Below are 57671 nucleotides of genomic sequence, written 5' to 3' on the forward strand. Positions count from 1 at the left end.
GGACGGGCTGATGGCACAGCCCTAAACTTAGCAGTTTTCCAAACCAGAAATGGACAGCGGAAGCACCAACTAGCTAAGAATCCCACGGCTTTAGCCGTGTGGAGTGTCAAAGCTTAGATTACGTGGGGATTGCGGATGTTAACAAGTATGGTGTCTCTGATATCATTCTGGAATGGACCTTGGGCGCAGGAAAAAAAAGTGAGTTGTCTATCCAATTGCACAGGTGATATCCGCAAGCTCTCTGTTAGGAGAGCTTTTTTGTTTGGCGATCGTCGAAAACCACTGATAAGGGTTCGGCATCGTGTTCATTATGTTTTTATTGGGATATCAAAGGGATGGATTCAATAATCTCAGAGGAAGAAGTGGGAAAAATGAAAAAACGAAAAACGAAAAAAAGTAAAAACACCTCTAAAAAATGGTGGATCATACTAGGCGTTGTCCTTATTCTCGGACTCAGCGGCTTTATCTTCCAGAAGCAATTAGCTATGTTTGCATTTGATATATTTTTATCCGACACAGTAGAAATCAAGCTGTCTGATTCGTATAAACCGATTGACGGCAAGCCGGCAGTGGACCGGGAAATTACAAAGCCGTTCTCTGTTCTTCTCCTAGGTGTTGACCAACGCGACGAAGATGAGATCGGACGCTCGGACACCATCATATTTTCAATTATCCGCCCGAAGGACAACAAGGTGCTCTTAGTTTCAATACCGCGCGACACATACACCGAGATTGTAGGGCATGGCACAACGGATAAGATTAACCATGCATTTGCTTTCGGCAGCGTAAAAGACAAAGTGATCGGCGGTCCTAAGATGAGTATGGATACCGTCGGCAAGCTGCTTGATCATGAGATTAATCACTATGCGACGATTAACTTTGAAGGGTTTAAAGATGTGGTTGATGCAGTGGGCGGTGTAAAACTGCCGATTAAAGAGGATATCGTCAATAAAGGAGCAGCACACGAGAAATTTCGTGTCGATGCCAACAAGCCGATCTATAGCGGTCAAGAAGCCTTGTATTTTGTGCGTTACCGCGAGGATTCCGATTTTAATCGCACAGAACGCAATCGTATCTTTTTAGAAGCGTTTAAGGATCGCGTGCTCGAGCTCGATCAGATTGCAAAGCTCCCCATGTTGATGGATATTATGGGCAAGAACTTTAAGACGGACATGAAGCCGCGTTATATTATTGATCTTGCCAAGCAAATGTTCCAAATGGGCTCGGCTCCAACGATTAGCAGTTACATGCTGCTTGGTGAAGGTGAACGTATGGATGATGGCATTTGGTACTACCTTCCGAATGAAGAGGATCTGACTTACACGAAGAGTCTGATTACGAATTGGATGGACCCGAATATACAGCCGTCAGCCTTAATGGTTCCTCGTAAGATGGAAGCAGAATAACACAGCACAAAGTCAGCTGCATCGATGCGGCTGACTTTAATCGTCCTTTGATGAATTTATAGGAACGAAATACACAGGGGAGATTGTTTAATTCGTTTCATTTAATCAAAGATTCAGAGGGCAAGAGAACTTTTCTCTAATGAACCGGCGGCGTTGGCGGTGCCGTAATTCCGCTGCTCACCAGATGAGAGTCTTGACCACTTTGACGTAAATGAAAATTCTCATTGTTCTAATTTATGAAAACAGAAAAGCAAGGAGCGGTGTCAGCGTTACACCGTTCCTTGCTTTTTCGCTCTAAATCTCCATAATCGGCATTAGTGATATTTCCACACACCATTTGCTATATGAAAAACAATGCCAACCGATGTAATTTCTATCCCGTTATCAGCTATCTTTACTTCAGCAGCCATAAGGCAGGAACATTAGGCGGCTCCCAGCCAACTAGTGACGTATGTGCTACACGTGCTTCATACGTCTGTCCGTCATATGTGACGAGCGCTCCAGCCGTGTAAGATGTATTAGGAGCCCAAGGAGCAACGGTTGGGGCTGGGGCTGTCTTTACGCTTACGGCATTGCTGCTAGGCGATACGTTGCCAGTTGCGTCAAAAGCAATCACTGTAAATGTATACGAGGTATTCGGCGTTAATCCGGTCACATTGTAAGTCAATCCGCTTGTTGTGGCCACAAGCACAGTGCCGTTATAGATGCGATAGCCTGCAACGCCAACGTTATCTGTAGAAGCGCCCCATGATAGCTTTACACTTGCATCTGTTATGTTGGAAGAAGATAAATAAGTTGGTGCAGTTGGCGGTACGACATCAGGCTGTGGCGCTTGGGTCGTGAATGTGACGGCATTGCTGTTGGCGGATATATTGTTGGCAGCATCCACCGCGCGAACCGTATAAGTATAAGAAGTATTAGCCGTCAGTCCGGTGAGATTGTAAGTTAGTGTGGTGCCATTCGTGGTAGCTGCCAGGGTTGAGCCCTTGTAAATTTTGTAATCGGTTACACCGATATTATCGGTCGAAGCGTTCCAAGTCAAGGATGCGCTTGTGGCTGTGATGTTCGATACAGCTAGGTTGGTTGGAGCCGTAGGCGGGATAGTGTCCACAGGAGAGCCGCCGCCGAAGTCAACGTCGATGACGTTGTAGAAGGCATTCGCAGTATCTGCAATCTCCCATACCGCCAAAATGACCTGATATCCAGTCCGGCTTGGCACATTGCAGGTATCCGAGTAGGAGTGAGGCGGCTGCTTTCCTTTGTAGTCTACGTTGCAAAACGGAGTCAGATCGAACGAATCGCGGGTTAGCGGCGCATTAGGATTCCAATCCTGCTTCGTGATGTAATACTTCCAGCTCGTTGTCGCATGGTTGGCTTCGATCGTCCAATGGAAAGTTGTCGTACCAGGAGAAATGTTAACCTTGCTCCAGCGGGTTGACGATTGCTGGTCGAGCTCTGGGAAAGCCCCGTTGGCGCTTGCGATCTTTCCGTCTGCCGGTCCGGCAGCAGGGAAGCCTTTATATGCTTCCAAGCTTTGAGGTTCGTAAATAATGGAGCCGCAATTCTTATTGACTCTTTTGGCGCATAAGTCCGCGCGGCTGCTTGGCGAATCAATGTAGCCGTGGGCATAAGCTTTGCTGGAGAAGACCAACATCACGAACATGAGAGCCAGCATCACCCCACTTGCGATTAACAGCTTCTGCATGAGTTGAATCGATAAACGATTGTATGCCAACATCATTTTCCTCCTTTAGGTTTGATTTGACAAGGTATTCCCTTCTTTGCTTGCATCCAGCTAATGGCTTCATCCCACCTTCCTTCTTTACGATTTTGACTAGCTATCCATTTGAGATGACAAATGGTATATAAACTCAATTTTTGAGCTTATACCGGACAAAAAGGGGAATGCTCTGGGATCAGCATGAATATATACACGCTTAAACTAATGCATCGAGTGTAATCACTTGGGGAGAATATTAGTGCAGATATTAAGATTGGAATAGATTGCGGCAGGCGTTGGGTTATGGAATGGGTGCGTTTACAGTGAGTGGATAAAACTAAGAAAAAGTAAACGGAAGTCTCAATTATTATAAACATTAATGCGCTTTAACTCAAAACGACTCTTGGAGTAAGGAAAGCCCATACAGACGAAATTCCATTTCATTTTCACACGTTTTCTCCTTTACGCGGGCATTTGTAAATATTTTTATTACTATTAAAGCCAAACACTGTAATGACGAAGGGGGAGTGCCAACACGCAAAGGCGCTTGAATTCACTCCACTGAGGGGGGAGATTAGTTGCTTAATGAATAAGGAATATGGTATATTATTCACAGACCGAACGTTCTGTTTGTTTAAAAGGAATTAGAAGGATAGTTCTTAGGTCAACTGAAAATCAAAGAATCCTATTTTTTTCGAATTATAATAGACCGAACATTCGGTTTGTTATAAGGGGAGAGGTGATTATTCCACAGTAGGTTCCTAACAATCAAATGGAACGCTTCATTTCCCAATGACAGCGACTATGGGACTGAAAGGTTCATAACATGACAAAGATACAAGGAAAAAAAAGGAGTTAGATGAAAAATGAGTAAATTACCGGAAAAGAAAAGGAATTCCTTACTTATCAACAAAATAACAAAGGTAACTCTTGGTGCCGCGATGCTGGCATCTCCCTTAGTGGCGCATACTCAGCCAGTGAACGCCGCTCTCAGCTCCGCGCCAGTGTCTTCTCTTGCTTCCACGCCGGCTTTAAACACTCACGAGGCCGAAGCGTTTTTTGACCGTTTTTTTGCTAGTCCCGAGAGTAAAGCACAGTATGCCGGAGCAGCCGTAGTAGTAGTGAAAGACGGTAAAGTGGTAATTCAGAAAGGCTATGGGTACTCTGATAAAGACAAGAAGACACCCGTCGATGTACAAAAGACGGTATTCCGATTAGCCTCGGTCTCGAAGTCGTTTACAGCAGTAGCGTTAATGCAGCTCGTTGAACAAGGAACTGTTGATCTTAAGCAGGATATCCGCAGCTATATCGGAGACTTACCGCTGAGCAACCCCTTTTCTACACCTGTAACCATAGAACATTTATTAACGCATACGACAGGCTTTGAGAATCGCGAGGTAAGAGACGAAGACGTGTATTATGATTTTGACAAGGTCGTCTCTTTAAAGGATTATATCCGCGAAACGATGCCTCCCGTCGTCCGGGAGCCAGGAACTAGCTATATGTATGATAACTTCGCCTCCATGCTTCAGGGATATATTGTAGAACGCGTAAGCGGAATGCCGTTTGAAGAGTATATGGATAAAAACATATTCAAGGGACTTGGAATGAATTCAAGCGGATTTTTGCTAAAGGGAAATGTAAAGGACCGGCTCGCGGCAGGATATGATGGGAGCGGAAACCCTGTACCCATATACGCCATGTCACCAACGGTAATGCCAGACGGAGGCATGTTGTCGACTCCGGAAGACGTAGGGAAATTCATGCTTGCTTTCTTAGATGAAAACGCCAGCGAGAAAGGACGTATCCTCTCCACTAATTCCGTAAAGGAAATGAGCATCTATCGTTCGGCCATACATCCGCTGCTTCCCGATACGACTTACGGTTTTGAAGCTGCGGTGCCACTGCCTGGAGCAGGGAGCAGCGATAAGGTTATCACCAAAGAGGGGGGGTTGTTTGATTCCAGCGCCTACATTTGGTTCATTCCAGAACAGCGTTTAGGCGTCTTTTTCGTTTGCAATCAAGCGAGCCAACTTCAACATTCCTTATATACTGCATTCATGGACTCCTTTTTCCCTGAATACGGGAAGCCAGCCGTTCTCCAGCACACCGTCCCGGCTGCTCCCGAGCAGGATTATTCCGGTCTATATATTAATTTAAGAGCCAAAGGATTGGTTAGCACGGTCTCAATCTCGGAAGACGGGAAGTTGTCCGCATATAATGCTTTGCAACGGAAACAAACGATGAAACAGGTTGCGCCCGGATTGTATATTAGTGATAACAGAATGTTCACCGCATTCCAAAAAGATCCGAACGGCCGTGTCTATATGAAACTGAGCGAATCGACAGGGGACTATTCCATCAAGGCGGAAGTGGGAAAAGGATTCAAGGATGTGGATTCCAACCATCCGTATGCCCGTTATATCATTGGCCTGCAATCAGTCGGATTGTACGATGACGACGCCTCCCAAGCTTTCCTGCCGGAGCAGGGAGTAACGAGAGGGGAGTATGTACGCAATCTGCTTACCATGTCCGGGGTGTCTGAAAGTAAAAATCCAATTCAATTCAAGGATGCTGTGAACGATCCGAACGGACCCTATATTCAGGCCGGGAAAGAACTCGGATTCGTTGTGGGTACTGAGGATCATGCATTCGAATCCGACAAGGAGATTACTCGTCAAGAAGCAGCGCTTATCCTCTGGCGTGTCATCTCATCCAAATATTCCGAGAACGGGAATGAAAAAGTTAAAATTGCCGGTAAAACGGATTCGTGGGCCCTTAAAGCTGTACAATTAATGGCAAGGCTCAAATTCTATGGACCTGATATTAGAGAACTTTCAGATGGAACCATTGAGTTCCGTTCTACCGATGTTCTCACCCGCAAAGAAGAAGCTTGTCTCTTGTTCAATGCTCTGACTCAACCTCCTGAATAATTCATTTTGTCCTCAAACAGACCGAATATTCGGTCTGTAGTCTAGTGTCAAAGGTAAAATTCTAATTTAAGAAACAGAAAAAGCAAGGAGCGGTGTCAGTGTTACACCGTTCCTTGCTTTTTCGATAAGGGGTTAAATTTAACTGTACACCTTATATCTATAGTGGAGGGTTCAAGTAAGAACTTAAAAAAGGATTAAAAAGTAAAATTGTTTTATTTTTACTCTTATTCTCTTTATTTGTGTATCTGAATAACAGAACGTATACATGAACCTGAACATTCTTATTTGGAAAAGCAAGCACCTCGTACTTAGGATTTATTATTTTTGCGGAGCACGATAAACCCCGCGCAATGATTAAGAGAGAAGCCAAGAAAGTCACCCTCATTGAAGGTTCAGAGAGGATGACTTTCGTATTAATGAGTCTATGAATCCGATTCCTATTCCGATGAGTTCACGGATATCGATAGACTGTGGGCGTCTCGCCTCCTTTAAAGGAGGAGATGCCATGGAGTTAATGACGTGGTGTCAATCATGATTAGTTTAGGTGCGCTCTGGCTTTAATGATTTCGATTGCCTTTTCTATATAAACATCACGCCCTTCACGAACCTCTTTAATCGTCCGTTCGACCGGTACCGTAGGTTTAATCCCAACGAGGTGGTGTTGGCTGCCGTCATGTTTCAATACTCTCATTCCTGTCCATCGAATATCAATGCCACCCGGTAAATTAATATTGTTAATGTTCCCGTTTACGCCTGCCGTCGTTTCTCCGACAATTTCTCCTAATCGATAATGTTCAACGACACCCATTACCGCTTCTATTAAGCTATAGGAGCCGCCATATGTAAGAAATACAATCTTCCCTTTAAATTTTGGTTGCAAAGGTTCAATAGACGACTGTAAATTTAGTAAATCATTTCTTTGATCGCGATCCGGGTATAGAGATATAGGTTTATCGTATTTTGCCGTTGTAATCTGCCGATCGGTTAAATAAGACAACATTTCGGAGTGAATAAATTCGTTCTGAGTAGGATAGCCTCTTAAATCGAATATAACTCCTTTAGCATTTGTCAGCTCGTTTAGCTTCTCCTTAAACATGTCAGGTGTTACCTGTGCTGTATTGACGTAATATATTTCGTCTGCGACTTTATTAATGGAGATAGGGCGAATAAATTCATCGACCACTTTACCTTTGTCCGAGTAAGGAATAGAAATGTCAAATTTGCTTTCCCCACGTTGAACAGTCAGTTTTGCTTCCTTTGCGATCTTCCCAGCCACAAATTGTTGGGTAGCTTCCCAACGTTTTAACTGCATTGTGCCAGAAATATATTTTTCCAGTTGCTTAAAATAAGCTGTGGCGCTCTTCCCATCAATATTTACGATGATATCCCCCGGTTTCAGATCAATGCCTTCTTTTACATTTGAAATCACAACTTGTTCTTCAATCCATTGGACGGTAAAAGGGAGGTATGCCTGTTCACTTGTCTGACTTATATGTTTAACTAAGCTATGCCCATCTTGCGTTTTCTCTAACATCTGTCTCAATGTTTGAAAAAATTGATCTGCCGTGCTGTCTTTCAAGCTTTGCTGCAATGTGTTCGTTAACGTTTGCTCCCAATCGACCTTGACTACATCGAAATAAGGGTAAAAATGTTGAAAAATATTCCAAGTTATAACAATGTTTGCTAAGCGGACATTTTCATCATCTAATGGATCTTTTGTTAAATCGATTCGCGCAAGATGCTGTTGAAGCTGCTTCAATGCACGTGTCGATTCCTGTGTTGCGCCGATCGTTCCCTTATCGTCTCGGTATAAAACCAGCGGGATATGTGCGTATACATCCGGAGTAATCTGTTGGACAATCGTTTCTCCTGCCTGCAAAACTCGATCCGTGAACTTTATTCCACCGAGTATAAATTTAATCTTGCTAGCATCGTCAGATAGTATCCGTAAACTCTTGTATCCAGGATTGTTCAATGCGACGCCAATGTGAAGCCAAGCAGTCAAATTTTTTGCTTGTTTAGGCGGGCTGAGCCGAGTTGCGTCGTCTTGTTTCGTGAGGCGCATCGTCGGAGCAATCGGGTAAAAAAGCTCGCGTAACGTTGTTGTTAATTCGTCCTTCGTTTTTGCAGTTTTTACTTTGCTCACGCCATGAATGGCAAATCGATTCCAGTCGATTTTCTCATTCTCATCGCTCGGGTGAAAAAACCTTACATATCCATACAGCTTTGCAAACGCTCGAACGTTTACAAGCTCTTGATTAGCGGTCTTCTCCTTTTCTTTCGCAAAAGCGGGTACCGCTGACATTAGAAAAATGATTGCTGCTACGAATAAAAGACTAAACTTCTTCATCTGTAATTTCTCCTCATATAATGTTTTAGTATACTGTTCTAATTATAATGAGGTATATTCTTCCAAAGAATCGTCTATGGTTTAGTCTATTGTTAGACTTAAGTCTAGTGAGTAAGCTGGACTATCTATTCACCTTGTCTCCACATATTACGAAATGTTTCATAATTAGGGGCTTATTAGTGACAAGTGGCTTTTATTTTTCATGGCCTGCGCCGCGCTTAAAAGGATCGCCCTCGGTCCTTGCGGTGCGGCGGTCGCTGCCGCTTAAACCGCTTAAGGAGAAAGGGCGATCCCTGTTCAGAGACGCTTCCGCTCGAGCCACTGCTTCGCCGTGAGGGTGAGCAGCGCAACGGCGACCAACAGCGAGGCTGCGGCGAACGCGGCGGAGAACTGGTATTCGTTGTAGAGGATTTCCACATGCAGTGGCAGGGTATTCGTCTCGCCGCGGATATGGCCGGAGACGACCGATACGGCGCCGAATTCGCCCATGGCGCGGGCGTTGCAGATGACGATGCCGTATAGGAGCCCCCATTTGATATTCGGCAGCGTGATGTGCCGGAACATCTTCCAGCCCTTGGCGCCGAGCGTGGCAGCCGCTTCTTCTTCAAGCGTGCCCTGGGATTGCATGAGCGGGATCAGTTCTCGCGCCACGAATGGGAATGTCACGAACAGCGTGGCTAGCACGATGCCGGGGAGGGCGAACACGATCTGCACATCGTGCGCCGCCAGCCACGAACCGAACCAGCCGTGCGCGCCGAACAGCAGAATGAAGAGGAAGCCCGCTATAACCGGCGATACGGCGAACGGCAGGTCGATGAGCGTAATGAGCCATTGCTTGCCACGGAAGGCGAACTTGGTCAGACACCACGCGGCGGCTATACCGAATATCGTATTCAGCGGCACGACGATGAGCGCCGTGAACAGCGTCAGCCGGATAGCCGCTAGAGCGTCCGGCTCGGTCAGCGCCGCGAAGTAGACATCCGCTCCCCGCTTGAACGCCTGCACGAATACGGCCGCGAGCGGGAGCAGCAGGACGAGCCCGATGAAGCCGAGCGCAACGGCGATGAGCAGCCGGCGGGCGAGCGGCGATTCGGTCGTGCAGCCGGCGCGCGGTGCAAGCTTGCGGGCCGTCCCGCGGGCTGGCGGGGAAGTGGTGCCGGGATAGGAATGAGAACCGGCCATGCGTCAATCCTCCTTATTGTTGATAGTAACGGTTGACGGACAACAGCAGTCAGACCCGATGGCTCCGTCATACGGTTCATGGCGATGTCATGCGGCGTGCAGCCTTCCATTGCAGCGCATTGATGAGCAGCTGCAGCAGGAAGGAGAGAATGAGCATAACGAGCGCAACGGCCGTGGCGCCCGCGTAATCGTATTGCTCCAGCTTGGTCATGATGAGCAGCGGCGCAATTTCCGTCTTATATGGCATATTGCCGGAGATGAAGACGACCGAGCCGTATTCCCCGATGCCGCGTGCGAAGGCTAGCGCGAATCCCGTCAAGAGCGACGGGAGCAGCTGTGGCACGATAATGCGGCGGAAGACGGTCAACCGCTTCGCGCCGAGCGTGGCGGCGGCTTCCTCGACGTCTGTCTCCCAAGACTCCAGCACCGGCTGCACCGTGCGCACGACGAATGGAAGGCCGATGAATGTCAGGGCGATCGCAATGCCGGCTGCGGAATAAGCGCTCGGGATGCCGATGGCGTACAACCAGCGGCCTATCCAGCCGTTCTCGGCGTAGATCGACGTAAGCGCGATGCCCGCCACCGCGGTCGGCAGCGCAAACGGCAGGTCGATGATGCCGTCAAGCAGCCGCTTGCCGGGGAACGAATACCGCACCAGCACCCAAGCGACAATAAAGCCGAATACGACATTAATCAGTCCGGCCGCTAACGCCGTCGCGAAGCTGATGCGGTAAGCTGCAAGCACGCGGGCATCGAAGACGGTTGCCCAGAAGCCGTCCCAGCTCAATTCAAGCGACTTCAGAACGACGGCGGACAGCGGGATGAGCACGAGCAGCGACAGATAGCCGATCGTAAACCCGAGCGTGATGCGGAATCCCGGGAGGACCGCATACGACTTGCCCTTATGCGGCGCCCGCTTTGGGGTTGGTGTGGCAGTCATCGGGCATTGCAGCCTCCTTTTTTTCCGAAGATTCAACGTCTATAGATCTCGTCGAACAAAGCGCCATCGGCAAAATGCTTCTTGTGCGCCTGGGCCCAGCCGCCAAACTGATCATGGATGGTCAACAGCTTCACTTGCGGGAAGCGCTGCCCGTACTCAGCAGCAACTTTCTCGAGCCGCGGCCGATAATAATGCTTGGCGGCTATCTCTTGCCCTTCCTCGGTATACAAATACTCAAGGTAAGCTTCCGCCACCTTGCGCGTTCCCCGCTTATCGACGGTTCCATCCACGACGGCCACCGGCGGCTCCGCTAAGATGCTCACGGTCGGCACAACGATCTCGAACTCATCCTTGCCAAGCTCATTCGCCGCCAAGAATGCTTCGTTCTCCCATGAGATAAGCACGTCGCCAATGCCGCGTTCCACGAAGGTGGTCGTTGCTCCGCGCGCCCCGGAATCGAGAACGGGCACGTTGCCGTAGAGGCCGCGCAGCCATTCCTTCGCTTGCTCCTCATCGCCGCCGCTCGCCGCGAGCGCATACCCCCAGGCGGCGAGGTAATTCCAGCGCGCTCCGCCGGAGGTCTTCGGATTCGGGGTGATGACCTGGACGCCCGGCTGCACGAGGTCGTTCCAATCGCGTATGCCTTTCGGATTGCCCTTCCGCACGAGGAAGACGATGGTGGAGTAGTAAGGTGCGCTGTTGTCCTTCAAGCGCGTCTGCCAGCCTTCCTTGATAAGTCCCGCCTGTTGAATGGCATCGATGTCGTAGGCCAAGGCCAGCGTGACGACATCCGCCTGCAGCCCGTCGATGACGGAACGCGCCTGCTTGCCGCTGCCGCCATGGGACTGCTTCACGGTCACGGACTGTCCCGTCTTCCCCTGCCAATAAGCCGCAAACGCCTTGTTGTAATCCGCGTACAGCTCGCGCGTCGGATCGTAGGATACGTTTTGGAGCACGACAGGCTCTGTCCCGGCGGCGGCTGTACCGCTTGGTCCGCCCGTCTTCGTTCCGGCTGTCCCGCCTCCACAGGCAGCGGTCAGGCTCATGGCTGCGATGAATACCCATAGAATAATCTTTTTACGGTATTGACGACTGCTCATCTTGCATGACTCCTCTCTTCGCAGCGCTCCGATTCCAAGCGGAGACGCTCCGTGCGGCAAACGCAGCATAGTATTTGCTCGCGCTTGCTTGTTTTAAATCCGATAGGACAACTTGGTTATTGTGTGATATGCATGTATGTTATCAGCACTTTTGGGCGGAAGTCAACGAAGATTTACGGCATTGCAACTTGTTTCCAAAGTCGTAAAAAGATGAGGCTGGCCGCTGGTTGAAAGCGTTTTATATTAGTCTGTTCCGACGAATAAGAAGCCAGTTTATTCCAAAATGCCTGTTAATACGATGTATGTAGACAAATAATGAATATAATTAAAATAAACTTGAATAAAATTAATATTTAGATTAATATAATTAAAAAAGGAGGGGAGTTAATGGAGCGTGAAGAAATCCCGTCTTGGATTTTAGCTTTGGATAAGGAGTCCCTTGAATTTATAAGGAAGTTTATTATCAATTCGGGTTCTCTAAAGAATATGTCCCAACTGTATGACGTTTCTTATCCAACGGTCAGGGCTAAGTTGGATAGGCTAATAAAAAAAATTGAACTGCATAGCAAAGAAGACGAAGTAGAGTTCGTTAATATGATTAAAAATTTAGTAATTGATGAACGAATTAGCTTAGAAGTAGCAAAAATAATTATCGATAAATATAAAAAGGAAAGAGATGATGATTGATGCTTCATGTGATTCAATTCTTAGGTGCACTAGCCATACTAGGAATTCAATATTACCTGTCCAGAAGACATAACGCATATTGGGGAGCTATCTTGCCAGGGATTTATATTTCGTTTTTTGTATATGGGCAGTTATCAGGAGTATTTAACGAAGGTAAAGAAGTCTCAATGATTTTGGCAGCGCTTGGCGGTATGGCGATTTTATTACTCGCATGGGTTAAAGGAAGAGAATCCGTAAAAGTCAAAAGAAAGAAAGAGTTGGACAAAATCTCGTTGCATGATATGTAATCCAATAAACATCAAATTACAGAAGTCTAATCGAGTCAGAGTGGTTTTAAGCTGACAATTCAGGAATCTTTCCTGTAATCCTGAAGCTTAAGTGCTGAAGGGAGAATAACCCGTCGAGGTGTAGATCAGCGGGTTATCATTTATATAGTCGGAATCTAATTTACCTCCTGATGAACAAAACTTCCTTTTCATGCGGAAGCAAAGCTTTATGGTCTAAACGATAGCTGATATAGGTCAGCAATGATGCAGCGATCGCTACGATCCCCCCAACCCAGGAAACATCGATTAGTTCCATGTTCGTCGTGACAAATCCGCCCAGCGCCGATCCAATCGCGATTCCCACATTGACAGATACGGGAGTTAAGGATGAAGCCAAATCTTTGGCAGACGGAAAATGTTTATCGGCTAAATCAATGAAATACAATTGCATAGTGGAGTTCATCGTATACACGACTAGCGCAATGAATGAAATGCTAATCAGTCCCGCGACAATCGAATGGGAGGAAGCATAAAGCGACGCGAGTATGGCGGCTTGAATAAGAAACACATACCGCAGCTTTCCAATCCCGTTGCGGGCTGCCAATTTCCCGCCAATTAACGTGCTGAAGACGGATACAACCCCGTAAAGTAAAAATACAAGGCTAATATACCGGTCCGGGACAGAGAACACTTCTTGCAGCAGAGGGGTTAAATATGTATATACGGTATATGTCGCTCCAATACTTAACGCCGGAATGAAGAGTGCGATGATTATACGCGTATTGGCTAGCAATCCGATTTGTTTTTGTAATGAACTCCGCGTTCCCTTTAGCCCTTTAGGGATGGTTGCCGAGCTTGTTCGTTCGCACACCGGAATCCGGATTTCAGCTCCCCGATGATCCCGCAACTCCGATTATCATGGTGGGTCCCGGGACAGGAGTAGCGCCTTTTCGAGGCTTCTTACAGGCACGTGACGCATTGAAGCTGGAAGGATTCGCTCTTGGTGAAGCACATCTTTATTTCGGATGCCGGAACGAATCTGATTTTATGTATCGGGAAGAGCTTGAACAATATGAAAGAGACGGAATCGTTACTCTTCACATTGCTTTTTCGCGCGTGGAAGGCACACCCAAAACCTATGTGCAGCATCTGCTAGAACAGAATTCATCAGATGTAATCAACCTCCTTGCTGGAGGAGGGCGGATCTATGTATGCGGAGATGGCGCCAGAATGGCGCCGGATGTTGAGTCTGCATTACAACAAGCATATCGAACTGTACATGGTGCAGGTCACGAAGAAGCAAAAGATTGGTTGGATAACCTTCAAACAGAGGGGCGTTATGCTAAAGATGTATGGGCTGGCACATAAAGAGAATGAAGAAAGCTGTCTCTAGAGTAGATTTCCTACTTGAATGGGGCAGTTTTTTTTGTGGATATTATTCCGTGTGCAAACGGTTTAAGGGTTTTGCCTTGGCAACACATTTTTTCCCGGAGCAACTTATTTGAATGACAGGCGTCTTTCGGCACGGGGAATGGGATAAGGTAAACAAAAGTATATAAAAGTCATGAATTGTCTCTTTGAATCGAGGAACAGGTCTCTTAATGTTACATTGAAGACGCTTTCTTCAAGCTTAATCAATCATTGCAACGAAATCATAGCTAAGGAGGGAATTAATAATTTTACGGAGGTTGTAAACCAGACTCAGGAGGGAAAAAGATGAACTTGATGAAAAGATGGATATCCCTAACCGTTTGCATGGTGATGATGTTGACTGCGATTCCCAATGCGCATGCGGCTGAGAATCAACCGGAACTTCGCAATCTTGCCAAGGAGGCTAGCTATGAATGGTCGGAGGCGCCGGAATCCAGTTATCCGGATCCCGGGAATAAGCTTACGGATGGAAAGATTGGCGGCTTGAACGTTCTGGATCCGGCATGGGTCGGGAGTTTGCACAAGACAACTCGTGAAATCGTGCTCGATCTCGGTGAGCGCAAATCTATCTCTAGTGTAAAAGCACATTTTCTGCAAGATTGGCCTTCTTCGGCTATTCTCTTCCCGCTGACCGTATCGGTGTACGTCTCCGACGATAAGGAGCATTGGGGTACGATAGCTCATAGAGCGACTGAGCATTTGTGGGTAGATGGACCGCCGGTTGACCAGTACTATGTGTGGGACGGAAGCAAGGATGGAATTCCAACAGCCGGCTCTGATGCGGTGATGGCTTATGCCCGTTATGTCAAAGTAACGTTCTCCATGCACCCGAAAGCATGGTCCTTCATCGATGAAATTGAGGTCTGGGGAGCCGATGGCAAAGCAGAGGGCGCGAAGCAGGTGCCTTCCGAAACGTTCCATTATTTGCAGCCGGGAGAGCCCACAGCAGGAATACGCAACTTGTCGCTCATATACAACGGCTATTATTCTGACGTCCCGAAGCTGACGAAGGAAAATTTGATTCCTGAGATTGGCTATGTCAATAAGGAAGGAAAACTAGCCGACTGGTTCTTTGACGGCGTCTTGATGCTTGGTTTGCTGACTCCGCAAGGACATGATTTTGGCAATGGAGAAACGAACCTGTCGGAATGGAAATGGTATCTGGATAAGACGTTCAACGATCAGGGTGATATGTATCAGGTGAATGAGGCGACCAAGGAAGTTGGCGAGAAGCTGGGGCAGCCCGAACATAAAGTAAAGGTCGTCATGATGATACCGAATCCGGGGGAGCATTTATCGAATTTTGGTGATGTGGATGGCGATGGGGTCTCGGAGAACTTTAACGCTGGCGAGGTCGGCGAAGAAGCGGCTATGGCCAATAGGAAAAAAGCCATCCGCTGGTGGATTCAAGAGGTTATGCAGCGTTGGAACACGAGCAGCTACTCCAATCTTGAGCTTGTCGGCCTGTATTGGCTGGATGAGCAAGTAAGCACGAGCAAGTCGGGACCGGAGTTCCTTCGGTTCGTCAACGGTCTCGTACACGCTCAGGGGCTGAAGGCATTCTGGATCCCTCACTTCCTGAGTTATAAAAGCTTTATGTGGAAAGATGTCGGATTCGACTCGTCTGCCTTCCAACCGAACTATTACTTTGAAGAGCTGAATATGGATCGGCTCAAGGATGCGGCAAATATTGCGAAGCGGTACGGTATGGGCGTAGAGCTCGAATTCGACGACCGGATGTTGAAAGACAAGGCGTTCCGCAAGAGATTTTTGGAATACCTCGATGCCGGGGAACAGTTTGGTTTTAAGGATCATGCTTATAAAGCGTATTATAAAGGCAGCGGCACTATATTGCATGATGCGGCAGCAAGCAAAGATCCAGAGATACGGGAACTGTATGATAAGCTCTACCAATTTGCAAAAGGAAGTGCTGCGGATAATAAGGCTCCAGTAGCGGCGGATGCTGCATTCAGCACGGCAGCGGATACGCCAATCAGCGGTAAGCTGGCGGCAAGCGACGCCGACGGGGATGGACTGACGTACAGCATTGTGGAGAAGAGCGCAAAAGGCAAGGCGGAAATAACGGATGCTGCTACCGGCGCCTTCACCTATACGCCGAATGCGGGGCAGACGGGCACGGATACGTTCACGTTCAAGGCGAATGACGGCAAGGCTGATTCCAATATCGCCAAGATAACGGTGACGATCGGTTCCATGCCGGCAGGGGTTCAGACGGTCTTGGCGGGTGCCGGCTCCGTCCCGGCAGGGGAGAAGTTTACCGTTACGTACGGTCTGACAAGTGTCACGCAGGCTGTATATGGTCAGGATATCAGACTCGATTATGATTCCGCTTTCATGGAGTTTGTGTCAGCGAGATCCGTCATCGACGGAATCAGCCTTGTCGAAATCGACAAGAAAACGGCCGGCAAGCTTCGTGTGATAATGGCCAGCCAAGGTGCCGGGCATGCGGTCACTGGCAATGCGGAGCTGGTGGAGTTTACCTTTAAAGCGAAAAAGGATGCCCAGTCTGCCACAGGCGTCATTTCAATCTCTAGCGCTGTGCTGGGAGATGAGCAAGGAACTGAAACGCAAGCGGCACCTTCCTCTAAGACAATTCAGGTGACGGCAAAGATACCGGGCGATTATAATGGGGACGATAAAGTCACTGTCGGCGATCTGGGCATCGTTGCCTCCCATTACGGTAAAACCAAACAAAGTCTGGATTGGGAGCAAGTGAAGCATATGGATGTCAATAGAGACGGTAAAATCGACATTCAGGATCTAGCCGCCGTCGCCAGAATCATGCTCAAGTAAACGGGAAGAGCGACGAAAACCGGCGATATGCGACGCAATAATGATGGGCCGCAGTTGAAAGCATACTGCGGCCCTCTGTTATTTCTATTCTCTTTAAAGCTCTTTAAAAATATTTGCGGCGTATTTCTCTGCGCTTCTCGCAGCTCAGATTCAGTCGTGCTATAAGTTCCTTGGAAGGTATATGCAGGTAAAGAGCTGGTTCCTATCAAATTGCTTGATGCAGCGTGGTTCTATTGGCCCCATAAGCCCAGCCATGAATTACATAGGATTTATGGATTACTATGAAGAATATGAATGATATTAATTCATTTTATAAAAAAGAGGTGTGAATATGGATGCTAATAATGGTATACCCGTCACACAGATTCCTGGTCCACGTTCTGTAGGTGGTTGGAGAATGAATATGTTCCATTTTTTTCGCAGCCCGTTAATGTTCCAGCGTTGGTTGTATCATACGTATGGCAACTTGGTTGCTATGGGACAGGGGGACAGACCTACGCAAGTTTTTGCATTTGGACCTGAATTGAACCGTCAAATCCTTACCAATCCGGAATTTTTCGAAATTAGCACAGCGCTTGTAAGGATGCCTAAAGATACGGTTATGGGGCGGATGTTTTTTAACAACTTGTCATTAATGAAAGGAGAAAAACACAAACAGCATCGTCGTCTTATGCAGCCGGCTTTTCATCACGAACAAGTCTTGCAGTACAGTAAAGATATGTTCAGACTTACTAAACAGTTAAGCGATGAATGGCAGGATAAAGCCGAAATTGATTTGAATCTGGAAATGAAGAAATTAACGCAACGAATTGCAGTCAAAACGCTTTTTGGATTGTACAACGAAGAAGAATTGAATCGAATAGGCACATTTATCACACAAATGACCAAATCGATATTACTGGTCTCCCTCGCACCCTTTAACTTTCCGTATACACCGTATCATCGGGCCTTGCGCAATGCCGAGCAACTGAATACACATATTCGTTCGATGATTGAACAAAAAAGATTAGAACGAAACGCCACCGATGTACTTGCCTCGCTTGTAAAAGCTCATGATGAGGATGGCACAACGCTAACTGATGAAGAATTGATCGGTCATACGTTCAACTTATTTATCGCTAGCCATGAAACTACAGCAAATGCACTGACATGGACCATTTTTCTGCTGAGCCAACACCCAGACATCCTATACAACCTTTTGGAGGAACTGAAAGAAATTGAAAATGAACTGAGTCTGGATAAACTAAGCAAATTGCCGTTACTTGAAGGAGTGGTGAAAGAAAGCTTGCGCTTATTGCCGCCTGCGAGTGTTGGTGTTCGGATAACTGCTTCTTCGTGTGAACTGGGGGGGTTCTCCGTTCCAGAAAAAACAAATGTCTTCTTCAGTCAACTGATTACGCATCGAATGCCTGAACTTTATGACGAACCAAATCGTTTTATACCCGAACGCTGGAGCACTATCAAACGAACTCCATTTGAATATTTGCCATTTAGTGCGGGACCGCATATGTGCATCGGCTGGGGCTTTGCCATGCAGGAAATGAAAATTGTCCTTGCCGTACTCCTTATGCGGTACCGTTTCTCCGTTGTTCACCATGCAAAAATTAGTCCCAATCTAATGATGCGACCTGTAAGCGGGATGCCTATGCGTATTTTTCCTCAAGATTGGAAATTCGAACGAGTGCCTGTTCGTGGAACTATTAATCAACTGATCGATTTTTAACTGGATTAAAAAACACTGACGCTTATATCATTCCAATGAATCTATAAGTATGGTTGAAAGCGCTTGCCGCACAATACCCAACCTCAGAAGAAAATGACAAGAAAAGGAGAGATGACAATTGAGTAATCCAGAACGCTTTGCAACCAAGCTGAAAAAAACGGCGGCACTTTGGTTTGTTTTTTTGTTAATTATCACCTTAGTGCCGTTTGCAGGGAGTGTAAGCGGCGCTTCCGCAGGAGAGGAGTCTGCAGCAATGCCGCAATGGGCGGTTCAAGAGCCTGACTCTGGCACGCCAACAGGCAAGAATGCGATTTCTTGCAGCACGGCTTCCTGCCTTTCCAGCGCTCTGAAGAACGTGATGCCAGGAAATAAAATAGTGCTCGCGCCCGGCACTTACAAGGGCAGCTTCTCCTCGGACGTGAATGGAACAGCGGAGCAGCCGATCATCATCCAAAGTGAGGACCCCGCCAATCCGGCCGTGTTATCGGGCCATTCCACAGGCTCAGGGTTCAGCCTGCGCGTACGCGGCGACTACTGGAATGTTCGCGATCTCCAATTTACGAACGCCCAGAAAGGCATCATACTGGATCATTCGAACCATACGCTCATTACGAATGTAGAAGTGTACAACATCGGCTCTGAGGGCGTTCATTTCCGGGACGGCAGTTCTTACAGCACCATACAAAACTCGAATATCCATCATACCGGAAGAACATCGCCAGGGTATGGCGAAGGGGTGTACGTTGGTTCCGCCGAAGGAGCCAGCTACAACCAGGCCACACATTACAATACGATTCGCAATGTGGTCATTGGCCCTCACGTGACAGCGGAGCATATCGATATTAAGGAAAGAACGCTCGGCACGGTTGTAGAGAATTGCACGTTCTATGGGGAGGGAATAAGCGGCAAAAACTATGCCGACAGCTTCATTGATGTGAAGGGCAACGAGGCCGTTATCCGTAACAATGTCGGGTATCAAGACAGCAACAGCATTATTGTCGACGCTTTTCAGCTTCATCAGATCGTCGCCGGCTGGGGAATCAACAACAAGTTCATCAACAATACATTGCATCTGGATGACCCTGCGGTCTACGTCGTTGCAGGATACGGCAACGCAAGCGCATCGGCGACGCAAAATACGAGAATCCCGGCGGGCAATATGTACAAAGGAAACATTGCAGCATACTAAGAATATCCAATCCAATATCCACAGGGAGCATTGCTCCTTCAAAGCTATGGAAACCATGTTATTTATACTTAATAGCTGTACTAACAGAACAATAGCAATTAAATCTATAAGCTATTCATTATCCGCCCAGACAATAAAGTCTGGGCGTTTACTTCGGCAAGACTGCAACGGTATCATTTTCTTTTCAAATTAATGCCGGATTTATCCCCGAATTTCACCGATGCTGCACGGTATGCACGTTGGCGGAAGTGTTGCTTCTTTCAATCTCCCGAATTAAGACATTAAGCGTTCTGCCTAGGATGGCCCAAACTCTGAAAAGAGGCTGATATTTAGACAAGCGCCAACGCAAATCTACCTTCCCGTAATAGTATAATACTGGAACACCATGATTAAGCAGCTTTTATGAGGAGGAATGAAACATGTCTTGTAATGATCGAGATTGCCGCGTTGTCGAATCAACTACACTGGCTGAATGCGATAACGAAAAACACGATCCGCATTGGCCCACGATTAAAGTTCCAGTAGTATTGGCAGAGCGCGAAGTTCAAGTCAACGTGGAGGCCCTGATTAGCTTAGATGAACCTGCCTTGGAAATTAAACGTATCAAGAAGAAAGTGTTTTTGGAACAGTGCAAATTGGTTCCTACCGATTTCCATGGCAAATGGGTGACCAGAGCCAAATTGTACCTCAGAGGATTCATCCGCAAAAATATTGAATATGCCACGGCTGACAGATCTCCTACGGCTACTGCTGTTTGCGGAAGAATTCTTCATACGACTGTGCACGTTCCTTTCCAATGCGTCACCGAAATCAAATTCGGCAAAGTGAAGCCAGAGCTTACCTCCGAAAGAGTAGAAGAGTTCGAGTTCTTGGGTAAAGACGAAATGTCGCCTCGACTTGATAAAACATTGTTCAGTCACGAAGTATTCTTTAACGAGCAGCCTTTCTGCGAACTGGTAAAGGTCAGATTCCATGAACTCGACATTGGCGAAGACTTCGACTTCGATGATGATCTGCCTCGCAGAGAGAAGACGTTCGAAAAAGTGCGCGAAAAAATCGTTATGAACGTAACCGTAAAAGTATTGCAAAAGCAGCAAGTTCCATTGCCATGGGGCCATAAAGATGAAGATGATTGCAAAGACCACAAAGACCACAAAAAAGATTGTAAGTAACGCCAATACAGCTTAGCTGCCGAGAAATTCTCGACAGCTTTCTTAACGTTTGAGAGCTTCGTATGAATGAGTTTACACAAAATCCTTGACAGACCCGTGCAATACATTCGAGCAATTGAAGAAAGATATGGATGCCTATATCTATTTTTTAACAATGAGAGGTTTCAGACAAAATTATTACTTCAGTTTTAATACTGTCTACTTGACGGGGGCAAGATCACACCCCCGTCTTTTTTTATAGACAGCTTTTTGGGAAGTATTTAGTTATTTTTCAAGACATCAATTAATCTTTTTGTCCAACTAAAGTCTGTTTCAGTAATTGTATTGTCTCCGTATTCTTTTCCGTCTCTATCGATGGCATAGATAAACATTCCTCCCTTAGGACCATCTTCCGGTTGCCAAACAGCATATTTGTAAGTTCTACTTGTTTCAAATGGTTCCTGAGTATCACCCCAATTTGTACCTAATTCTTCCTGAAAAGATATCCCCGGAAGAAACTGATCAGGGAAGATCGTATCTTTATAAGTTGCCCATGTACTATCTAATCTACCAGGATCTCTGCCATAAGCTTGTAGAAACAAATAATCACAAAATGGAGCTACTTTTTTGAATAGACTATGATTGTCTTTGTGTGTATCATAGATAAGTAGCTTGCCACTATTCGACATTGGTCCTAACCGTTTAGACAGAGCTTCAAAAACACCAAAAGCTTTTGTTTCTTTTTCTTGAGTTAAAGTTTCCTCCATATCAATATCTAAGCCATCTAAATTGTAGGGAGTTAAGTATTTATCTATTAAGGATTGCGCATGATCATCATATTCTTTGGATGTGGGCATTGTACCAATACTAGGTACGTTATATAGCTCCCTTATATCTATAGTGCGTATCACTTTGGTTTGACGTTCGTGCAAGATAGGCACATACGTATCACGAAGCGTGTCCCAAAATAGTTGTTCATCTGTACCTGGTTTTACATAGTGGAAGACGGAAACGATATCGATTTCTTCAGGAATGTCTGTCATAGCTGTCACATTAGGGTATGGTAGAGTTGAATTTGCATCATGAGGCATGGTTACGTCACGCCATGTTCTATAGTATGCCATCATTACAGGAGCTTTTTGAGCTTCAGTTAACTCGTTTACTACAGAAGTTGAAGGACTAGCTGAAATAATTGAGCCACTTACCAAAGATAAAATTAAAATTGTCGACATGATTAACAACATTGATGTTTTCTTCATAAAAGATAACTCCCTTCCTTAAATGATAATATTTGAGATAATAAAGTAAGCGGTTACATTTCAGAGGGAATTCCGTCTTTATACCGAATACGATTTCGGTGAAGTAATGTCGTTGTTGCTAAGCCTTATTGCGATTATGACAGCCTTCAACAGTTGCAATCGTCCATCGGCAGTGCCGATAGTTTACAATTTCATCTTTCCAGTTACGCATCGTGCCCCATCGGTTCTCCTTGCTCTAACCACGCTCAACCTCAGGTTTGCAACAGCAAAGGTTGGAGAGCAGTCATACCATGTTGTAAGTGCTCCCATCCCTCACGCAGAACGGGTGAGTAATCTAATAAAGTTTGCAGTCGTTTTCTACTCTTATCTGGATTTAGACTTTGGGATAGGCCTTGGCTTGTGGCGCCAGCTTGCGCTGTACTTCATCCTAAATTATGAACCATTTTAAAACCTCCCCGAATAATTATTCATGTATCTCTTTTTGAATCACTCTCGATTTGCTTGGCGTAAATTTCTGCGCCCTTATGAGTCAAGAACGTCAATGGATCGCCACTTTTTCTCGTTATATCAAAGGGCTTGGCTTATTCAGTAATTTAAGCTGCAAAAGTCGAGTCATTTATATAATCGGCCAGAAATAAAAAAAATTAATAGGTATAATCGATTAATAATCATCTGCGCAAAATTAATACTATTATCCTGATTTGGTCCCCACTACTTCTTCTTGGGTCTGTAAAATAAGCTTCCTCGCTATAGTTGATAGCGCGTCTTCCGCAGTTTGCTCGCAAGAGGTTTCTGCATGTACTCATCGATCATTTTCCCGAGCCGCTGCGCCCTTTCGATTTCGATCACAGCCTTATTCCGGCTCTTGCCGGAGTGAGGCGGGTAGCCAAAGAATTAGGTGTGGAGATACCTATAGATATTACCTACCCGCATCCTTGATGAAGCAGAAATTGCTGCAGGCTCTGGATTATAAAACCGCTGTTGTCAACCGGGACATGAGGGGACTCGCTAGAGTTGCGGCGGTTAGTCCAGCTGTCCTGGAGATATTGGATAAGCAGCCGTTTGGCGTATGCACGAGTCTATTATGAATGACAATCACTGCCCTGCGTTCAAGGCGGAGATCGAGCGCTTCATGGACACACATGGATGTCGATGCGCATCAGGAATGGAACCGCAGCCGAGCTATCCGGCATGGAAAGATGAACCTGACAACGTGTTAAGCATGGTTCATTCCTTGGTCCAACATACCGAGGAGCTGGTTGACGATGAGAAGGAATGAGCAAACGAATATAATCGCATCCGGGCGGAGATCGTTCAGATGCTGAAAAAGCCACAGTGGATTGAAACGTTTGAACGGGCGCTGGATATGACCAGAGGATTTTGGATTGCCCGAGAGGCTACGCTGTATATGTACGAAGAGATTGTGGCGATCCTTCGGGATTGCGCCGAACGGCTTGCCGCAAGGCTTGTGGCAGAAGGGAAAATACGGCATACACGGGATCTGTATTACTTGCCGGTAAATGAATTGGAGGACATTATTGCCGTTGTCACAGATACGGGAGGAGTATTATCCCACTCGGCCATCGTAGCAAGAGAATACGGTATTCCCGCTGTCATGGCATGCGGAAACGCCACCAAAGTTCTCTCTGATGGAGATCGGGTTATCGTCAATGGCACAACAGGCATAGTGCACCGGGTACGATAAGGGGGAAACGTGTTGTTGGCTTGCCAAGCAAAACGCATTTAGTGTCGGATGGAAAAGTGACAGGCACAGGATGATTTGTTAGCTTGTTAATAAATGAGTAAGCAATAATTTTGATTTATTGCGAATATGGAGCTGCAAATGACAAAAAACACTCTACGCCAACAAAAAGCGTTTGAAACCAAGAACAAATTGATCGATTCCGCATTGAAAATCTTTTCTGAAAAAGGCTTTGACTCAAGCACCACTAAAGATATCGCACGTGAAGCAGAAGTCACAGACGGTTTAATCTATCATTACTTCAATTCCAAAGAAGAATTGCTTTGGGCCATTTTAGAGAAACACCCCCTTAATCATGACTTGAAAAATACTGCAAATACGAATTTCTTGCTGGATCAATCTTTAGATGTGGTGCTCAATGAGTTTTTCACAAATTTAATAGACATGCTGCATGAAAAAAAAGAGCTTATTGTCATGTTTTTCGGAGAAGCACAACGAAATCAAAAAGTGCGAGATCGACTTGTCCTGACGATTGAAGAGGGCTTACAGCTTTTACATCATCTATTGAAACAAAAGATAACGAAGGACGATGACTATCTTTTTTTAGCTATACGCAATGTCCAGACGGGTTTAGTCATGTATTTTTTGTTGTATGACAGGTTTCAAACCGATCCAGTTGAAAGAAAACGTTATATCAACATGACTGTCCAGCAGTTCATAAAAGTAATTACGTAATTTTTAACTAAGAGCAATATGATAGGTAGGTTTAAGTGTTACAACTGTTAAAATAAATCCCAATTTCTCATTTATTATATTGAGAGATTGGGTTTTTTTTATACTGTAATGTCCATAACGTTGTGCCATTCAAAACTTTGGTTTTCTATAATGAAACAATAATTTAAGGAATAAATTACTCGTTTTACCAATAATATGTTTTCGTAGTTAAATATCGCTGATATAGATGTTGAAAAGGAGTATGTCAATGGTAAAAACCTTACATTTTCAATTAAGTTCAGGCTACAGCAACGAGAAGCTTACCTTGCATGTTGGCATGAACCAGCATCCGCTGCAAGCGCACACGGAAGCAACGCTCCAGCAAGCGGCGTTAAGCAACCGGGCGCTCGCGCTGCTCCCGGCAGAGAGCCGCAAGCAATTCACGCATTTTGCGGAGGTGCCGAACGAGCATTTCCCTATGGACCGATTAAGGCGTATCCGCGTGACTTCACCAGACGACTCGTCGCTCGGTTCCCTGCTTCCGGCGGGGGGCCTTGGCGGGAGTAACATTGCCTCGTTATCTGATAAGGTTGTGCGGCAATTCGACGAACAGAATCAACTTGAGCAGCAACATTTCAATGTATGATTAAAGATTTCGGCGTCTTGAGATGTACAGGATTCTAAGAAATGAAGTAGGGGGGATGACATATTAGCTTTAATTCGTTCCATCAACCACAAGGTCTGCTCTTTCAATTGGCTTATGCTCTTCCATATAAATGTCTTCAGCAATCATCCAATTCTTTTCCCACATATCATGAGCTGCTTCTCCGTCTCTTTCCACACCTCTTGCAAGTCTTATTTCTCTCAGACAATCAACCCATATCGTAAAATCGTATTTATTTGCTAGTTCCTTTCGAATGGAGTAAACACCTTCTATAATCACAATACCCCCAATAGGAACCGTATGCCATTCTGCTAAAGAGTCTGTTTCCCAATCGTATCGTTGATAATGACCTTCTTTGTCTTGGCTAATGGGTTCAAGCACTTGACTTAATACTCGTTTCCAGTCAAAATCTGCACCGACAGGCTTATTGGTTGGGGGAGTATTTTGAATTAGAGCTGAAGGCAAATAAAAATCATCCATATGAACAATCGTAACATCAGAACATTCTTCTTTTAATTTACGTGCTAATGTGCTTTTTCCTGAACCCCCGCAACCATCTATTCCAATTAACAGGGTAGATTGTTTTTTAGGAATTTTGTCAATAGACCCCACTAATTGTTCCATCGTAGAAAATTCACCTTTTTTCGTTATGAAATCCACAAAATCACCGCTTTCAAATTAGATAAATATGAATTCTTTATAGATAACATGAAACCCTGCTTATTGAAGGAAACTGTCTGTTAAATAGTCACTACAAAGCTAAGAGAAATCGTAGTAACTTAATAAAATTAGGAGGAATATTGCAACGGGTAACAAACTTACAGGAAAAGAAACCACGCCATCTACTTACAAAGGAGCTGAGGCAAGCATACGTTGACCGTCAGTGTCAATTAATTGGGCAGCGCCATGAAAAAGGATAGCTTTAATAACATTCTGACTTGCGTATTTGGCGGTTAAGCCAGAACGTAATTTAGACAATCTGCTATTTGACGTTTACAACTTTTTTGTCTATACTAACTCACATATAAAAAAATGAACGAATGCCAAATACTAATTGTATGACCTACTAATAACACACTTGTATTTTAAACTTAGGAAATGGTGAAGGGGGAGTATCCAAAATGAAGAAAAGATCATTGGAATCTTTATCTAAGGGTATTGGGTACTCTACTGCTGTTTTCTTTGATCATGCTAATCACGGGAGAAGTATGTCCAAAATTGGATGTTAGCGACTCTTATCCTTTAGTTTAGAGTGATCTTACTAGGATACAGTGGAAAAAACGCCACAGGTCGCTTCCCTGTGGTTACATATTTTATTGTGTACACCGCAGGATTCCTGTGGTGTTTTTTAATGTAAAAAAAAGGAGAAGGATAAAATGCAATTAAACGCGGAAAACATTTATGTAAAACTAGTTGAGGAATCTGATGCTGATTCACTATTAAAAATTGAAGTGAAGAATAAAGATTTTTTTCAACTATTCACTGGTTCAAGAGAGGAATCATTTTATACGTATCAAGGACAAGTAGACAGAATTAAAAGTGCCGTGGAATTAAAAAAAGAAGACAAAGGTTATGTATTCTTGATTTATTTACAAAAATCAGGACAAGTAATTGGTGAGGTCATTCTTTCCGAAGTGGTACGAGATAACCTGCAAAGCTGTTGGATCGGCTACTTCCTGGATAAAGACCACAATGGGAAAGGCTACATGACTGAAGCTGTAAAGCTCGTTGTAAAATACGCCTTTCAGGAATTAAAATTTCACCGTATAGAAGCTGGGGTAATGCCACATAACACTGGCTCAATAAAGGTTCTGTTAAAATCCGGTTTCCATAAAGAAGGCATAGCAAAGAAAAATGTGAAAATTAATGGGCATTGGGAAGACCATCAGACATTAGCCATTGTAAACGACGAAACAAGGGGCATTGAGGTTAAAAAAGTCCAACGTAAAAATCCGAAGACGGTTGCCCCTCCTATCGGATCATACACTCATCTCACAACTGTTCCCAAAGGAGCAGAGTTGTTAGTTCTTTCTGGACAAGTTGGTACAGACATGAATGGAGATTTGCCGTCGGATATGAACGAGCAAATAAATAACACGCTTCAGAACATATTACGTATTTTTAATGCTGAATCTGTATCTGCAGATGACATCATTAAAATTAATATTTGGGCTACGGAAGAAGTGGATTGGGATTACTTTAATGAAGTATGGGAGAAGTTTCATGGTGGTATAGCGCCTTCGATGACGATGTCTTACATCCCTTCATTGGCAGTTCCTTCTCTCAAAGTCGAAATAGAAGCATGGGCAGCTAGGTGGTAATGTAAAGAAGAAGGGGGATACCCCCGAGCAGTAGACCGAGCAATCAAAATTCAAGTGGATTGCCATGCGGTTTACAACAAATACGGAATAAAAACCCCTGATTTTACTACTCTCAAGGAGAAATCAGGGGTTTTTTTGTCCAACTAAAGCGTTCCCTCCGGTCAACAGCTTCTGAGTCCAATAAAGGTACTGATAGTTAGAAATAACATTTTGTTAGATGCATAGAAACTTTTTGAAAACAGACGGCTAGGTATGCTTGCGCCCTAATCTACTTGATCTGAATCGTCGTGGGAAGTTGCAGCAAAGGTTGGATTTATTTTATAATGATCAGTAAAAGGGAGGTGGCAGGAGATGGCAATTCACTTTGCCGGAATCAGCAACGACTCATGCAAAGCCTAATATTGGGGCGATACTTTGCATGGGGCTGGACATTTATCATTGATATTGTCGCCCGAAAGAGCTTATATCGTTTCTAATAATGGGCTTTGCACCTTATTTTCCTTTCATAACAAATAAGGGGCTGAAAAGCAATGGTCAAACCATTTATTAGAAACCATCAATATAACTTGATTAAGAAGCAGGCGGGTCTGCTGCAGCATGCCTGCAACACCGTTTCCGATCCGAAAGTGGTGGAATCGGTAAAATATAGCGCACAATGCAAAATTATAGAAGCGTTCCCGGAAGCGATGGAGCTTGAAAAGCAAACGTTGGAGAAGATCTCGACGTTTAATACGTCAGGAGAATTCCATCAATATTTGCTTTCGTTGGAGCCTTATTTGATGGAATTTGCGCAAGTGACGGATAAGCAGCTTAAAAAGCTATTCCCCAAAAACAAAAAGCTCAAGATTCCTGGTTTAGCCGCTATCGATTACCGCTATGTCACTTATCTTGGCTGGACCGACATCGGAACGAATAGAATGTTCCTTGTTTATCAGCTGAACGGGCAGCTCGTCGGCGTCGAAGGAAGATATACCCCGGCGAACAAGAAAAGCATATGCTTTTTGTGCAATCGGCATGAAGAGGTTGCGTTATTTACGGCGATCACGAAATGGAAACCGGCTAACGCTTCGCCTGATTACTATAAGGCGATCGGCAACTATATGTGCGTGAACAGCGACACCTGCAACAAGAACATGACGGATGTCACCGCATTGGAAAAATTTATTCATGACGTTGTGGGATAATCTAATGGAATAGAACAACAATAGGCCGTCGAAGCATTTCGGCGGCCTTCTTTGTTCACCGCACTGAACTCAAGTCTTGGTGCGAGGAAAGGAAAGAACATTTGATTTTGGTATGAAAGGAGTGGCTCTTATGTCCGCGAAACTAACAAGCTCACAATTATCGGCTTTAGATTATATTACAAAGTACGCTAGAAACCGAAAAAATGAAGCTCAGCAAGCAATTAAGGACATTCTTCACATGTCTAATATTGCTCAGCACACATTTGAAGATGCCGTCAACAAGCTAAAGTCGCACACAAGGGTTGCCCTGCATTTTCATCCAGATAGACCCGATCCGACTATGAAAAGCGTTGCTGAGGCACTGTTGGAGCAGGGTATCTATAAGAGCCAGTTTGAGACGTTGTTATCCAATGGGAGTGTATCGGCTTATTCTGGTGGTGAACGCGACCTTTGGGAGAAAAGGATGTTTGAAGGAGCATATCAACTCGAGGGCACAACTAATAGTGAGCGCCCCAAGTATGGGGCACTGAATTTTATGCTGCATCCAGATGGACCAGCCCCACGATTTGGATCGTGTTATTTCCTCTTATATCCTGAGGTCTCGCATCGTTGCACATACACTTATTTGGATTCGCATCAAGACCCAATAGAGAAGGGGACTTATGAGGAGTTTGATGATATTTTAGCGGCTCTCATGAAGGATGCTTTCACGAGAGATTTCGCGATTGGGGAAAAGAATCTGACGCCGCGTAAATTAATTGATCATATGCTGGTGAATCTAGAAAGACCGTTCTCAGATCGTTCAAGCAAGGAGCCCAATCGCAATCTTAACCACTATATTGAAGCCCAGATTCATGGTGATATTTCTCTGAAAGAAGACGTGGAAGTACTAGTTGCTGATCCTTCATTCAAGGGCACTCATGCAGGAAGAATTATGGAGAAGCTATGCTTGCAATATTCAATTGATCTCTATTGGCATATGGGTTTTGCTTTGTTGGCAGATGAAGTTCCCGCGGACTTTAGAGGTCCATCGATGCCTTCCTTGGCCCAACGTATCGCACGAAACAATATGATCGATGTGAGCATGATTGGAGCTGCTGCAATGGACTTGAAGCGCGATCCAGTGTGCTGGAGTGATCGCGGAACCTATAAGGAAGTACTTCAGGAATTGAAACTGTTGTGGCATGTATTAGTGAGATATGGGGAGCCGCTTCGAAACTTTAGTAAACTCAAATAATGAGAAAAGAGAAATAACGTCAGCTAAGGAGAAGGTGGAAATGAGATGTCTCACTTTATGTAAAATGCTCAGAAACCCATCTTTATTAACCATCTTGAAAGTTTTTCTTCTCTCGCTTTACTATCATTGTTTTCTTTTCTATATTTTCCAAGCCTTTGTTCGACAACAATACTGCCATCCAACATAAAAAGAACACGCTTCGTTTTTGATGCGACTTTGACGTCATGTGTTACTAATAGAATCGTCGTTCCTGACTGGTTGATATCTGCAAGTTCCGCAATATTTGCTGAAAAATAAACCCCATTTTATTCAATCGTAATCTGGACAACCCCTTTTCGGAAAGAGCAGCTATCTCTTGTTCGTTAAAAATAACACTTCCTGGGGCCATACTATCCATGCCGCTAATGTTATAGAGCAATGTCGATTTGCCAGAACCGGATGGACGCATAACCGAAACAAATTCCCCCTTTTTAATTTGCAAACTCACATTTTTAAGTACATGTTGTTCATTTAAGCAATACTGGATTTCTTTATGGATACAATACTCATTAATGTTGTGATCGTCACAATAATCATTAATGTATGCGGGCAAAGAATGTAAGCTTGAACAGGATCGATAACAAACTTAATTTTGGAAGCACCCATCAAAGACATTAGGGCACTAACCGTACTATGGCCTTGATGTAGTAAACAAGTTATTCTTTTTATTGAAAAAGTCTTTCTTTAGAATCTTTAACAACATCTTATTACCTTTGCTCCTTTCATCTGTCCAACGGTTGATGCAAGAGGGGTTATTCTAGTGTTCGTCAGATAATACTTTGCACGTTGAATTCGTGAACAAGCTCAGAAGAAGCAGCGCAAAATAGCGTTTGTATAAGAATTGACCGAAGTGATATTGGCTACTAGCAACGATTGCGAGTGGTTGGATTGGATTTGCGTCGTAATGATGTTATGAGATCAAAAATATATTGACAAAAAAATAGTTAGGCACCATATTATATATATGGCCAATAAAAATATCATTTCAAATGCCAATGATGCTGCTCCCTCGCTTATACAATCTAAGCGCCAGATTGAACGCTATAACTTAGACGTTGACGCACAGGCTGTGCTCGTCGCAGCCAGGCTGATGGAAGCAGGCTCCAAGCTTGGACATGCCTCGGAGATTCATTTCTCCAGATTCGGTCTGTCGACAGGTCGTTATCGTTTACTGGCTGACCTTGAGGATAACGAAGGAGAAGAGTTGCCCTCGCAATTGGCTGAGCACCTAGGGGTTACACGTGCTACAGTGACTGGTCTTATCGACATCCTTGAGCGAGATGGTCTCGTATCCCGTCGAACTAGTGCAACAGATGGCCGTCAGAGATCAGTCGTTCTGACGGAGCAAGGAGCGAGGAAGCTTCGTGATATGGCTCCTGAGCACTTCGCGAGGCTAGAAGCCATGGTTGGCTTACTTAGTGTCGAGGAACGAAGCGTATTTCTTGACCTGTTGGGCAGAGTAACCCAAGGTATCTCAGCGCTTACGGACGAACCGGGAAAAGTAAAGGAACACATCAGGAAAGAGTAAAATGGGCTAGTTAAGCTAGCTCATTTTTACTCTCATATAGTTAGGAACCTAACTATATTTCTAATTTAACCATCACAAAGAGGAAGGGATGAGAGTGAAGCAGTGAACAAGATGGAATTCACGAGTAAGACAGAAGATGTTAATGACACCAAGGCTGCTGGTTGCGATTCTAAGCTTTTTGTACTATGGCGTGAAGTGGTAATGGCCTATGTCGCCCCCGCTACGATGGCAGGCATCGGGGGCTTGGTGACCGGCGATAGGGGACTTCAAATCGCAGCGCTGACCACGATCGGGGGAACGTCGGCCCTGGCCGCTTGTATGCTTGGCCTTTGGTTGCGGAGACGAGGGGTACATAAACGATGGATTATCAGTGCAGATCGCTTCGTCGTGGTGGGGCTGTTCGTGCTGGCGGGGGCTTCGTTAGGCGTACTCTCCGCGTGGGTCACATTGTGTTTGCTCGGCGTTGTTTGGCCGAACGATCACTTGGCCTGGTTCAATCGGGTATGGTTCGATTTTCCGTTATCTGCAACGATTGTAAGCACTATCATAACATGGCGGTGGCATAATTCCGTCAAAAAAAATGATTTATCACAAGGAGAGAATAGAAAATGATTGTTATTATTGGAGCAACAGGTACGATTGGAAGTGCGTTGTTAACACGATTGGCTGATCTTGGTGTGCCCGCCCGAGCGCTGAGCAGAGAGCCTGAGAAGTTGCGTTATCAAATTGGTGAATTAGGCCAGTCGACTATCGAAGTCGCGTCGGCTGACGCCTCCGCCCCGGAATCGTTGCGCCGAGCTTTTATAGGAGCCAGCCAGCTCTTTCTTGCAATGTCCAACAGTCCGAGACAGATCGAGTTGGAGACTTCGATTATTCGTACTGCCGCCGAAGCCGGAATTGAGCATATAGTGAAGATATCCAGTCCGGCCTTTGAGCGAAGCGCTCCGGTGGAAGTAGCGAGATGGCATCACGAAATCGAGAGCGCCCTGCACGAATCTGGACTCACTCATACTGTGCTGCGCCCATATGCATTCATGCAAAACTTACTACGCTTTTCAGAGACGATCGTAGCCCAAGATGTTTTCTACGGCTCAATGGGCGATGCGGCATGTAACTTTATCGATTGCCGAGATATCGCAGATGTCGCCGCAGAGGTTCTGACTAACCGTGAGAAGGCAGGCCAAGTATACACGCTTACCGGCTCGGAAGTTATCAGCTATCCGCAGATTGCAGATAAACTGTCTGCCTTGCTGGATCGGCCGATCCGCTACATCAACATGGACCTTAAAGCGCAGCGTCGCGATCTAATCGAACATCGACACATGCCGTCCTGGCTCGCGAATCACGTCGTGGAAATTCAAGCCATGTCCATAGCGATTCCAGAGAAGCCTACGGACACTGTGAAGTGTTTGCTTGGCAGAGAGCCCCGGACGCTAGACGCTTTTCTGCATGAATATGTAGAAATTTACCGGTAGGAGTCTCGCCAGAGAAATGCCGTAAAACCCATGATCATATTAAATGTCATACAAATGCCGAATTCCTTACACGTAGGGATATTCGGCATTTTATTGTGTTGTGAAATAGAATGATGAATGAAATAATATGAGTAAGTGATTTGTGAATCGAGATCGTTATGAAGTTTGCATGATAAAAACAATAAATAAAATATCTATATTATACCAGGGGCACAAAATGAACATAGACTTAAAAGATATACCGGAGTTTCAAAGTTGGCATATCATTAAAGAAATTAAGGAGGGTTAGAAAGAACATAAACTCCGTAAATTAGAAAAGTACGAAAGCAGTTCTGTTCGTGTAGAAAATGATAGCTTTGCAATAGATTACGTGCGGAATCATATTCATAAAATAAACCCTTTGCCGCCAGTATATAAGCACGGAGATTTTCATGTCGGCAATTTAGCACATTCAGCACTAAGCTTAATCAATTGGGCAGAATAATTTGAAGATAAAGATGAAGTAAAGAATATGCAACAACGTTGTGTACATACATTTAAGGATTACGATTATTTTCAAACAACCATACCTCATTGGTACAAAGATAATTATATCAATTACAGAAAATAGAGTTTCTGTTATGCCCGCGGAACAATCAGGTGCCCCAGCACGTATCCATGCGTATAGGTGGCTTTACTGTTGAGGCGCTTGCTTTAGCGAACAGCCAAAGATGGAAGAATTGGTCGAGACTGATTGGTTCGGTAATGGAGGTCAAAGCTACAACTCCCGGGGTTCGGATCGGATTGATACGCATATTATCTTCAAATTTATACAAATTGCTCGAAGGCATGAATACAGAGTTAAGGAATTCCTTACAAGATTTATCTTCATGCAAAAAAGCAGCACTATGATAAATGCTGCTTTTTTGTTATTTCTAAAGCCCCGTTTTAATTCTCCTTGTATAAGTTACTTCTCAAAACAAGTTATTCAGTTTTAATAAAATTCTTACCAAGAAGCCACATTCCACAACTTATGACAAGGAAATATACTGGCATCGTCATCAGTGAACCATTGTGAAGAACACTCATTCCCCATGTCATTAAGCTAACCAACAAGTAATAACCTAAGCTAAATATCGCCCCAGCGGTTCCAACAACATCGTGAAAACCGGCGAGTGAAAGACTTAAACAGTTAGGTAATGCGATGCCTGCTCCCATAAGCATAATAAACATGGTAAATAAAATACTAGCAATGGCCATGATCTTCGGCATTGTGTCAAACGCACTTGCAACTGTAAGAACCAACGCTCCAGCAGACATCACTAGAAGACCAATATGAATGATCTTCTCAGGTGCATAAATGGTCAATAATTTTTTGGAGAACATTGCACCAACAATCGATGCTAGAGCCACAATGATGCCAAAGAAACCATAAACCCCTGGTGAAACATGAAAGTGCTCAATAAATAAAAATGGGGCTTCGGCATAGTAACTGAAAATAACCCCATTTATTCCGCCAATCAATGTTCCGAAGACGATTACACGTGGTGACAACAGCATTTTCTTTGCAGTCGATGCAATGGCAACCTTTTTTCTCTTCGTAACATCTGCTGTTTCCGGCAACTTTAATAGAGCATAGACAAACAATATTACACTCAGGATAACAAGTGTAAAGAAAACAGCCCTGAAGCCAAGAGCTTGATCAACCCAGCCGCCAATGAGCGGCCCGATTGCGGGAGTAAATGCGATTACAGCAGATATTTGTGCAAACATAGCATGCCGTTGATTGCCTGATACACTTTCTCGCAGAATCGTTTGTGTAATGATTGAACCTGTCGCGGCACCAAATGCTTGAACAAAACGGCTTAACAAAAGGAATTCAATAGATGCTGAGAAATAGCACATTAAACTACCAAGTCCGTATAAAACGAGACCTCCCAGCATAGCTGGTCTCCGCCCAGTATAATCGGATAACCATCCCCAGCAGAAAACACCCAAAGCAAAACCGATAAAGTAAATGCTCAATGTTAACTGTACAGAACTATTTGAGACACCAAGCGCCATTGAAATATCAGGTAATGAAGGTGTGTAAATGGTCTCGCTGATTTGCGGAAAGGCCACAAGCACGATCATTAACAGCAAAGATGGTACTACCTTTTTTTTCACTTTATTTTCGCCCTCCTACAAGCTTATATGACTCCGAACAATATAAGCTTAGCTAGGGAAACGGGGGCTTCATTATTGCAATTCGATTATAGGTCATCACTTTTTTTATAATTCCTTTGAAAGTTTTATAGGAGGGTTAATAGTTTACGATTTAAGCGTAATGTACATTATATCTTCTCAAATCGAATAGTCCAAGTCAATATATGGAGATTTCGTTCGAGTAATACAGTATGCAAGACAAAGTCAAAATCCGTTTTTTTCGTAAGAACAATCCGTTTCAAGGTAGCAGGGCATTATCGTTGACTACTCAGGAAACCGCCCGCATGCTCTCGATGGGGTTAATGCTTACTGGAGTTGCAATGATCATTACACAAGGGATTCAAATGAAGAAACAAAAATGGCAGCCCAAACAACTGCTTCTGGCGGGTTCGTCGCTTGCCGTTTCTCGCGAGCAGCAGGGAGGCATCGCGGGTCTTGTGGGATCGGTTCAAGGTATCTCCGCTGTGATTGCCCCCATTCTTAGCACGAGTCTTTACCAAGTGGATAGACATCTTCCTAAATGCAATGTAGGGCATCTTCAACGGATTCATTTGAGAAAAGGCAACAAGTCAAATCAAAGCTGACAGTCGACGATATCCAATGCCTTCATCAAGCAAAAGATATATTATCCCGTGCCTGGAGACAACCACCAATAAAGATGAAAATCAAGACGTTAGAAGGCGAGGGTTGAACCTACGGTCTCTAACGTCTTATTTGTTTGACTTTGTTTGTCGCACACTCAATCATTTACCTAATTGGAGTGCGCCTCTTGGAGTTGTGTGATTTCCCTCTGCGGCTTCTGAAACAGTTGCTTTAAGCTTTCATAATTAACAAGAACAGTACCAACGATAATCGTAACTGCTCCGACCACTGTTACCCAAGTAATAGCTTCCCCGTAGAGCAAGACCCCAATCGTGAGAGCAATCAACGGTGACACGTACAGCCAGGTCGAGGCAAAGACAGGGGTTGTCTTGGCGACTAGCCAATAGAATAGACTATGCCCAATCATCGAACCGATGACAATCAGATAGAGCATTGAGCCGATCACGTCCGCCGACAGTAAGCTCTTAAAGTACCAATGTTCTGTGCATGCAGACAGCATGAGTAATAGTGCTCCTCCATACATCATCTGAGCGGCGTTAAGCGCTATTGGCGATGCCTCCGGGAAACGTTTTGTAACTTGTTTTGAATAAATGGCGCCACCTGAATAGAACAATTGACTAACCAAAATCACAAGGCTTCCGATGAGCAGCCACATACTTGCTGATAACGTAATAGCAGGCAGAATAATAAGGATCACGCCAATAAATCCGACGATGCAGCCTATTAAGGAGCGACGGCTTGGTGTCTGACGCATTATGATCATTTGCAGCAAAAGGATCAGAATCGGAGCAGTAGCCGAAAATACCGCTGCGATTCCAGACGCAACATATTGTTCACCCCAATACAAGGGTGCAAAGGTGCCAAAAGTCAGACCGATTCCTGTAAGCAGCATTTCTTTGCGCAGAAGGAGAGAGAAGCTTGCTTTTTTCCTCCATATCATCCATCCGAATAAAAGCAGACCCGCGACGAAAAACCTTATGCCCGAAGATAAAAACGGCGGTGCAGAGGCGTCAACACCGATCTTAATGGCTAAAAATGTAGTGCCAAACACGAGACATACGAGTAAATAATTAAAGATAATCATGATTCTCCCCCTTTATGAATGATCATACACGGATAGGTATAGAACAGATGAATGCAAATAGAACAGATTAGAAATGGTTGGTGTACAATAAGCAAAAAGGGGGCGGCTTGCATGCTTTTTAAACAAGTATACGATCACATCATGACGAGAATTGAGCGCGGAGATTGGAACGTACATGATAAGCTTCCTTCAATTCGACTGCTCGCTCTGGAGTTGGGCATCAATCGACTGACGGTGTTCAAAGCCTACCAATTGTTGAAACAGAACGGAAAAGCCTATGTCAAGGAGAAGTCTGGTTATTATGTTAGTCCTGAGAATTCGCTACCTAACCTCTACGAGCGTGATGTAAATGAGTCTATCGAATCTTCTGCTGTGCACCTGAACAGCAAGTTGTCCGATATTCACAGGGTAACGGCTGCTTATCAATTTTCCCAAGCACTGATTGATCCGAACTTGTTGCCAAATCTATTTCTATCTGAGTATGTGAAGAAGGTTTTTGACATCTACCCTAAGTTGATGGGGACTTATTCTACCCCGCAAGGGGATGAAGAGCTGCGTGATGTCCTCTGTCAGTACATCATACGTCATTACCGGGTTCATCTGAATACAAGCGAGGAGTTGATAACGACGGGGGCGCAGCAGGCGATCGACTTGCTTTCTAGAATATTCATAAGACCAATGGATGCGATTTTGGTGGAACGGCCGACATACAGCGCTGCGATTGATGTATTCCGAGGGCAGGGCGCCAGATTGATTCCTGTGGATTTTTCTCCGGAAGGCTATGATTTGGACATGGTCGAATTGTTGATGAAGCAGCATCGACCACGGTTCTTTTATATGAATCCTACTTTCCATAATCCAACGGGGTATACATTACCGATCACTCAACGTAAGCAGCTTGTAGAGTTGGCCGAACGGTATCGTTGTTTATTAATTGAAGATGATGCGTTTCACGACATGTACTTTGATGAACGTCCACCGCAGCCTTTATTCACTTACGATACAGAAGGATGGGTTGTATATCTCCGAAGTTTCAGTAAGTATGTGGCGCCAGGCTTGCGAATATGCGCCGTATTTGGCCGCAAGTCCGTGATAGAACCTCTGATAACGGCCAAATCGCTGGCTGACAACGGAACGCCGCTAGTCACTCAAAAAATATTTGTGCATTACTTTCAATCTGAACGGATGCAGCAACATTTGGAAAAATTGCGAATTGCGCTACAAATCAGAAGAGACATCATGGAGGAGGAATTGGCATTGGCGCCTATCGACTGGAAATGGATTACTCCAAAAGGGGGACTCAATATATGGCTCCAACTGCCGGATACGGTTCCAGCGAGAACGTTATTAAACGAGAGCTTTCGACAATCTATTTCCTTCGTTCCTGGCCAAATTTGCGATCCGCTCGATGAGATGCAGTCTTGGATCAGACTGAGCTATTCATTCGTGAATGAAGAGCAAATACGTGCTGGAGTTCAACAGCTTGCAGAAATCGCACAACGTATCAAGGAACGGTGAAATACGAGATGGTTTAACATTTTGAAACTGCAAAATAACGTAGATAGATACGTTTCATCAGTAGAATGCAGCACTTTTGTTTTGGTCTATTAATGAAGCAGAACCAGCCCCATATCATTAAAGCATGACTTCTATTTTTATGTTCCGAGCTTCTTCATTTCAACTTCAGCTAAATTTCATCTGAATTTCACATACCTTTAGTATAGTAGAGGCTTATATAGATAGAGACTTAAACTATACACTGGGGTGAAAATAAATGTCGGCAAATATTCTCGTTATCGAGGATGATATCTATATTCAAGAACTTATCCAAGAATTTCTTAGGGCCCAGGATTATCACGTAGAGGTGGCTAGCGATGGAAGCGAAGGGTACCAAAAATTTCAACAAGGCACGTTCGAGCTGGTCCTGCTGGACATTATGCTGCCGAACATGGACGGTTATTCCATCTGCAGAATGATTCGAAACAAGCATGATACACCAGTGATCATTATGACTGCATTAAGTGAAGAGAAGGATCAACTTAAAGCGTTTGAATTGGAAGCGGATGATTTCATTTCGAAACCATTCTCTTTTAATGTGCTTGTCAAACGAGTCGAGGCGGTACTGCGGCGTTCCAGGTCGGAGATGAAACCAAAGGAACTTCATTGTGCTCGTCTCCGTCTGGATTGCGACAGTTATAAAGCCTATATCGATCACGCGCTGATTGACATCACGGTCAAGGAATTCACTATCTTACAGTATTTTTTAGAGAATGTGGGTCGAACTATTACGAGGGAGATGCTGCTGGATAATATTTGGGGTTATGATTTCTACGGCGATACTCGAATTGTGGATGCACATATTAAAAATATACGAAAAAAACTGGGGTTGCCTTACATCCGAACGGTGAAAGGGATTGGTTACATCATGGACGGTGGCGACAGTTGAGACGTAGGGGCATTACATTCAAAATATTTGTAGTCACGACAATCTTATTGGCCGTTTCCGCTCTGGTCCTGTATCTCACTCTCTATTTTTTACTTCCGCCGTATTATTATCATACCAAAAAAGCGAAGCTGGAAGCCGGTGTGCATACGCTAGTCACTCAAATCGAAAAAAGCGAATTTGAGAAGGCAAAGGGATTAATGGAGGATTTTCAACACCAGTACAACGCTTTTGTCGTGATAAGTAACGAAGAGGAAAAGATCATTTTTCCCAATGTTGTCTCTCTCAATATTACCGATAATGCTAAAATAGAGGGATCCACCATGCCTCCTGCAAAAAGAGATGATATCTTTAGTAAATTCATACCCATTTCTTTTGTTGGTGACCGTGAAAGGTATAGTTTGCTTGTCACTGCATCACTCCAGCCGGTTGATGAGGCAGCAACGGTGATATTGACGTTTCTGCCCTATATGTTAATCGTCATTTTGCTGCTTTCCTTTGTCGGTGCCTACGTCTATTCCCGGATCATTGCACGACCATTGATCGGTTTGAACGTATTGGCCAAAAAGATGGCCAAGCTTGATTTTAGCGCCGACTATTCCTTCCAATCCGATGACGAAATTGGTGAGCTGGCGGCTTCCCTCAATGAACTGTCCCGCAATTTGCAATGCTCGATGGAAGAACTCCATCAGGCGAATTTACAGTTAACCGATGACATCAAAAAAAAGCAGGAGCAGGAAGTCGAGCGTCGTGAATTTGTCGCGATGATTTCGCATGAACTTAAAACCCCCATTGCCGCAGTATCCGGTCAACTGGAAGCAATGATCCATAATATCGGACCTTATCGCAATCGGGATAAATATTTGCTGCAGTCACAGCAAATTACGAAAGACATGGAGAAGCTTGTTCACGAGATTCTTGACATTTCAAGTTTGGAGAGCCATGAGTTCAAGCCCCAAATCCGATCCGTGAATGTTACTCTTCTTGTGACAAATATATTAGAGAACTATCATTATTTTTGTGAAACCAAACATATCAAACTGGCAAGCGATATGGATGCCAACGTGATGCTGCAGGCTGATGAACGCTTGTTATCCAAGGCTGTGTCCAATATAGTGGGCAATGCGGTAAACTATACCCGAAAAGGGGAAGAGGTACGCGTCCATCTCTTTGAAACCGAGGATTCCGTGCAACTGGATGTGCTGAATACTGGGGCATGTATCGAAGAGGATGAGCTTCCACATCTTTTTAAACCATTTTACCGCCTTGAGAAGTCGCGAAGCCGTACGACAGGAGGCAGTGGACTTGGCTTATACATTGTACAAAAGGTGCTGGAAGCCCACCATGCGACGTACAAATTGGCCAATGAGCCCAGTGGCGTTATGTTTACAATGAGTTTCCCAAGAACCCGGAACGGTACCTAGTTCCGGGTTTTTTCTTGCCCCATTCATACTTGCTTCACATGAACTTCATGTTGGACTTATATAATTGGCATTCAAGAAGACGGGAACAAACCGATTGAAGGTGTTACCGATATGGAGGACAAGCTTATGAACATACATCATGTGAAGTTAAAGGAGATTTTAGTTGCTTTTTGCTTTCTCGCTCCGAGTCTGGCCGGGTTTGCCGTTTTTTATTTGATTCCGTTCGGCACAAGTGTACTGTACTCTTTTCAGGATCGTCTTACGGCTGCCTTGACGCTTGCCAACTACTCCGAATTGCTATCCAGCTTGTCCTTTCAGAAGGCGGCAGCTAACACATTCCGATTCACCGCCATCAGTGTGCCTATCCTCGTTGTCTTGTCTCTCATCCTGGCTATGGTGTTGAATCAGAGGGTATTCTTCCGCAACTGGCTGCGTACGGCATATGTGCTGCCATTGGTCGTTCCGGTGGCGTCCATCGTCCTCTTTTGGCAGATCATGTTCGATTGGAACGGGGTATTGAATGCCCTGTTGAAATATGTCGGATTAAGCCGCATCGACTGGATGAAATCAGAATGGTCCGGGTCCGTCATCGTTCTGATTTATGTCTGGAAGAACATCGGATACAATGTGGTCTTGTTTTTGGCCGGGCTGCAGAACATTCCGGAGCAATATTACGAGATCGCTGATTTGGAAGGAGCGGGGCCCGCCCGCAAGCTGTTCGGCATTACGCTGGTATATTTGACACCTACGATGTTCCTGGTTATCCTGATGTCCGTTTTGAATTCATTCAAAGTATTCCGGGAGACCTATCTCATCGCCGGAGCTTATCCGCAAGACCGGATTTATATGCTGCAGCACTATATGAACAATATGTTCTTATCGCTGGACATGCAGAAGTTATCCGCGGCAGCGACGCTGATGGCCATCTGTATTCTTGTACTGGTTGCCGTACTATTTCGAACCGAGCGGATGTTTCGCTCTTTCATGGAGTAGTGCGCCGAGCAAAGTATGGATTAGGAGGTTAAACAAGTGGGAAAGGAAACAAAAGAATATATCCTGTCTCTCTTACGAACGATTCTATTAACGTTGATTGCTCTCATGTTGTTAGTCCCGATTATCGTGACGGTTGTTAATTCTTTCATGACGGAACGAGAAATTCATGCGAATTACGACATGCTCGGCAACACCGATATAAGCGAGTTCGTCAATTTGAAATTGGTCCCGGATTGGGTCTCATTGGGGCAATATTTCAAAGTGCTGATCGCCACTTCAGGATATTTACGCATGTTCTGGAACTCGGTGTATATGGTCGTGCCTATTATTATCGGTCAGGTAGCAGTGGCGTCATTAGCCGCCTTCGCCTTCGCAAAATTGCGTTTTCCAGGCAGGGACCTGCTGTTCTTCCTTTACCTGATAGCGATGCTGATGCCGTTTCAAGTGACGCTCGTGCCCAATTATTTGATGGTGGACCGTCTGGGGCTCTTGAACAGTCCTTATTCCATCATGCTTCCGGGTATATTCGCCGCGTTTGGGGTGTTTTTGCTAAGGCAATTCATGCTGCAGATCCCTTCGGCCTACATGGAAGCCGCCAAGATAGATGGAGCGAGTTATCTGCGCATCTTCGCATCCATCGTATTGCCGATGGTCAAACCCGGGATCGCGGCGCTGGTTGTCCTATTGTTCGCCGACTACTGGAATATGGTCGAACAGCCGCTCATCTTTCTGCGTGATGCGGAGCTTCAACCATTGTCCGTATTTCTCTCCAGATTTCAGAAGGAAGCCTTCGGCGTTATCTTCGCTGCTTCTTGCCTTTACATGGCGCCCATGGTGCTTCTGTTTTTAAATACGGAACGATATTTCGTTGAAGGAATTCAACTTTCCGGTATAAAAGGGTAGCGACCTTGAACCTTTCATTCACATAAGCACAAGGAGGAAATAAAAATGGTACCAAAACGCCGCCACCTGCTGCGTTATCTGTTTATCGCGTTTTTTGTACTATTGGCTGGCCTTACCTTGTTCAGCAACACGTTCCAAACGATGATGCTGCCGAAAGTGACCACGGAGAATGCCGTAACCAAAACGTTATCCCATGTCATCGAGGGCAGTGGAACGGTCACCTACCGGGAACAAGATGACTTGCTCAGTGAAACCGGCACGAAGGTGACCAAAGTGCATGTCAACAAAAACGACAATGTTAAGAAAGGCCAAGTGCTGCTTACGTTCGATAACTCTGCGGTAGAACAGCAATTGCTGGATGAACAAGATGGGCTCAAGAAACTGCTGCTGGATGTAGACATGCAAAGAGAACTATATATCGGCGCGCAGCGAGAAGGCGATGAAGATACGGTGCGCAAAGCGAAGCGCGAACTTGAAAGACAGCAGTTGAGTGTGAATGCACAGCAGCGAAAGATCGATAACTTGCGGAGCGATTTGGCGAAGAAATACAAGTTAACGGCTCCTTATAACGGAAGGATCGTGGATATCAAGGTAAAAGAAGGGGCGATTGTTCCGGTTGGATCGACAGTTCTAACGCTGGCTAATCCTGACGAAGGATTCTTGCTTTCCTTCACCACGGACGCGACTTCGTCGGCCTTCCTGCAAACGGGAGAGATTGTTAAGGTCAACGTGAAAGGTGAAAAGCAACGGACTGTGGAGGGCACCATCACGGAGATCAAGGAAGGCTTAGCTCCGGATAACAAAGGTAATCAAGGAGAATTGGGCGTTAAGGATGACAAGCAGGAGGATTCGAAGAAGACGATTGTCGTTGCCATGAAAGATAGCGGCCTGAAGGGAGGTGAACAGGCAAGTGTGCATATCGACAAGCCGTTCAAGCAACAAGGGTTGGTCCTGCGCAAAGAGTTAATCAAGGAAGATAGTACAGGAAGTTACGTATTCGTCATTCGCGAAAAGAAAAGTCCGCTCGGCAATACGTACTCTGTGCAAAAAGCATATGTGAAGACAGGGGATGAAACCAAAGAAGAAACGATTGTCCTGTCTGGTCTTTACCCCAATGAGGATATTGTTGCAGAAACGAGCGAACCGTTGCAGGAAGGCAACCGTGTTCGACTACATTAAAAAGGAATGATGACATTGAACAAGAAATGGATACTTCTCCTGATGATCGCAATTTTATCTTTAACCGCATGCTCTTCGAAAAACGATGCACCCGCCACAGGCTCGCCCGCGGCGGAAGCGGAAGGCAAAAAAACCGTTGTCGTCTCCGTGATGTATGTGACCCCTTTTCTGGAAAGGGCGGTTCAAAAATTCGAGGAACTATATCCTGACATTCATATTGAGCTTAAAGGGAATCCGCTGGGCAGCGAAGGCATGATAAAGATGATGACTGAAATGGAGACTGAGAAATACGTTCAATCGGTTCTCACTGAAGCAATGTCGGGGAAAGGCGCGGATTTGATTGACATGAGCAATTTGCCTGAAGACAAATTGGTGGATAAGCAGGTATTGGCAAATCTAGATGAACTCATGGAAAGCGATTCGTCGTTCGATAAAAAACAGTATTACCAGAACATTTTTCAATCGCCGCAAACCAGTGAAGGTCTGTATTCCATGCCGGTCACTCTTATGCTGGATATGATTGTTGGGAATCCCGAGCTTTTGAAGAAAGGAAATGTCACCATCGATGAAGGGACCTGGACATGGGACCAACTTAAGGACATCACCAAGAAGCTGCGGGCCCAGGAAGGTGAAGATTTATACGCTTTTGTCGGCATTCCTCCCGAAATGCTCATGACTTACTTCCTTGAGGACAATTATCGGCAGTTCGTCCTAAGCAACCAGCAGGCAGACTTTGATTCAGATGCGTTCAGAGCGCTTATGCAAAATATCAAAGCAATGTACGACGAAGGCCTGATTAAGGCCAATGAGGAGAGCCAGGAGAACGAAGTACGCGGCTCGGTTGGTTCCGGGAATAGGAACAAAAATAGTTTGTTCACCTATACGCTAAGTAACAGAGCAGAAACTTTATTGACGACTTTGGCAGATTCGAACAGCCAGATGTTCCAAAGGCCATCGATTAGCGGTCAACCCCAAGGTTGGAGCTACAAATCCAGCAATAGGTTTGGTATCAATAGCAAATCGAACGTTCAGAAGGAAGCTTGGGAGTTCCTGAAGTTCATGATCTCTGAGGAAGTGCAGTCATCGGATTACTTAATGGGAATACCTGTCCATAAAGACGCTAACAAGAAAAAGCTTCAAGAAGCAGCACAAAAGTTGAAAGCAACCATTTCAGATGAAAAGCGTTTGGATGAACGAATTGAATATGCGGGGAACATCCTGGAGGCAGCACATCCAAGCTTCTCAATCGATAAGAAAATCGAATCCATCGTCCAAGAAGAGTTTGAATCCTATATGAATGGTCAGAAATCGGCGGATGAAGTGAGTAAATTGATTCAAAACCGCGTTATGACCTATTTGAACGAGTGATGCTATCTGCGATGCCGGCGGGAGACATGTTCGGTCTCGACAATGAACAGTGAAACTGCAATTGAACGGGATGGGCCGTCGCTGCTATGTGATGCACGGCTTCCGCTCCCTTTCACTTCATACCAATTAAATCTTGTTCCGGTTTCGCTTATTCAAGTAAAAATAGATCATCCCCATAAAGACGCTGCCCCCGATCATATTGCCGAAAGTTACAGGAATCAGATTATGCAAGGCGCCGTACAGCGAGATGCCGGCCGGATGCTCCATGAACAATGCGATAGAGAAAGAGGTCATGTTGGCGATGCTGTGCTCGAAGCCGGATATGAAGAAGCAGTAGACAAACAGAATCATCGCAAATATTTTAGGCCCGTCGCCCTTCAGGGTCATCGGAATAAAGAATGCCATGCAGACAAGCCAATTGCATAAGATCGCCCGGAAAAATAATTGAAACGTCGATGCCTCCATCTTATGCGCTACTACATCATAAAAGAATACGTTGCTGTTATATCCGCGGAACAATCCAGTGCCCCATAAGAGGGCTGCAAATAAGAGTGCGCCTATAAAGTTGCCGAGATAGCTGGTACCCCAAATTTTAAACGTATCACTCCAAGTCGTCGATCCGCGCAGAGTGGAGAAGGTGAAGTAGAACGTATTCCCCGTGAACAGATCTCCGCCCGCGTAGCCGATCAATATGATAGCCGCTCCAAACGTGACGGCAGCCGTCGTATAGGCGAACGGTGAAGCGCCTTCGTCGAATAGATTGCCCGTCTTAAACGCGACAACCACGCCGAACCCGATGAACATGCTTGCCATGATGGAACGAAGCAGGTACTGGAACTTGTTGGAGTCCCACGCCGCTTTCTTTTTTAATGCTAATGTCTCCACCTGATCTAACGGATGCTGTTCCATGACCTGCTCCTTGTTTCTTTTCTCTTCGTTTAGCACACCCTTAATTGGATAAGATACCCTATAGCGTACGTATCCATGCGTATCGATTGATTATCTGTGCATAGCCTATTACGAGGGTTATTGGTTATAATGGATATGCGAAAAAGAAAAGTAAGGATGGAGTAGCATGCATAACCTCTTAGAACGTTATTACCAATTACGCGAATTGATCTCGGAAGATTCCATAAGACATGATGAATTATTGAAACAGCACACCTATACCCGCATGGGCGGCAAGGCCGATCTGTATGTGACGCCTGACCGTCACGAGGAATTGCAAGTTATCATTAACTTTGCGCGTCAGCATCAACTGCCGCTTACCATTCTCGGCTTTGGCTCCAATCTGATCGTTAAGGACGGCGGGATTCGGGGCATCGTAGTCAACTTGAACAGGCTGAACCAGATTGTCCGCAATGAGCATAAGATTATCGCGCAAAGCGGCGCAGCCATCATCGACGTGTCACGCGCCGCGCTTGAACACCGGCTGTCCGGACTTGAATTCGCCTGCGGCATTCCGGGATCGGTAGGCGGAGCGCTCTACATGAACGCCGGTGCGTACGGAGGCGAGATTGCGGATGTGCTGGAAAGCGCACTGGTGCTAACGCCTGAAGGAGAGCTTGTCCGTCTGACGAAGGAACAGCTCGAATTAGGCTACCGCCGGAGCAATATCGGACCGAACCGGTATATTGTGCTGGAAGCGACTTTCTCGCTTGTGTCAGGCGAATACGATGCGGTTAAGGCCAAGATGGATGAGCTGACGAACTTGCGCGAATCCAAGCAGCCGCTTGAATACCCTTCATGCGGCAGCGTCTTTAAGCGTCCTCCGGGCCGCTTTGCCGGCCAACTGATTCAGGAATCCGGGCTGCAGGGTACGCGGATCGGCGGCGCCGAGGTGTCCACGAAGCATGCCGGGTTTATCGTTAACGTAGACGATGCGACGGCAAGCGAATATATTTCGCTTATCCGCCACGTGCAGCAGACGGTCAACGAACGGTTCGGCGTGGAGCTTGAGACTGAAGTACGCATTATCGGCGAAGACAAGTAGTGACAGTGTCCATCATAAATAAGCGATCGATTCGTACATGGACACCCGTATCATGGCGCCTCAAGCGCAATAGCAGGTTAAGATTGGCGTGAATGTCCACGTTTCTTTGCTGAAGATTGTATTGCTGTACCGTTTAGACGTGTACGACAAGCAGAAGGCTTGCACCGAAAGGTGCTATGCTTTCTGCTCTTTTTATTTTTATATATACGCACACAAAGGAGTGTAACTAGACATGATAACGAACATGAACCACGGTTGGAAGAGAAGAGTAGCCTTGTTTCTCACCGCTCAGACGATATCCCTATTCGGCTCATCTTCGGTTCAGTATGCAATTATTTTGTATATCACCTTGAGGACATCATCAGGAATCATGTTTTATAGGAGGGCTTAACGCTAATAGTGTGCGGTTTAAACGTAATGTGCATTATAAATCCGTTTTTCCGTAAGAACAATCCGTTTCAAGGTAGAAATGCTTACGTTTTTCACTTAACATTCAAAAGTGAAGCATCAATAAAAGATGCTGCGAAAGGGGAAAATGTGAAAGTGGCTAGAATTCGATTCAGTATCTTTTTTAGTGTATTTGTTGCGATGGTTGCATTGATGATTATTGCTCCTATCATGCCTCCGCTCATCCGCGAATTGGGGTTAAGCGAAACCCACTCGGGCTTGATTATATCCTTAGGCTCTATTGCAATGGCTTTGATGGCGCCGGTGTGGGGACGGCTCAGTGATATCAAAGGAAGAAAGCCCGTCATTTTGATTGGCTTCCTGGGCATGTTTGTGAGCTACGTCTTGTTTACGGCGACGATGTATGCTGGACTGACGGGGCTCATTAAAGGCGGACTGTTAGTCGCATTGCTGATAGCAGCGCGCGCTATGGTTGGTCTGTTTATTCCAGCCGTCCCTTCGTCGGCACAGGCGTATATGGCGGATGTCACAGATGAAAAAGACCGTTCTGCAGGCATGGCATTCATAGGAGCTGCAAATGGACTGGGCCTCGTGCTTGGACCTGCGATAGCTGGCGTATTTGCTCTTATCGGACTAATTTGGCCCCTTTATATCGGAGCTATGCTGCCGATCATGGCATTTGTCGTTGTGCTGCTGTTGATCCCAGCCCATAAACCGATGATTCAAGACAAGCCGCCAAAGGTCAATCCATTTCAAAAAGGCGTTCGTCTTTATTTGTTTGCCGGTCTGGTAACGATGCTCAGTGTTGTTACCCTGCAAGTGATCGGAGGCTTCTATTTCCAGGACCAATTATCTTTGACTACCCAAGAAACGGCGCGAATGCTCTCGATGGGGTTGATGTTTACCGGGGTAGCGATGATCATTACGCAAGGGATTCAAATGAAAAATCAAAAATGGCAGCCCAAACAACTGCTTCTGGTTGGATCACTGCTGTTCATGATCAGCATGGCGCTCTTTTTGTTCGTTATTAGCTTGATCAGCTATTACCTGGCATTCTTTTTGTTCGGGGTAGGAGCGGGCCTTATGATGCCAGGCTTTATGGCGGGTTCATCGCTCGCCGTTTCCAGCGAGCAACAGGGAGGCATAGCGGGTCTTTTAGCATCAGTTCAAGGTCTTTCGGCTGTGATTGCGCCAATTCTTAGCACAAGCCTGTACCAAGTAAATAGACATCTTCCGTTTGCAATCATCGCTGCCTTGGTTCTCGTGTTGGCCATAACGATGTTTACCGCGACAAATAAGACTACCGAGAGCAGAGCGGTAACCGGTCAGTAGCAATCATCCATATTAGAGGGTTCATTTTTTTTCGCACCCATTGATAATGATTATCTTTATCGTTAATATAGGATTAATGGTTATAGTCATGCAATCCTCAATCTCATGTTGACTAGACAACAATATATCACCCTATATTACTAAGCACTTGCTGCTAAGTAGACTATACGAAGGAAGGGATAGACATGAGTGCCAAATCTGAAATGTCAGGTTTGATAAAAATAGCCAGTGAAAAAAAGGGATTATTAACAGCGGCCAGCTTGTTCTCCATCCTTTCAAGCCTGCTGCAAATCGCACCATTTATCGCGGTATATAACATTATCGAGGAATTGTTGCGACATGCGCAGCAGCCTGCAAGCATAGACAAGGAATATATCCTATATTGGGGTATCTTTGCTCTCATCGCTTTGATTGCCGCGTTACTTACTTTATATATCGGTGTAATGTGTTCTCATATCGCAGCTTTCAGCATCCTCTATAAGCTAAGGGTGCGACTGGCCGAGCATGTTGCAAAAGTTCCAATGGGTTATCATACGAAAACGGCGACAGGGGAACTCAAAAAGATAATCGAGGTCAGTGTTGAAAAAATAGAAAAATTTATCGCTCACCAATTGCCTGATACCGTCTGTGCGGTGATTATGCCGATTCTATTGCTCAGCTATTTATTTTGGCTCGACTGGCGGCTGGCTCTCGTGCTGCTCATTCCGATCGGCATCGGTTTTTGGCTGCAGTTCCGTATGTTCGGCAACGTAATGGGACAAACGGCCTACAGAGAATTTCAACATGCGGTGGAAGAAATGAATGCAACAGGCGTGGAATATGTCAGGGGTATGCCGGCAGTAAAAGTATTCGGGATCACGGCGGATTCATTTCTCACTTTCAAGCAAGCAGTGACCAGATACCGCGATATTTCTTTACATATTACGGATTTATTTAAGACACCGTACAGTCTCTTTTCTGTCATTGTAAGCTCTTTGTTTACTTTCATTATCCCCATCGGAATTCTGCTGTTGAGCGGTAATTCCGGCAATCAATCGTTTGCGATTACGTTTATTTTGTTTCTCATTATTGCACCAAGCTTATCCACGCCGTTGTTGAATTTGATGTATCTGGGCGGCGGGCTGAGAGAAATTGTGGAAGGAAACAAGCGGATTGAAGCTGTGTTTGCGGAACCGGTTGTAACGGAGCCTGTTGTACCCCAAGTTCCTGTCAGTTACGATATCGCCTTCCAGCATGTTTCATTCGCATATGAACGGAAAGGAAGCAAAGATTTCAAATCGGTATTACAGGACATTCATTTTGTGGCAAAAGCAGGGGAAATGACAGCATTAGTCGGTCCTTCAGGCGGCGGAAAATCGACCATTGCCAATCTATTGCTTCGTTTTTGGGATGTTCAGGAGGGCGAGATAACGATTGGCGGCGTTCCGATTCGAGAGATGGGAACGAATACGCTGATGGAAACCGTCTCCTTTGTATTTCAAGACGTTCATCTTTTTTACGATACAATTGAAGCGAATATTCGAATGGGCAATATGACAGTATCCAAAGAAGCCGTCATTGAAGTCTCAAAGACTGCCTGCTGTCATGAATTTATCGAGAAGCTGGAGCACGGGTACGACACGAAAATAGGAGAGGGCGGCACCTATTTATCAGGGGGAGAGGCGCAACGAATTGCCATCGCTCGGGCGCTGCTTAAAAATGCGCCAATTCTGGTGCTGGACGAAGCGACGGCTTATGCGGACGCTGAAAACGAAAAGAAGATTCAGCAAGGGCTCATTGAGCTTGTGAAAGGGAAGACCGTCCTTATCATTGCTCATCGCCTGTCCACGATTCGTGCGGCAGAACAAATTCTTGTCGTCAAGCAGGGGGAAATCGTCGAACACGGAACGCACGACGAACTGCGGGCAGAAAACGGGTTGTACGAGCAAATGTGGCAAGCACATCAAAGTGCCTCCTCTTGGAGACTGGGTGCAGAGAATATAATATCGTCGCCACAAGTAATTCCTGCAGGGGAGGCTTCCAGATGAATCAATACTTTTACAACATTTCGGCAGGCAACATCAAAAATTTATGGCCTTCCGCTTTTGCAGCCATATTGGACGGCATAGCCAAAATCATTCCGGCAGCTTTGCTAATCGATATTTTTAATACCATTTATGAATCTTTTGCGTATCCGGAAAAGGGCTTGAACACCGGGCGGATGTGGATCGTATGCATCATTCTGATCGTCTGGCTGATGGTGTCCTATGCCGCTACTTCTTTTCTTTACGATAAATCTTTTAAAGCTGCCTACAGCTTGGCAGCATCCGGTCGCTTAAAAATAGCCGAGCACCTGCGACATCTATCGTTAGGTTATTTCGGACAGCGGGATCCAGGTGATATGACGAACTTATTGCTGAGCGACTACGGACAAGTCGAACATACGATATCTCACAATGTGCCGCAATTGATTAGCGCGATTATGCTGCCCGTACTGGCATTCGCGGGGCTTGTATTTGTGGACTGGAGAATGGCATTGTCCATGTTCATAGCGGTCCCAATAGGGGGATTGCTGCTGTGGCTGACAGACTCGATTCAAGCGCGCTTAAGTGAACGTCATGTCAGGGCCAAAAATGAGGCTGCCAGTCGACTGCAGGAGTATTTAGCCGGTATACGCGAGATCAAAGCCCACAATATGGGCGGGGATCGGTTTGAACGTTTACGCCTTTCATTTGACCAATTGAAACGCGCTTCGATTCGGCTTGAAGGTCTCGTAGGTCCTCTTATTATGGGAGCGATGCTGCTGATCCGCTCCGGGATGACCATCATGATTTATGCCGGAAGCTATCTGCTTGTTGGCGGAACGTTGACTCTTCCCATCTTTCTTTTGTTCTTGCTGCTTGGGACTCGAATCTTTGAACCGTTAACCGTCGTGTTAATGAACTATGGCGGAATGCGGTATTCTGCTTATAGCGCACAGCGGATCATGGACGTGCAGCAGCATGCACCGATGCAGGGCACAGCAAGCATCGAGTCTTCCGGGCCGATCGTGTTCGACCGGGTCACATTTGGATATGACGCCGATACGCCTGTCCTGAAGGACTTGTCTTTTACGATCCAGCCGAATACGATCACGGCTTTGGTAGGACCGTCCGGAAGCGGGAAGAGCACCGTAACACGCTTGATTGCGCGCTTCTGGGAAGTTCAACAGGGAGAAATCAGGATTGGGGGACATTCCATTCGAGATGTCAATCCGGAAAACCTGCTGCAGCATATGTCCATGGTATTCCAGGATGTGTATCTATTCCAAGATACGATCGGCAACAATATCCGCATCGGCAACATGAACGCAACGCAAGCAGAGATTGAAGAAGCGGCCAAGCGCGCTTGTTGTCATGACTTCATCTCCCAATTGCCGCAAGGATATGATACGCCGGTAGGAGAAGGCGGCTCGACATTATCCGGAGGTGAAAAGCAGCGGATTTCGATTGCCAGAGCATTGTTGAAGAATGCGTCGATTGTGCTGCTGGATGAAGCAACCGCTTCTTTGGATCCGGAAAATGAACTTGCTGTGCAGCAGGCCATCAATGAGCTGGTCGCCGATAAAACCGTCATTCTGATTGCGCATCGCTTCAAAACGATTCAGAATACAGACAAGATTCTTGTCCTTGAGCATGGCCGACTCGTTGAAGAAGGCACTCATCGCACCTTGTTGGCTCAAGAAGGTCTATATGCAAAGTTATGGAGGTTGCAGCAGGATTCCGATGGGTGGCAAGTGAAATCTTGAATCGACATAAGGATGTTCATAATGAAACTTTTTCCTGAGGGAAAAAGTTTTTCGTATTTACAACATATTTTTATTAGGATAAAATGAACTCATCTTGATGGCACTTTAGAGTGGAGGAGAATAGCTTTGAAACTGCAAATAGACACCTGGGATTTGAGCGGCGCTTACGGGGACTGGCAAGATGTCACTCCATCCCCCCCCACAGAAGCAGCACCATCAAATCTATTCCATTCCGACTGTGAGCGGAACAGGGCATTTACAACGGATTTTCTTAAGACAAGGCTTGGAGATCAATTGGTTCGACGCCGAATTGCACGAGCCGGTTACGATGGATGTCGGGGTTCATTATCCTCACTTGGAAATCTCTTATACGATGTCTGGCACAGGCTGCTGGGAGACATCGACCCGAACCTTCAACTTATCTGCAGGCGTCTCGTCGCTGATATATATGAGGGAGGCGAGGCTTCATGCCGAGCTCTCCCCAAAAGAGCCTTTACAGCATATGGAGCTTCGAATCGATCTGAGGCATTTCAATACCGTTCTTCCCGAGCTGGATCGATTGACGGCCAATCCGGTCTACTGCAGACAAACGGCAGGTTCTCCGCAAATTCCGCTCATCGTGGAACAAATGAAGCGTTGTCCGTATAACGGATCACTCCAGAAGCTTTACTTGGAAGGGAAAGCACTCGAATTGCTGGCCTTCCATTTAGATGGAACGGATAAGGAAGAGACGAGTCAACAAGTCAAATCCAAGCTGACAGCCGAAGATATCCAATGCCTTCATGAAGCGAAGGATATATTATCCCGTACTTGGAAGCAGCCACCGAGCCTGCTTGGACTTGCAAGATTAACCGGGCTTAATGATTACAAGCTGAAGCTCGGCTTCAAAGAGTTGTTCGGCACCACTGTATTCGGTTATGTGCGAAGCCTGCGAATGAATGAAGCGCGATATATATTAGAGCAAGGAAAAGCCAATGTCAGTGAAACGGCCATCATGGTTGGGTATCACAATGTAAGCCACTTTGCATCGCTCTTTCGCAAAACCTTTGGTTACAACCCTAGTGAATTCGGAAAACTTGCCTCTGCAGTTGCTCTTTCACAACAAAAGAATCCGCACATTGTTTCCAGGTGATTAGCCAAGAACGCTAGCTTGACTCTTAAAGTAAATGAGGAATATTACGAATGCTCGTCAATCGCATTGCGTTCCGTAAGCCATGTTTGGTGAATACAGTCACGAATTGATGTTGAAGTAGCAGAATTATATCGATATAATAATTATATATATAGAACATATTAAATATAACTTTTTTAAAATGGGAGAAATGATATGAGTATTCAAAATAAGTTTGACTTTATGAAAACAGGAAAAATGTATAACGATTTAGATCCAGAAATAGTAGCGTATAGAGAGAAGATAGTACTGAAAACCAACGAATACAATCAAAGTTTCGGACAACCACGTGAAACAAGAGAAAAGATTCTCCAAGAATTTATGGGTAGCATTGGTGAAAATGTTCATTTTGAGCCAACATTCCGTTGTGAATTCGGAGCCAATATTCATATTGGCAATGATTTCTATGCAAATTTCGATTGTGTGATGTTAGATGGCGGGAAAATTACCATTGGTGATAACGTACTTTTTGGTCCCAGAGCTGGACTATACACTTCTAATCATGCCATTAACCATGAAGAACGTAAGCAAGGCGGTTGCTTTTCTAAGCCCATTAGAGTGGGGGATAATGTGTGGTTTGGAGCAAATGTAACGGTCATGCCCGGTGTCACTATTGGAGACAATACGGTGATTGGCGCTGGAAGTGTGGTTACTTCTGATATCCCAAGCAACGTGATTGCAGTTGGCGTTCCTTGTAAAGTGCTTAGAGAAATTACCGAAGCTGACAAGACCGACTATCTGCTAACACTAAGATAACGCCAAAGAGTAGCAATGCCGTAGTACATTTAACCAAAGGAGCCGCGTATATCGCGGTTTTTTTATTGTAACGATAATTTTTGCTGCTGAAATATTGAGATGCGGCGAAAAAGGCTGAATCAACGTTATATTCAGACTTGAATTCTTAATTTTGTTGGTATATTATGTAATGGAATGAACGTTCATTCCGCATGAAAGGTGAGATCTAGTGACGACGAATAAGAGAGAAGATATTTTACTAGCAGCATTAAATCTGTTTACCGAACGTGGTTTCGATGCGACAACCGTACCGATGATAGCAGACACCGCAAAAGTAGGCGCGGGTACCATTTATCGATATTTCGACAATAAAGAGGTTCTACTGAATTCCTTGTTTCAAGAATGCGTAGTGCAATTTTTCCAGACGATAACGCAAGGTTTTCCCGAATCCGGAACCGTTCGCCAGCAGTTTCATCACATTTTTTTTCAAACGATCCACTTCGCAAAAGGGAACAGGGAAGCTTTTTCGTTCATCGACTCGCACTTGAATCCTCGATTACTGGACGATAGAAGCCTGAAATCATTCGAAGTAGGCATGGATTTTATTCGTCACTTCTTAGTCCAAGGACAGCAGCAGGGCATTATCTCTTCGTTACCGCCTAATGCGCTGATCTCCATTTTCTACGGTGCTCTCGTCAAATTGTTTGAAACGATAAGAGCGGAGGTACTGGAGGAAACGGACGAACTTCTTGCAGGTGTGGAGGAATGTTGCTGGAATGCGATCCGAGTCCATTAACTCGGTCGTCTTCATAACGTAAACGGAATGAATATTCATTCCTATCTTAGTCCCGTGTCCACCAAGGTCGGTCATCAGTACCAGAAGCAGGCTCCAATTGAACTACCTCTTACCAAAAAGAAGTATTGAATTTAGGAGGCGTAGTAATATGTCTATTGCGATTCCACAGCCCAAATCGTACGGACCACTCGGAAACGTGCCCCACATTAATCCTGACACGCCCGTTATGTCATTCATGAAGCTTGCGGAAGAATATGGTGAAATTTTCCGAATGAAGCTGCCGTTTGGAACCTTACATGTTGTTTCGGGATATGAATTGGCGAAAGAACTTAGTGATTCATCGCGCTTCGGCAAGGTCGTCGATAAAACGATTTTAGACAACGTGCGAGCTTTTGCAGGGGACGGCTTGTTCACGTCCGAAACCGACGATATGAATTGGAAGAAGGCCCACAATATTTTGCTCCCGAGCTTTAGCCGCACGGCTATGCGCGGATATTTTGACATGATGCTGGATCTGGCCACGCAGCTTATTCAAAAGTGGTCGCGCCTGAATCCCGACGAATGCGTAGAGGTTCCAGAGGACATGACCAGGCTGGCAATGGATACGATCGGGTTATGCGGCTTCAATTATCGGTTCAACAGCTTCTATCGCGAACAACCCCATCCGTTCGTTACCAGTATGGTTCGGGCGTTGAATGAAGCTATGAATCAAGCTCAGCGTCTCGGCATTCAAGATAAGCTCATGATTAAGACGAGGCGCCAGTTTATGCAGGACATCGAGGTTATGTTCTCATTAGTGGATAAAATCATCGCCGAACGCAAAGCCCACGGTCATCAGGAGACGGATGACTTGTTAGCCCATATGCTGCAGGGAAAAGATCCGGATACGGGAGAAGCTTTGGATGATGCGAATATTCGTTTTCAGATCATTACGTTTTTGGTAGCCGGCCACGAGACTACAAGCGGTTTGTTGTCTTTTGCGTTGTATTTTCTGTTGAACAATCGCGATAAGCTGCAAAAGGGATATGAGGAAGTGGATCGCGTATTAACGGATCCCGTTCCGACTTACGCTCAGGTAAAGAACTTGAAATATATCCGGATGATTCTCGATGAGTCGCTGCGTCTATGGCCTACAGCCCCGGCCTTTAATCTGCAAGTGAAAGAAGATACGTTGCTGGCGGGGAAATACGCGATGAAAAAAGGGGATCGCTTGCTTGTGCTGATCCCTCAATTGCATCGCGATGTTACCGCGTGGGGAGACGATGCGGAGGAATTCCGTCCGGAGCGGTTCGAGGATCCGAGCCGAATTCCCCATGATGCCTACAAACCATTCGGTATCGGTCAGCGGGCTTGCATCGGTCAGCAATTTGCTCTGCAAGAGGCGACGCTTGTGCTGGGACTGATTCTCAAACATTTCGAACTCATCGATCATACTCACTATCAATTGAAGTTAATGGAATCGCTAACATTGAAACCCGAAGGGTTCACCATGCAAGTCCGTGTCCGCAACAAACAAGCCGGCTATATCCCTGCAGGCGACGGGTGCAGTACGCAATCGGCAATGAAAATAGCGGTTAATCAAGGCGAGCCGGATCAGGTGGAACGCCATGATACTCCGTTGCTGGTGCTTTATGGATCCGATCTTGGCACAGCGGAGGGTATTGCCCGGGAATTAGCGGATACGGCACGTTATCAAGGCTTCCGAAGCAAGGTTGCGCCTCTGAATGATTATACTGGCAAACTGCCCACAGACGGCGTTACTTATATAGTAACGGCTTCTTATAATGGCCAGCCGCCCAATAATGCGCGCGGCTTCGTTCAGTGGTTGCAAGAAGTGACGCCCGGTGAATTGGAAGGTGTTCGTTATTGCGTCTTTGGCTGCGGTGACCATAACTGGGCCAGCACGTATCAGAGCGTTCCGAAATTCATTGACGAGCAGCTCGCATCCAAAGGAGCAACAAGGCTGCTTCCTATCGGGGAAGGCGACGCCAGCGGCGATTTCGAGACAGAGGTGGAAATCTGGCGTGATCAGTTGTGGCCTGCAGTCATGGGCTCATTCGGATTGAGCGTCAAAGAAAAGGAAAGACGCGTAACCCCTGCTTTGTCTATAGAGGTTGTCAGCGGAACGGTAGATGCACCGCTTGCCGAAACGTATAATGCCCATTACGCAACGATACTAGACAACCACGAATTGCAAAAAGGAGGGGATGGGCGCAGTACGCGTCATATTGAAATCGAACTACCGGAAGGAGTGTCGTATCGAGAGGGAGATCA

44 protein-coding genes and 4 pseudogenes (1 of these 48 running past the window's edge) are annotated in these 57671 nt (G+C 45.4%); 36 read left to right on the forward strand and 12 right to left on the reverse strand.

Going from position 1 to position 57671, the window contains the following annotated elements; all coding sequences use genetic code 11:
- Positions 1–371: 371 nt before the first annotated feature.
- The gene (locus LQV63_RS26170) at positions 372–1406 is read left to right on the forward strand and encodes an LCP family protein (protein WP_233698877.1); all 1035 of its coding nucleotides are present in this window, start codon (positions 372–374) and stop codon (positions 1404–1406) included.
- A 394-nt stretch (positions 1407–1800) separates the two neighbouring features.
- On the opposite strand, the gene LQV63_RS26175 is transcribed toward LQV63_RS26170, so the two are convergent.
- Positions 1801–3144, reverse strand: coding sequence for a lytic polysaccharide monooxygenase (locus LQV63_RS26175; RefSeq protein ID WP_233698917.1), 1344 nt, complete (start codon positions 3142–3144; stop codon positions 1801–1803).
- Between the two features lie 848 nt (positions 3145–3992).
- Here LQV63_RS26175 and LQV63_RS26180 point away from each other — a divergent pair.
- Positions 3993–6059: a serine hydrolase gene (locus LQV63_RS26180; RefSeq protein ID WP_233698878.1), complete on the forward strand. Its 2067-nt coding sequence runs from the start codon at positions 3993–3995 to the stop codon at positions 6057–6059.
- 535 nt (positions 6060–6594) lie between these two features.
- Here the strand turns inward: LQV63_RS26180 and LQV63_RS26185 are convergent.
- The 4 genes from LQV63_RS26185 to LQV63_RS26200 form a co-directional block, all read right to left on the reverse strand.
- On the reverse strand, positions 6595–8409 hold the full coding sequence (locus LQV63_RS26185) for a S41 family peptidase (protein ID WP_233698879.1): 1815 nt from the start codon (positions 8407–8409) through the stop codon (positions 6595–6597).
- Between the two features lie 297 nt (positions 8410–8706).
- Positions 8707–9591 (reverse strand): sulfate ABC transporter permease subunit CysW, encoded by an 885-nt coding sequence (gene cysW, locus LQV63_RS26190; protein ID WP_233698880.1) that lies wholly within the window; start codon positions 9589–9591, stop codon positions 8707–8709.
- 76 nt (positions 9592–9667) lie between these two features.
- The gene (gene cysT / locus LQV63_RS26195; RefSeq protein WP_233698881.1) at positions 9668–10531 is read right to left on the reverse strand and encodes a sulfate ABC transporter permease subunit CysT; all 864 of its coding nucleotides are present in this window, start codon (positions 10529–10531) and stop codon (positions 9668–9670) included.
- Positions 10532–10563: 32 nt separating this feature from the next.
- Positions 10564–11631 (reverse strand): sulfate ABC transporter substrate-binding protein, encoded by a 1068-nt coding sequence (locus LQV63_RS26200; protein ID WP_233698882.1) that lies wholly within the window; start codon positions 11629–11631, stop codon positions 10564–10566.
- 387 nt (positions 11632–12018) lie between these two features.
- Between LQV63_RS26200 and LQV63_RS26205 the strand changes: the two genes are divergently transcribed.
- Together LQV63_RS26205 and LQV63_RS26210 are read left to right on the forward strand one after the other, a co-directional pair.
- Entirely contained in the window at positions 12019–12318 is a 300-nt protein-coding gene (locus LQV63_RS26205) for a DUF2089 family protein (protein WP_233698883.1), read from the forward strand.
- On the forward strand, positions 12318–12605 hold the full coding sequence (locus LQV63_RS26210) for a hypothetical protein (protein ID WP_233698884.1): 288 nt from the start codon (positions 12318–12320) through the stop codon (positions 12603–12605). Before LQV63_RS26205 ends, LQV63_RS26210 begins: the two co-directional genes overlap by 1 nt.
- Before the next feature lie 160 nt (positions 12606–12765).
- Here LQV63_RS26210 and LQV63_RS26215 read toward each other — a convergent pair whose 3' ends face one another.
- Positions 12766–13491, reverse strand: a complete 726-nt coding sequence (locus LQV63_RS26215) for an MFS transporter (RefSeq protein ID WP_233698919.1) — start codon at positions 13489–13491, stop codon at positions 12766–12768.
- On the opposite strand from LQV63_RS26215, the pseudogene LQV63_RS26220 reads away from it, so the two are divergent.
- The 5 genes and pseudogenes from LQV63_RS26220 to LQV63_RS26240 form a co-directional block, all read left to right on the forward strand.
- Positions 13440–13952, forward strand: a pseudogene (locus tag LQV63_RS26220) (NADPH--cytochrome reductase); the annotation flags it as partial. The gene LQV63_RS26215 and the pseudogene LQV63_RS26220 overlap by 52 nt on opposite strands.
- A gap of 348 nt (positions 13953–14300) precedes the next feature.
- Complete coding sequence (locus LQV63_RS26225; protein WP_233698885.1) at positions 14301–16829, forward strand: DUF4855 domain-containing protein; 2529 nt, start codon at positions 14301–14303, stop codon at positions 16827–16829.
- A gap of 331 nt (positions 16830–17160) precedes the next feature.
- Positions 17161–18552, forward strand: coding sequence for a cytochrome P450 (locus tag LQV63_RS26230; protein WP_233698886.1), 1392 nt, complete (start codon positions 17161–17163; stop codon positions 18550–18552).
- A 118-nt stretch (positions 18553–18670) separates the two neighbouring features.
- Complete coding sequence (locus LQV63_RS26235; protein ID WP_233698887.1) at positions 18671–19741, forward strand: chondroitinase-B domain-containing protein; 1071 nt, start codon at positions 18671–18673, stop codon at positions 19739–19741.
- Positions 19742–20160: 419 nt separating this feature from the next.
- On the forward strand, positions 20161–20913 hold the full coding sequence (locus tag LQV63_RS26240) for a CsxC family protein (RefSeq protein WP_233698888.1): 753 nt from the start codon (positions 20161–20163) through the stop codon (positions 20911–20913).
- 260 nt (positions 20914–21173) lie between these two features.
- Here the strand turns inward: LQV63_RS26240 and LQV63_RS26245 are convergent, their stop codons facing one another.
- Positions 21174–22151, reverse strand: a complete 978-nt coding sequence (locus LQV63_RS26245) for an EndoS/ChiA family endoglycosidase (protein ID WP_233698889.1) — start codon at positions 22149–22151, stop codon at positions 21174–21176.
- Positions 22152–23235: 1084 nt separating this feature from the next.
- Here LQV63_RS26245 and LQV63_RS26250 point away from each other — a divergent pair.
- The 4 genes from LQV63_RS26250 (at position 23236) to LQV63_RS26265 (ending at position 25213) form a co-directional block, all read left to right on the forward strand.
- Entirely contained in the window at positions 23236–23430 is a 195-nt protein-coding gene (locus LQV63_RS26250) for a hypothetical protein (protein ID WP_233698890.1), read from the forward strand.
- 39 nt (positions 23431–23469) lie between these two features.
- Complete coding sequence (locus tag LQV63_RS26255; protein ID WP_233698891.1) at positions 23470–23856, forward strand: PEP-utilizing enzyme; 387 nt, start codon at positions 23470–23472, stop codon at positions 23854–23856.
- 138 nt (positions 23857–23994) lie between these two features.
- Positions 23995–24588 (forward strand): TetR/AcrR family transcriptional regulator, encoded by a 594-nt coding sequence (locus LQV63_RS26260; RefSeq protein ID WP_233698892.1) that lies wholly within the window; start codon positions 23995–23997, stop codon positions 24586–24588.
- A gap of 247 nt (positions 24589–24835) precedes the next feature.
- Positions 24836–25213, forward strand: a complete 378-nt coding sequence (locus LQV63_RS26265; protein WP_233698893.1) for a hypothetical protein — start codon at positions 24836–24838, stop codon at positions 25211–25213.
- A gap of 69 nt (positions 25214–25282) precedes the next feature.
- Here the strand turns inward: LQV63_RS26265 and LQV63_RS26270 are convergent, their stop codons facing one another.
- Positions 25283–25855 (reverse strand): uridine kinase family protein, encoded by a 573-nt coding sequence (locus LQV63_RS26270; RefSeq protein ID WP_233698894.1) that lies wholly within the window; start codon positions 25853–25855, stop codon positions 25283–25285.
- A gap of 752 nt (positions 25856–26607) precedes the next feature.
- Between LQV63_RS26270 and LQV63_RS26275 the strand changes: the two genes are divergently transcribed.
- The 3 genes from LQV63_RS26275 (at position 26608) to LQV63_RS26285 (ending at position 29973) form a co-directional block, all read left to right on the forward strand.
- Complete coding sequence (locus LQV63_RS26275; protein WP_233698895.1) at positions 26608–27552, forward strand: GNAT family N-acetyltransferase; 945 nt, start codon at positions 26608–26610, stop codon at positions 27550–27552.
- Positions 27553–28082: 530 nt separating this feature from the next.
- Complete coding sequence (locus LQV63_RS26280) at positions 28083–28736, forward strand: FusB/FusC family EF-G-binding protein (protein WP_233698896.1); 654 nt, start codon at positions 28083–28085, stop codon at positions 28734–28736.
- 130 nt (positions 28737–28866) lie between these two features.
- Positions 28867–29973, forward strand: a complete 1107-nt coding sequence (locus LQV63_RS26285; RefSeq protein WP_233698897.1) for a DUF3626 domain-containing protein — start codon at positions 28867–28869, stop codon at positions 29971–29973.
- Positions 29974–30041: 68 nt separating this feature from the next.
- Here the strand turns inward: LQV63_RS26285 and LQV63_RS26290 are convergent.
- Positions 30042–30526: pseudogene (locus tag LQV63_RS26290) on the reverse strand (ATP-binding cassette domain-containing protein).
- A gap of 450 nt (positions 30527–30976) precedes the next feature.
- Here LQV63_RS26290 and LQV63_RS26295 point away from each other — a divergent pair.
- From LQV63_RS26295 to LQV63_RS26305, 3 genes are all read left to right on the forward strand, one after another.
- Positions 30977–31540, forward strand: coding sequence for a MarR family winged helix-turn-helix transcriptional regulator (locus LQV63_RS26295; protein WP_233698898.1), 564 nt, complete (start codon positions 30977–30979; stop codon positions 31538–31540).
- A gap of 111 nt (positions 31541–31651) precedes the next feature.
- Complete coding sequence (locus LQV63_RS26300) at positions 31652–32152, forward strand: hypothetical protein (RefSeq protein WP_233698899.1); 501 nt, start codon at positions 31652–31654, stop codon at positions 32150–32152.
- Positions 32149–33015 (forward strand): NmrA family NAD(P)-binding protein, encoded by an 867-nt coding sequence (locus LQV63_RS26305; RefSeq protein WP_233698900.1) that lies wholly within the window; start codon positions 32149–32151, stop codon positions 33013–33015. The genes LQV63_RS26300 and LQV63_RS26305 overlap by 4 nt, the downstream gene beginning before the upstream one ends.
- A gap of 963 nt (positions 33016–33978) precedes the next feature.
- Here the strand turns inward: LQV63_RS26305 and LQV63_RS26310 are convergent.
- Complete coding sequence (locus tag LQV63_RS26310; protein WP_233698901.1) at positions 33979–35160, reverse strand: multidrug effflux MFS transporter; 1182 nt, start codon at positions 35158–35160, stop codon at positions 33979–33981.
- A 293-nt stretch (positions 35161–35453) separates the two neighbouring features.
- Between LQV63_RS26310 and LQV63_RS26315 the strand changes: the two are divergent.
- Positions 35454–35783, forward strand: a pseudogene (locus LQV63_RS26315) (hypothetical protein); the annotation flags it as partial.
- 167 nt (positions 35784–35950) lie between these two features.
- On the opposite strand, the gene LQV63_RS26320 reads toward LQV63_RS26315, so the two are convergent.
- On the reverse strand, positions 35951–36886 hold the full coding sequence (locus LQV63_RS26320; RefSeq protein ID WP_233698902.1) for a DMT family transporter: 936 nt from the start codon (positions 36884–36886) through the stop codon (positions 35951–35953).
- 111 nt (positions 36887–36997) lie between these two features.
- On the opposite strand from LQV63_RS26320, the gene LQV63_RS26325 reads away from it, so the two are divergent.
- From LQV63_RS26325 to LQV63_RS26355, 7 genes are all read left to right on the forward strand, one after another.
- The gene (locus LQV63_RS26325; RefSeq protein ID WP_233698903.1) at positions 36998–38404 is read left to right on the forward strand and encodes an aminotransferase-like domain-containing protein; all 1407 of its coding nucleotides are present in this window, start codon (positions 36998–37000) and stop codon (positions 38402–38404) included.
- A gap of 256 nt (positions 38405–38660) precedes the next feature.
- Complete coding sequence (locus LQV63_RS26330; RefSeq protein ID WP_233698904.1) at positions 38661–39332, forward strand: response regulator transcription factor; 672 nt, start codon at positions 38661–38663, stop codon at positions 39330–39332.
- Entirely contained in the window at positions 39329–40753 is a 1425-nt protein-coding gene (locus tag LQV63_RS26335) for a sensor histidine kinase (protein ID WP_233698905.1), read from the forward strand. Before LQV63_RS26330 ends, LQV63_RS26335 begins: the two co-directional genes overlap by 4 nt.
- A gap of 126 nt (positions 40754–40879) precedes the next feature.
- Entirely contained in the window at positions 40880–41746 is an 867-nt protein-coding gene (locus tag LQV63_RS26340) for a carbohydrate ABC transporter permease (RefSeq protein WP_233698906.1), read from the forward strand.
- A gap of 105 nt (positions 41747–41851) precedes the next feature.
- Positions 41852–42649: a carbohydrate ABC transporter permease gene (locus LQV63_RS26345; RefSeq protein ID WP_233698918.1), complete on the forward strand. Its 798-nt coding sequence runs from the start codon at positions 41852–41854 to the stop codon at positions 42647–42649.
- A 45-nt stretch (positions 42650–42694) separates the two neighbouring features.
- On the forward strand, positions 42695–43828 hold the full coding sequence (locus LQV63_RS26350) for an efflux RND transporter periplasmic adaptor subunit (RefSeq protein ID WP_233698907.1): 1134 nt from the start codon (positions 42695–42697) through the stop codon (positions 43826–43828).
- Between the two features lie 15 nt (positions 43829–43843).
- A complete protein-coding gene (locus tag LQV63_RS26355; protein ID WP_233698908.1) occupies positions 43844–45196 on the forward strand; it encodes an ABC transporter substrate-binding protein in 1353 nt (450 codons plus the stop codon).
- Between the two features lie 126 nt (positions 45197–45322).
- On the opposite strand, the gene LQV63_RS26360 is transcribed toward LQV63_RS26355, so the two are convergent.
- Positions 45323–46105: a formate/nitrite transporter family protein gene (locus LQV63_RS26360; RefSeq protein WP_233698909.1), complete on the reverse strand. Its 783-nt coding sequence runs from the start codon at positions 46103–46105 to the stop codon at positions 45323–45325.
- Positions 46106–46271: 166 nt separating this feature from the next.
- On the opposite strand from LQV63_RS26360, the gene murB reads away from it, so the two are divergent.
- The 9 genes and pseudogenes from murB to LQV63_RS26405 all read left to right on the forward strand — a co-directional run.
- On the forward strand, positions 46272–47189 hold the full coding sequence (murB, locus tag LQV63_RS26365; RefSeq protein ID WP_233698910.1) for a UDP-N-acetylmuramate dehydrogenase: 918 nt from the start codon (positions 46272–46274) through the stop codon (positions 47187–47189).
- A gap of 244 nt (positions 47190–47433) precedes the next feature.
- Positions 47434–47562, forward strand: a pseudogene (locus LQV63_RS26370) (MFS transporter); the annotation flags it as partial.
- A 170-nt stretch (positions 47563–47732) separates the two neighbouring features.
- Positions 47733–48929, forward strand: coding sequence for an MFS transporter (locus LQV63_RS26375; protein WP_233698911.1), 1197 nt, complete (start codon positions 47733–47735; stop codon positions 48927–48929).
- A gap of 185 nt (positions 48930–49114) precedes the next feature.
- Positions 49115–50956 carry an ABC transporter ATP-binding protein gene (locus LQV63_RS26380; protein ID WP_233698912.1) on the forward strand — a complete coding sequence of 614 codons (1842 nt, stop codon included), beginning with the start codon at positions 49115–49117 and terminating at the stop codon, positions 50954–50956.
- On the forward strand, positions 50953–52695 hold the full coding sequence (locus LQV63_RS26385; protein WP_233698913.1) for an ABC transporter ATP-binding protein: 1743 nt from the start codon (positions 50953–50955) through the stop codon (positions 52693–52695). The genes LQV63_RS26380 and LQV63_RS26385 overlap by 4 nt, the downstream gene beginning before the upstream one ends.
- A gap of 181 nt (positions 52696–52876) precedes the next feature.
- Complete coding sequence (locus tag LQV63_RS26390; protein WP_233698914.1) at positions 52877–53827, forward strand: helix-turn-helix transcriptional regulator; 951 nt, start codon at positions 52877–52879, stop codon at positions 53825–53827.
- A 195-nt stretch (positions 53828–54022) separates the two neighbouring features.
- Entirely contained in the window at positions 54023–54622 is a 600-nt protein-coding gene (locus LQV63_RS26395; protein ID WP_233698915.1) for a sugar O-acetyltransferase, read from the forward strand.
- Between the two features lie 208 nt (positions 54623–54830).
- Entirely contained in the window at positions 54831–55397 is a 567-nt protein-coding gene (locus LQV63_RS26400; RefSeq protein ID WP_019422207.1) for a TetR/AcrR family transcriptional regulator, read from the forward strand.
- Positions 55398–55545: 148 nt separating this feature from the next.
- Positions 55546–57671, forward strand: the 5' portion of a protein-coding gene (locus tag LQV63_RS26405) for a bifunctional cytochrome P450/NADPH--P450 reductase (protein WP_233698916.1). Its footprint extends 1072 nt past the window's final position; only the first 2126 of its 3198 coding nucleotides appear in the window; the start codon lies at positions 55546–55548; its stop codon lies off the right edge, out of view.

This window comes from Paenibacillus profundus, from assembly GCF_021369635.1.
In the GTDB taxonomy this organism is placed as follows: Bacteria; Bacillota; Bacilli; order Paenibacillales; family Paenibacillaceae; genus Paenibacillus_B; species Paenibacillus_B profundus.

What these genes read in the sequence shown, in the direction of transcription:
- LQV63_RS26170 (WP_233698877.1), top strand. Translation starts at nt 372, where the DNA reads ATGAAAAAACGAAAAACGAAAAAAAGTAAAAACACCTCTAAAAAATGG.
- LQV63_RS26175 (WP_233698917.1), bottom strand. Translation starts at nt 3,144, where the DNA reads ATGTTGGCATACAATCGTTTATCGATTCAACTCATGCAGAAGCTGTTA.
- LQV63_RS26180 (WP_233698878.1), top strand. Translation starts at nt 3,993, where the DNA reads ATGAGTAAATTACCGGAAAAGAAAAGGAATTCCTTACTTATCAACAAA.
- LQV63_RS26185 (WP_233698879.1), bottom strand. Translation starts at nt 8,409, where the DNA reads ATGAAGAAGTTTAGTCTTTTATTCGTAGCAGCAATCATTTTTCTAATG.
- cysW (WP_233698880.1), bottom strand. Translation starts at nt 9,591, where the DNA reads ATGGCCGGTTCTCATTCCTATCCCGGCACCACTTCCCCGCCAGCCCGC.
- cysT (WP_233698881.1), bottom strand. Translation starts at nt 10,531, where the DNA reads ATGACTGCCACACCAACCCCAAAGCGGGCGCCGCATAAGGGCAAGTCG.
- LQV63_RS26200 (WP_233698882.1), bottom strand. Translation starts at nt 11,631, where the DNA reads ATGAGCAGTCGTCAATACCGTAAAAAGATTATTCTATGGGTATTCATC.
- LQV63_RS26205 (WP_233698883.1), top strand. Translation starts at nt 12,019, where the DNA reads ATGGAGCGTGAAGAAATCCCGTCTTGGATTTTAGCTTTGGATAAGGAG.
- LQV63_RS26210 (WP_233698884.1), top strand. Translation starts at nt 12,318, where the DNA reads ATGCTTCATGTGATTCAATTCTTAGGTGCACTAGCCATACTAGGAATT.
- LQV63_RS26225 (WP_233698885.1), top strand. Translation starts at nt 14,301, where the DNA reads ATGAACTTGATGAAAAGATGGATATCCCTAACCGTTTGCATGGTGATG.
- LQV63_RS26230 (WP_233698886.1), top strand. Translation starts at nt 17,161, where the DNA reads ATGGATGCTAATAATGGTATACCCGTCACACAGATTCCTGGTCCACGT.
- LQV63_RS26240 (WP_233698888.1), top strand. Translation starts at nt 20,161, where the DNA reads ATGTCTTGTAATGATCGAGATTGCCGCGTTGTCGAATCAACTACACTG.
- LQV63_RS26245 (WP_233698889.1), bottom strand. Translation starts at nt 22,151, where the DNA reads ATGAAGAAAACATCAATGTTGTTAATCATGTCGACAATTTTAATTTTA.
- LQV63_RS26250 (WP_233698890.1), top strand. Translation starts at nt 23,236, where the DNA reads ATGAATGACAATCACTGCCCTGCGTTCAAGGCGGAGATCGAGCGCTTC.
- LQV63_RS26255 (WP_233698891.1), top strand. Translation starts at nt 23,470, where the DNA reads ATGCTGAAAAAGCCACAGTGGATTGAAACGTTTGAACGGGCGCTGGAT.
- LQV63_RS26260 (WP_233698892.1), top strand. Translation starts at nt 23,995, where the DNA reads ATGACAAAAAACACTCTACGCCAACAAAAAGCGTTTGAAACCAAGAAC.
- LQV63_RS26265 (WP_233698893.1), top strand. Translation starts at nt 24,836, where the DNA reads ATGGTAAAAACCTTACATTTTCAATTAAGTTCAGGCTACAGCAACGAG.
- LQV63_RS26270 (WP_233698894.1), bottom strand. Translation starts at nt 25,855, where the DNA reads ATGGAACAATTAGTGGGGTCTATTGACAAAATTCCTAAAAAACAATCT.
- LQV63_RS26275 (WP_233698895.1), top strand. Translation starts at nt 26,608, where the DNA reads ATGCAATTAAACGCGGAAAACATTTATGTAAAACTAGTTGAGGAATCT.
- LQV63_RS26280 (WP_233698896.1), top strand. Translation starts at nt 28,083, where the DNA reads ATGGTCAAACCATTTATTAGAAACCATCAATATAACTTGATTAAGAAG.
- LQV63_RS26285 (WP_233698897.1), top strand. Translation starts at nt 28,867, where the DNA reads ATGTCCGCGAAACTAACAAGCTCACAATTATCGGCTTTAGATTATATT.
- LQV63_RS26295 (WP_233698898.1), top strand. Translation starts at nt 30,977, where the DNA reads ATGGCCAATAAAAATATCATTTCAAATGCCAATGATGCTGCTCCCTCG.
- LQV63_RS26300 (WP_233698899.1), top strand. Translation starts at nt 31,652, where the DNA reads ATGGAATTCACGAGTAAGACAGAAGATGTTAATGACACCAAGGCTGCT.
- LQV63_RS26305 (WP_233698900.1), top strand. Translation starts at nt 32,149, where the DNA reads ATGATTGTTATTATTGGAGCAACAGGTACGATTGGAAGTGCGTTGTTA.
- LQV63_RS26320 (WP_233698902.1), bottom strand. Translation starts at nt 36,886, where the DNA reads ATGATTATCTTTAATTATTTACTCGTATGTCTCGTGTTTGGCACTACA.
- LQV63_RS26325 (WP_233698903.1), top strand. Translation starts at nt 36,998, where the DNA reads ATGCTTTTTAAACAAGTATACGATCACATCATGACGAGAATTGAGCGC.
- LQV63_RS26330 (WP_233698904.1), top strand. Translation starts at nt 38,661, where the DNA reads ATGTCGGCAAATATTCTCGTTATCGAGGATGATATCTATATTCAAGAA.
- LQV63_RS26340 (WP_233698906.1), top strand. Translation starts at nt 40,880, where the DNA reads ATGAACATACATCATGTGAAGTTAAAGGAGATTTTAGTTGCTTTTTGC.
- LQV63_RS26345 (WP_233698918.1), top strand. Translation starts at nt 41,852, where the DNA reads ATGTTGTTAGTCCCGATTATCGTGACGGTTGTTAATTCTTTCATGACG.
- LQV63_RS26350 (WP_233698907.1), top strand. Translation starts at nt 42,695, where the DNA reads ATGGTACCAAAACGCCGCCACCTGCTGCGTTATCTGTTTATCGCGTTT.
- LQV63_RS26360 (WP_233698909.1), bottom strand. Translation starts at nt 46,105, where the DNA reads ATGGAACAGCATCCGTTAGATCAGGTGGAGACATTAGCATTAAAAAAG.
- murB (WP_233698910.1), top strand. Translation starts at nt 46,272, where the DNA reads ATGCATAACCTCTTAGAACGTTATTACCAATTACGCGAATTGATCTCG.
- LQV63_RS26380 (WP_233698912.1), top strand. Translation starts at nt 49,115, where the DNA reads ATGAGTGCCAAATCTGAAATGTCAGGTTTGATAAAAATAGCCAGTGAA.
- LQV63_RS26385 (WP_233698913.1), top strand. Translation starts at nt 50,953, where the DNA reads ATGAATCAATACTTTTACAACATTTCGGCAGGCAACATCAAAAATTTA.
- LQV63_RS26390 (WP_233698914.1), top strand. Translation starts at nt 52,877, where the DNA reads ATGTCACTCCATCCCCCCCCACAGAAGCAGCACCATCAAATCTATTCC.
- LQV63_RS26395 (WP_233698915.1), top strand. Translation starts at nt 54,023, where the DNA reads ATGAGTATTCAAAATAAGTTTGACTTTATGAAAACAGGAAAAATGTAT.